The organism is Nocardioides mangrovi (assembly GCF_020073815.1).
Lineage (GTDB): Bacteria > Actinomycetota > Actinomycetes > Propionibacteriales > Nocardioidaceae > Nocardioides > Nocardioides mangrovi.
Map to the genome: position 1 here is coordinate 112956 of NZ_JAIQZJ010000011.1, position 55963 is coordinate 168918.

At 71.5% G+C, this 55963-nt stretch carries 55 protein-coding genes (2 of these 55 only partly in view); 17 read left to right on the top strand and 38 right to left on the bottom strand.

Annotated features, from left to right (window positions below):
• A protein-coding gene (moaA, locus tag K8U61_RS17420) for a GTP 3',8-cyclase MoaA (protein ID WP_224124311.1) crosses the window boundary here: on the bottom strand, nucleotides 1-379 show its beginning. 614 nt of this gene lie to the left of the window's left edge; only the first 379 of its 993 coding nucleotides appear in the window; the start codon lies at nucleotides 377-379; its stop codon lies off the left edge, out of view.
• 207 nt (nucleotides 380-586) lie between these two features.
• On the opposite strand from moaA, the gene K8U61_RS17425 reads away from it, so the two are divergent.
• Complete coding sequence (locus tag K8U61_RS17425) at nucleotides 587-1546, top strand: SURF1 family cytochrome oxidase biogenesis protein (protein ID WP_224124312.1); 960 nt, start codon at nucleotides 587-589, stop codon at nucleotides 1544-1546.
• Here the strand turns inward: K8U61_RS17425 and K8U61_RS17430 are convergent.
• From K8U61_RS17430 to K8U61_RS17450, 5 genes are read right to left on the bottom strand one after another with little or no spacing between them, the layout of a single operon-like run.
• Nucleotides 1432-2187 (bottom strand): SDR family oxidoreductase, encoded by a 756-nt coding sequence (locus tag K8U61_RS17430; protein WP_224124313.1) that lies wholly within the window; start codon nucleotides 2185-2187, stop codon nucleotides 1432-1434. The two genes, K8U61_RS17425 and K8U61_RS17430, sit on opposite strands and share 115 nt — an antisense overlap.
• The gene (locus K8U61_RS17435; RefSeq protein WP_224124314.1) at nucleotides 2172-4064 is read right to left on the bottom strand and encodes an ABC transporter ATP-binding protein; all 1893 of its coding nucleotides are present in this window, start codon (nucleotides 4062-4064) and stop codon (nucleotides 2172-2174) included. Before K8U61_RS17435 ends, K8U61_RS17430 begins: the two co-directional genes overlap by 16 nt.
• Before the next feature lie 25 nt (nucleotides 4065-4089).
• Nucleotides 4090-4878, bottom strand: a complete 789-nt coding sequence (locus K8U61_RS17440; protein ID WP_224124315.1) for an enoyl-CoA hydratase/isomerase family protein — start codon at nucleotides 4876-4878, stop codon at nucleotides 4090-4092.
• Nucleotides 4879-4899: 21 nt separating this feature from the next.
• Entirely contained in the window at nucleotides 4900-5481 is a 582-nt protein-coding gene (locus K8U61_RS17445) for a maleylpyruvate isomerase N-terminal domain-containing protein (protein WP_224124316.1), read from the bottom strand.
• A gap of 32 nt (nucleotides 5482-5513) precedes the next feature.
• On the bottom strand, nucleotides 5514-7112 hold the full coding sequence (locus K8U61_RS17450; protein WP_224124317.1) for an ABC-F family ATP-binding cassette domain-containing protein: 1599 nt from the start codon (nucleotides 7110-7112) through the stop codon (nucleotides 5514-5516).
• A gap of 68 nt (nucleotides 7113-7180) precedes the next feature.
• On the opposite strand from K8U61_RS17450, the gene ypfJ reads away from it, so the two are divergent.
• Nucleotides 7181-8116, top strand: coding sequence for a KPN_02809 family neutral zinc metallopeptidase (gene ypfJ / locus K8U61_RS17455; protein WP_224124318.1), 936 nt, complete (start codon nucleotides 7181-7183; stop codon nucleotides 8114-8116).
• A gap of 117 nt (nucleotides 8117-8233) precedes the next feature.
• On the opposite strand, the gene K8U61_RS17460 is transcribed toward ypfJ, so the two are convergent.
• From K8U61_RS17460 to K8U61_RS17525, 14 genes are all read right to left on the bottom strand, one after another.
• Nucleotides 8234-9142, bottom strand: coding sequence for a phosphotransferase (locus K8U61_RS17460; protein ID WP_224124319.1), 909 nt, complete (start codon nucleotides 9140-9142; stop codon nucleotides 8234-8236).
• 10 nt (nucleotides 9143-9152) lie between these two features.
• Nucleotides 9153-10724 (bottom strand): ABC transporter permease, encoded by a 1572-nt coding sequence (locus K8U61_RS17465; RefSeq protein WP_224124320.1) that lies wholly within the window; start codon nucleotides 10722-10724, stop codon nucleotides 9153-9155.
• Complete coding sequence (locus K8U61_RS17470; protein ID WP_224124321.1) at nucleotides 10721-11632, bottom strand: ABC transporter ATP-binding protein; 912 nt, start codon at nucleotides 11630-11632, stop codon at nucleotides 10721-10723. The genes K8U61_RS17465 and K8U61_RS17470 overlap by 4 nt, the downstream gene beginning before the upstream one ends.
• 16 nt (nucleotides 11633-11648) lie before the next feature.
• Entirely contained in the window at nucleotides 11649-12176 is a 528-nt protein-coding gene (locus K8U61_RS17475; RefSeq protein ID WP_224124322.1) for a hypothetical protein, read from the bottom strand.
• Between the two features lie 37 nt (nucleotides 12177-12213).
• A complete protein-coding gene (locus tag K8U61_RS17480; protein WP_263427334.1) occupies nucleotides 12214-12732 on the bottom strand; it encodes an ASCH domain-containing protein in 519 nt (172 codons plus the stop codon).
• Nucleotides 12725-13333 carry an acVLRF1 family peptidyl-tRNA hydrolase gene (locus K8U61_RS17485; RefSeq protein WP_224124324.1) on the bottom strand — a complete coding sequence of 203 codons (609 nt, stop codon included), beginning with the start codon at nucleotides 13331-13333 and terminating at the stop codon, nucleotides 12725-12727. The genes K8U61_RS17480 and K8U61_RS17485 overlap by 8 nt, the downstream gene beginning before the upstream one ends.
• Nucleotides 13334-13443: 110 nt before the next feature.
• Nucleotides 13444-13806, bottom strand: coding sequence for a metal-sulfur cluster assembly factor (locus tag K8U61_RS17490; protein WP_224124325.1), 363 nt, complete (start codon nucleotides 13804-13806; stop codon nucleotides 13444-13446).
• Entirely contained in the window at nucleotides 13799-14251 is a 453-nt protein-coding gene (sufU, locus tag K8U61_RS17495) for a Fe-S cluster assembly sulfur transfer protein SufU (protein ID WP_224124326.1), read from the bottom strand. Before sufU ends, K8U61_RS17490 begins: the two co-directional genes overlap by 8 nt.
• A complete protein-coding gene (locus K8U61_RS17500) occupies nucleotides 14251-15501 on the bottom strand; it encodes an aminotransferase class V-fold PLP-dependent enzyme (protein WP_224124327.1) in 1251 nt (416 codons plus the stop codon). The genes sufU and K8U61_RS17500 overlap by 1 nt, the downstream gene beginning before the upstream one ends.
• Nucleotide 15502: 1 nt before the next feature.
• Nucleotides 15503-16267 carry a Fe-S cluster assembly ATPase SufC gene (gene sufC, locus K8U61_RS17505; protein WP_224124328.1) on the bottom strand — a complete coding sequence of 255 codons (765 nt, stop codon included), beginning with the start codon at nucleotides 16265-16267 and terminating at the stop codon, nucleotides 15503-15505.
• Nucleotides 16264-16599, bottom strand: coding sequence for a non-heme iron oxygenase ferredoxin subunit (locus K8U61_RS17510; protein ID WP_224124329.1), 336 nt, complete (start codon nucleotides 16597-16599; stop codon nucleotides 16264-16266). Before K8U61_RS17510 ends, sufC begins: the two co-directional genes overlap by 4 nt.
• Nucleotides 16599-17759: a Fe-S cluster assembly protein SufD gene (gene sufD, locus K8U61_RS17515; RefSeq protein WP_224124330.1), complete on the bottom strand. Its 1161-nt coding sequence runs from the start codon at nucleotides 17757-17759 to the stop codon at nucleotides 16599-16601. Before sufD ends, K8U61_RS17510 begins: the two co-directional genes overlap by 1 nt.
• Nucleotides 17759-19177, bottom strand: coding sequence for a Fe-S cluster assembly protein SufB (gene sufB / locus K8U61_RS17520; protein ID WP_224124331.1), 1419 nt, complete (start codon nucleotides 19175-19177; stop codon nucleotides 17759-17761). Before sufB ends, sufD begins: the two co-directional genes overlap by 1 nt.
• The gene (locus K8U61_RS17525) at nucleotides 19177-19839 is read right to left on the bottom strand and encodes a helix-turn-helix transcriptional regulator (protein WP_224124332.1); all 663 of its coding nucleotides are present in this window, start codon (nucleotides 19837-19839) and stop codon (nucleotides 19177-19179) included. The genes sufB and K8U61_RS17525 overlap by 1 nt, the downstream gene beginning before the upstream one ends.
• 129 nt (nucleotides 19840-19968) lie before the next feature.
• Here K8U61_RS17525 and K8U61_RS17530 point away from each other — a divergent pair, with 129 nt between their 5' ends.
• The 3 genes from K8U61_RS17530 to K8U61_RS17540 are packed head-to-tail and all read left to right on the top strand — an operon-like array spanning nucleotide 19969 to nucleotide 22455.
• A complete protein-coding gene (locus K8U61_RS17530; protein WP_224124333.1) occupies nucleotides 19969-20823 on the top strand; it encodes an ABC transporter ATP-binding protein in 855 nt (284 codons plus the stop codon).
• Entirely contained in the window at nucleotides 20816-21589 is a 774-nt protein-coding gene (locus K8U61_RS17535; protein ID WP_224124334.1) for an ABC transporter permease, read from the top strand. Before K8U61_RS17530 ends, K8U61_RS17535 begins: the two co-directional genes overlap by 8 nt.
• On the top strand, nucleotides 21580-22455 hold the full coding sequence (locus K8U61_RS17540; protein WP_224124335.1) for a COX15/CtaA family protein: 876 nt from the start codon (nucleotides 21580-21582) through the stop codon (nucleotides 22453-22455). Before K8U61_RS17535 ends, K8U61_RS17540 begins: the two co-directional genes overlap by 10 nt.
• Before the next feature lie 160 nt (nucleotides 22456-22615).
• On the opposite strand, the gene K8U61_RS17545 is transcribed toward K8U61_RS17540, so the two are convergent.
• Complete coding sequence (locus K8U61_RS17545; RefSeq protein ID WP_224124336.1) at nucleotides 22616-23560, bottom strand: heme o synthase; 945 nt, start codon at nucleotides 23558-23560, stop codon at nucleotides 22616-22618.
• Between the two features lie 110 nt (nucleotides 23561-23670).
• Here K8U61_RS17545 and tkt point away from each other — a divergent pair, with 110 nt between their 5' ends.
• From tkt to pgl, 6 genes are read left to right on the top strand one after another with little or no spacing between them, the layout of a single operon-like run.
• Nucleotides 23671-25773: a transketolase gene (gene tkt, locus K8U61_RS17550; RefSeq protein ID WP_224124337.1), complete on the top strand. Its 2103-nt coding sequence runs from the start codon at nucleotides 23671-23673 to the stop codon at nucleotides 25771-25773.
• Between the two features lie 43 nt (nucleotides 25774-25816).
• A complete protein-coding gene (gene tal / locus K8U61_RS17555) occupies nucleotides 25817-26926 on the top strand; it encodes a transaldolase (protein ID WP_224124338.1) in 1110 nt (369 codons plus the stop codon).
• On the top strand, nucleotides 26923-28581 hold the full coding sequence (gene pgi / locus K8U61_RS17560) for a glucose-6-phosphate isomerase (RefSeq protein WP_224124339.1): 1659 nt from the start codon (nucleotides 26923-26925) through the stop codon (nucleotides 28579-28581). Before tal ends, pgi begins: the two co-directional genes overlap by 4 nt.
• Entirely contained in the window at nucleotides 28578-30113 is a 1536-nt protein-coding gene (zwf, locus tag K8U61_RS17565) for a glucose-6-phosphate dehydrogenase (protein ID WP_224124340.1), read from the top strand. The genes pgi and zwf overlap by 4 nt, the downstream gene beginning before the upstream one ends.
• The gene (locus K8U61_RS17570) at nucleotides 30110-31024 is read left to right on the top strand and encodes a glucose-6-phosphate dehydrogenase assembly protein OpcA (RefSeq protein WP_224124341.1); all 915 of its coding nucleotides are present in this window, start codon (nucleotides 30110-30112) and stop codon (nucleotides 31022-31024) included. Before zwf ends, K8U61_RS17570 begins: the two co-directional genes overlap by 4 nt.
• Complete coding sequence (pgl, locus tag K8U61_RS17575; protein WP_224124342.1) at nucleotides 31021-31758, top strand: 6-phosphogluconolactonase; 738 nt, start codon at nucleotides 31021-31023, stop codon at nucleotides 31756-31758. The genes K8U61_RS17570 and pgl overlap by 4 nt, the downstream gene beginning before the upstream one ends.
• Before the next feature lie 136 nt (nucleotides 31759-31894).
• Here pgl and K8U61_RS17580 read toward each other — a convergent pair whose 3' ends face one another.
• The 9 genes from K8U61_RS17580 to uvrC form a co-directional block, all read right to left on the bottom strand.
• On the bottom strand, nucleotides 31895-32254 hold the full coding sequence (locus K8U61_RS17580) for an RNA polymerase-binding protein RbpA (RefSeq protein ID WP_224124343.1): 360 nt from the start codon (nucleotides 32252-32254) through the stop codon (nucleotides 31895-31897).
• A gap of 34 nt (nucleotides 32255-32288) precedes the next feature.
• Nucleotides 32289-32519 carry a preprotein translocase subunit SecG gene (secG, locus tag K8U61_RS17585; RefSeq protein ID WP_224124344.1) on the bottom strand — a complete coding sequence of 77 codons (231 nt, stop codon included), beginning with the start codon at nucleotides 32517-32519 and terminating at the stop codon, nucleotides 32289-32291.
• A gap of 31 nt (nucleotides 32520-32550) precedes the next feature.
• Complete coding sequence (tpiA, locus tag K8U61_RS17590; protein WP_224124345.1) at nucleotides 32551-33345, bottom strand: triose-phosphate isomerase; 795 nt, start codon at nucleotides 33343-33345, stop codon at nucleotides 32551-32553.
• 7 nt (nucleotides 33346-33352) lie between these two features.
• On the bottom strand, nucleotides 33353-34552 hold the full coding sequence (locus K8U61_RS17595; protein WP_224124346.1) for a phosphoglycerate kinase: 1200 nt from the start codon (nucleotides 34550-34552) through the stop codon (nucleotides 33353-33355).
• A 2-nt stretch (nucleotides 34553-34554) separates the two neighbouring features.
• On the bottom strand, nucleotides 34555-35553 hold the full coding sequence (gene gap / locus K8U61_RS17600; protein WP_224124347.1) for a type I glyceraldehyde-3-phosphate dehydrogenase: 999 nt from the start codon (nucleotides 35551-35553) through the stop codon (nucleotides 34555-34557).
• A 140-nt stretch (nucleotides 35554-35693) separates the two neighbouring features.
• Complete coding sequence (gene whiA, locus K8U61_RS17605; RefSeq protein WP_224124348.1) at nucleotides 35694-36680, bottom strand: DNA-binding protein WhiA; 987 nt, start codon at nucleotides 36678-36680, stop codon at nucleotides 35694-35696.
• 50 nt (nucleotides 36681-36730) lie between these two features.
• A complete protein-coding gene (locus K8U61_RS17610) occupies nucleotides 36731-37714 on the bottom strand; it encodes a gluconeogenesis factor YvcK family protein (protein ID WP_224124349.1) in 984 nt (327 codons plus the stop codon).
• The gene (rapZ, locus tag K8U61_RS17615; RefSeq protein ID WP_224124350.1) at nucleotides 37714-38589 is read right to left on the bottom strand and encodes an RNase adapter RapZ; all 876 of its coding nucleotides are present in this window, start codon (nucleotides 38587-38589) and stop codon (nucleotides 37714-37716) included. Before rapZ ends, K8U61_RS17610 begins: the two co-directional genes overlap by 1 nt.
• A 3-nt stretch (nucleotides 38590-38592) precedes the next feature.
• The gene (uvrC, locus tag K8U61_RS17620; protein ID WP_224124351.1) at nucleotides 38593-40587 is read right to left on the bottom strand and encodes an excinuclease ABC subunit UvrC; all 1995 of its coding nucleotides are present in this window, start codon (nucleotides 40585-40587) and stop codon (nucleotides 38593-38595) included.
• A gap of 80 nt (nucleotides 40588-40667) precedes the next feature.
• Between uvrC and K8U61_RS17625 the strand changes: the two genes are divergently transcribed.
• Nucleotides 40668-41984 carry a tetratricopeptide repeat protein gene (locus K8U61_RS17625; RefSeq protein WP_224124352.1) on the top strand — a complete coding sequence of 439 codons (1317 nt, stop codon included), beginning with the start codon at nucleotides 40668-40670 and terminating at the stop codon, nucleotides 41982-41984.
• A 232-nt stretch (nucleotides 41985-42216) separates the two neighbouring features.
• On the opposite strand, the gene K8U61_RS17630 is transcribed toward K8U61_RS17625, so the two are convergent.
• From K8U61_RS17630 to uvrA, 3 genes are all read right to left on the bottom strand, one after another.
• On the bottom strand, nucleotides 42217-42705 hold the full coding sequence (locus tag K8U61_RS17630; RefSeq protein ID WP_224124353.1) for a Rieske (2Fe-2S) protein: 489 nt from the start codon (nucleotides 42703-42705) through the stop codon (nucleotides 42217-42219).
• Nucleotides 42705-43118 carry a Rieske (2Fe-2S) protein gene (locus tag K8U61_RS17635; protein ID WP_224124354.1) on the bottom strand — a complete coding sequence of 138 codons (414 nt, stop codon included), beginning with the start codon at nucleotides 43116-43118 and terminating at the stop codon, nucleotides 42705-42707. The genes K8U61_RS17630 and K8U61_RS17635 overlap by 1 nt, the downstream gene beginning before the upstream one ends.
• Before the next feature lie 123 nt (nucleotides 43119-43241).
• Nucleotides 43242-46307, bottom strand: coding sequence for an excinuclease ABC subunit UvrA (gene uvrA / locus K8U61_RS17640; protein ID WP_224124355.1), 3066 nt, complete (start codon nucleotides 46305-46307; stop codon nucleotides 43242-43244).
• 155 nt (nucleotides 46308-46462) lie between these two features.
• Between uvrA and K8U61_RS17645 the strand changes: the two genes are divergently transcribed.
• A complete protein-coding gene (locus tag K8U61_RS17645; RefSeq protein ID WP_224124356.1) occupies nucleotides 46463-47164 on the top strand; it encodes a maleylpyruvate isomerase family mycothiol-dependent enzyme in 702 nt (233 codons plus the stop codon).
• 1 nt (nucleotide 47165) lies between these two features.
• Nucleotides 47166-47837, top strand: a complete 672-nt coding sequence (locus tag K8U61_RS17650; protein WP_224124357.1) for an MBL fold metallo-hydrolase — start codon at nucleotides 47166-47168, stop codon at nucleotides 47835-47837.
• A gap of 77 nt (nucleotides 47838-47914) precedes the next feature.
• Here the strand turns inward: K8U61_RS17650 and K8U61_RS17655 are convergent, their stop codons facing one another.
• The 4 genes from K8U61_RS17655 to K8U61_RS17670 form a co-directional block, all read right to left on the bottom strand.
• Entirely contained in the window at nucleotides 47915-48616 is a 702-nt protein-coding gene (locus K8U61_RS17655; RefSeq protein WP_224124358.1) for a hypothetical protein, read from the bottom strand.
• A 212-nt stretch (nucleotides 48617-48828) separates the two neighbouring features.
• Nucleotides 48829-49929, bottom strand: a complete 1101-nt coding sequence (locus K8U61_RS17660) for a 2Fe-2S iron-sulfur cluster-binding protein (protein ID WP_224124359.1) — start codon at nucleotides 49927-49929, stop codon at nucleotides 48829-48831.
• A 161-nt stretch (nucleotides 49930-50090) separates the two neighbouring features.
• On the bottom strand, nucleotides 50091-50384 hold the full coding sequence (locus K8U61_RS17665; protein WP_224124360.1) for a hypothetical protein: 294 nt from the start codon (nucleotides 50382-50384) through the stop codon (nucleotides 50091-50093).
• Nucleotides 50385-50386: 2 nt separating this feature from the next.
• Nucleotides 50387-51571: a 3-ketosteroid-9-alpha-monooxygenase, oxygenase component gene (locus K8U61_RS17670; RefSeq protein ID WP_224124361.1), complete on the bottom strand. Its 1185-nt coding sequence runs from the start codon at nucleotides 51569-51571 to the stop codon at nucleotides 50387-50389.
• 113 nt (nucleotides 51572-51684) lie between these two features.
• On the opposite strand from K8U61_RS17670, the gene K8U61_RS17675 reads away from it, so the two are divergent.
• From K8U61_RS17675 to K8U61_RS17685, 3 genes are read left to right on the top strand one after another with little or no spacing between them, the layout of a single operon-like run.
• Nucleotides 51685-52875: an acyl-CoA dehydrogenase family protein gene (locus tag K8U61_RS17675; RefSeq protein WP_224124362.1), complete on the top strand. Its 1191-nt coding sequence runs from the start codon at nucleotides 51685-51687 to the stop codon at nucleotides 52873-52875.
• A gap of 5 nt (nucleotides 52876-52880) precedes the next feature.
• Nucleotides 52881-53993, top strand: coding sequence for an acyl-CoA dehydrogenase family protein (locus K8U61_RS17680; RefSeq protein ID WP_224124363.1), 1113 nt, complete (start codon nucleotides 52881-52883; stop codon nucleotides 53991-53993).
• Nucleotides 53990-55552: a long-chain-fatty-acid--CoA ligase gene (locus K8U61_RS17685; protein ID WP_224124364.1), complete on the top strand. Its 1563-nt coding sequence runs from the start codon at nucleotides 53990-53992 to the stop codon at nucleotides 55550-55552. Before K8U61_RS17680 ends, K8U61_RS17685 begins: the two co-directional genes overlap by 4 nt.
• On the opposite strand, the gene K8U61_RS17690 is transcribed toward K8U61_RS17685, so the two are convergent.
• Nucleotides 55549-55963, bottom strand: partial view of an LOG family protein gene (locus K8U61_RS17690; protein ID WP_224124365.1) — the 3' portion only. It continues 137 nt past the right edge of the window; the window shows 415 of its 552 coding nt (coding positions 138-552); the start codon falls outside the window, past its right edge; its stop codon occupies nucleotides 55549-55551. The two genes, K8U61_RS17685 and K8U61_RS17690, sit on opposite strands and share 4 nt — an antisense overlap.

The following is a 55963-nucleotide window of genomic DNA, read 5'->3' on the forward strand; positions in this document are numbered from 1 at the left end:
GGATGCTGTCCAGGCTCACGTTGACCCGGTCGAGCCCGGCCTCCGCGAGGGCGGTCGCCGTGCGCGCCAGGCCGAGCGCGTTGGTGGTCAGCGAGGTCTCGACGCCGAGGGCGTGCGTACGCCGGACGATGTCGACGAGGCCGCGCCGGACGAGCGGCTCACCACCGGTGAAGCGGACCTCCTCGACACCGAGCAGCTCGACACCGACCCGGACCAGGCGGACCACCTCGTCGTCGGTGAGCACCGAGTCGTCCGGCAGCCAGTCGAGGCCCTCGGCGGGCATGCAGTAGCTGCACCGCAGGTTGCACCGGTCCGTCAGCGAGACGCGCAGATCGGTCGCGACGCGGCCGTAACGGTCCTCGAGCCTTCTCCGGTGCACCCCGCCAGTCTAGGCACGTCCTCCCGACGATTACCGTGGACAAGTGGCCACCACCGAGCGTCCGCCGTGCGTCCCGCACCCCGGGCACGCACCTCGCTTCGTTGGCGTCGCTCGTCAGACAGCCCGGTATGCCGTCGCGCCGCCGCCTTGCGATGCACGCACCCGGAGCACGGGCCGCCTCCGGCCGACACCCGGCGGTGACCACTGATGCAGTCGTGGCGCTTCCTCCTCAGCCGGCGCTGGCTGCTCTTCGCGGTCGTCGTCGCGGTGCTCTGCTACGCCGCGTGGTGGCTGGGCGAGTGGCAGTTCGGCCGCCTGGCCGACCGCAAGGAGAGCAACGCGATCGTCCGTGCCAACGAGACGAAGGACCCCACGCCCGTCGCCGACGTGCTCGCGCCCGGGCGTCCGGTCTCCGAGGACGACGAGTGGCGCCGGGTCACGGCGACCGGGACGTACGACGCCGACAACACCGTGATCGTGCGCTACCGCACCCGCGACGGGTCGTCGGGCGTCGATGCGGTCGTCCCGCTCGTCACCGACAGCGGCACCAGCCTGCTGGTCGACCGCGGCTGGATGGCCACCGACAACCAGGGCACCTCCCCCGACGACGTCCCGGAGCCGCCCACGGGCGAGGTGACGGTCGAGGGCTGGGTGCGTGCCGACGCGACCGACAGCAGCAGCGTCGAGGACCACTCGACCCGGGCGATCTCCAGCAGCGACATCGGCCCGGCGATCGACCAGCAGGTCTACGGCGGCTTCGTCGAGCTCGACACCGAGGACGGCGCGCCCGCCGACGGACTCCTCCCGGTCGAGCTGCCCGAGCTCGACAACGGCCCGCACTTCTTCTACGGCCTGCAGTGGTGGTTCTTCGGCGTCCTCGCGTTCTTCGGCTTCTTCTACCTCGCCTACGACGAGCGACGCGGCCAGCGCCGGGGCGACGAGCCCCAGCGCGAGAAGGTGGTCGCCGAGCGCAAGCGGCGCCGCGCCGAGAAGGACGCGAAGAAGCGCGCGGTCAAGGAGGCCTACCAGCGGGCGTACGCCGCGGAGCGGGCTCAGAGGGCGCGCAGCATGCCGCCGTCGACCGGGACCATCGCGCCCGAGACGAAGGACGACGCCGGCGAGAGCAGGAACGCCGCCACCCGGCCGAACTCCTCCGGCACGCCGTAGCGGCGCAGCGGGATCGTCCGGATCGCGGCCGCCCGCGCCGCGTCGGCGTCCCCGCTCGCGGCGTCGAGCTCGGCCACGCGCTCGGTGCCGACCCGGCCCGGCAGCAGGCCGTTGACCCGGACGCCGGCCGGACCGAGCTCGTCGGCGAGCTGCTTGGCCACCATGCCGAGCCCGGGACGCAGGCCGTTGGAGACCGCCATGTCCGACAGCGGCGCCCGGACGCTGCTGGAGAGCACGAAGGCGAGCGCCCCGCCGGGCGGCAGCGCCGGTCCGATGGTCCGGCCGAGCCGGACGGCGCCCAGGAAGACCGACTCGAACGCGGCGGACCACTGGTCGTCGGTGATCCCCGTGACCGGCCCCTTCGGCGGACCACCGACGCTGACGAGCGCCCCGTCGAGCCGCCCCCAGCGCTCCTGGGCGGCCGCGACCAGCCGCTCCGGCGTGCCGGGGTCGGCGTTGTCGGCGACCACGAGCTCGACGGCGTCGCCCAGCGCGTCCCGGGCCTGGGCGAGCGACTCCTCGCTGCGGCCGGACAGCACCACCCGCGCGCCCTCCGCGACGAGGACGTCCACGGTGGCCCGGCCGAGACCCCGCGCCCCTCCCGTGACGACGAAGACGCGGTCGGTCAGGCCGAGGTCCATGAGTCCTCCGTCGGCTGGGTGTTGAACTGGGTGCGGTAGAGGTCGAGGTAGAGACCGCCCGTGGCGATCAGCTCGGCGTGGGTCCCGCGCTGCACGATCCGGCCGTCCTCGACCACGAGGATGAGGTCGGCGTTGCGCACCGTCGACAGCCGGTGCGCGATCACCAGGGACGTGCGCCCGCGCAGGGCGGCGTCGAGCGCCCGTTGCACGGCGGCCTCGGACTCGCTGTCGAGGTGGGCGGTGGCCTCGTCGAGGACCACGATCGACGGCGCCTTGAGCAGCAGCCGGGCGATCGCGAGCCGCTGGCGCTCGCCGCCGGAGAGCCGGTAGCCGCGGTCGCCGACGACGGTGTCGAGCCCGTCCGGGAGGTGCCGGACCAGCTCGGCGACCTGGGCCGCCTCGAGCGCCGCCCAGACCTGCTCGTCGCTCGCTCCCGGGCGCGCGTAGCGCAGGTTGGCCCCGATCGTGTCGTGGAACATGTGGGCGTCCTGGGTGACGTAGCCGACGGCGTCCTCGAGCGACTGGAGCGTCACCGCGCGGACGTCGTGGCCGTCGACGCTCACCTGACCCTCGGAGACGTCGTAGAGCCGGGCCACCAGGTGGGTGATGGTCGACTTGCCGGCGCCGGACGGACCGACCAGGGCGACCATCTGTCCGGGCTCGGCCACGAAGCTGACATCGGTGAGCACCTGGCCGCTGTCGGCCGACTCGGGCCGGGCGACCGTCTCCAGCGAGGCCAGCGAGACCTCGTCGGCGCGCGGGTAGTGGAACGAGACGTGGTCGAAGGTCAGCCGGCTGGCCGACCGCGGCAGCGCGACGGCGTCCGGACGCTCCTGCACCAGCGACGGCAGGTCCAGCACCTCGAAGACGCGCTCGAAGCTCACCAGCGCCGTCATCACGTCGATCCGGACGTTCGAGAGGCCCTGGAGCGGCCCGAGCAACCTCACCAGCAGCGTGGCGAGGGCCAGCAGCGTGCCGACGGTGAGGGCACCGCTGATCGCGAGGTGGCCGCCCACGCCGTAGACGAGCGCGGTGGCGAGCGCGGGCACCGCCATCATCGCGGCGAGGAAGACCCGCTGGATCAGCGAGATCTGCACGCCGAGGTCGCGGACCACCGCGGCCTTGTCGGCGAAGGTGCGGTCCTCCTCCGTACGGCGCCCGAAGAGCTTGAGCAGCATCGCACCGCCGACGTTGAAGCGCTCGGTCATCGCGTTGCCGAGATCGGCGTTGCCCTCCATCTGGCGGCGGGTGAGGCCGGCCAGCCGGTTGCCCACCCAGCGCGAGCACAGGTAGAGGAGGGGGAACATCACCAGGCAGAGCAGGGTGATCTCCCAGCTGAGGGCGACCATCGCGATCCCGACGACGACCACGGAGATCGTGTTGGAGACGGTCCCCGAGAGCGTCGAGGTGAAGGCCCGCTGGGCGCCGATGACGTCGTTGTTGAGCCGCGAGACCAGGGCGCCGGTCTGGGTGCGGGTGAAGAACGCGAGCGACTGGCGCTGGACGTGCCCGAAGACCTCCGTACGGAGGTCGTAGATGAGGCCTTCCCCGATCCGCGCCGACAGGTAGCCCATCAGCACGGTCAGCGCGGCGTCGAGGAGCGCCACCGCGGCCATCAGCAGGGCCAGCTCGGTGACCAGCCCGCCGTCGCCGGTGAGGATGCCGTCGTCGACGATCCGCTTGACCAGCAGCGGGGACACGACGACCAGTCCCGCATCGATGACGGTCAGGACCAGGAAGACGGCGATCAGCGGCCGGTGCGGGCGCGCGTAGCCCAGCACCCGTCGGAGGGCCCCTCGGGCCAAGCGTTGCTGGGTGGCGCTCCGGTCGCTGCGCAGCGCGCGGAACGCCGGGCCCATCTGCATGCCCGTCGCCATCGAGGCTCCCCTCCTGGTCTCCTGGTCAGCCGCGCATCAGCGCCGCCAGCTCCCGGAACCGGCGGACCTGCGCCTCGCGCTCCGCGCGACGCTGGTCCTCGAGGCTCCGGTCGGCCGCGCCCTGCAGCAGGGCCTTGGTCTCCCGCACCGCTCCGGCCATCGGGGCGGTCAGGGCGGTGACGAGCTCCGCGACGGTCGACTCCAGCTCCGCAGCGGGTACGGCGGCCAGCGCCAGCCCGATGTCCACGGCCTCGGCGGCCCCGACCATCCGGGCGGTCGCGCAGATCTCCAGCGCCCTGGCATAGCCAACGCACTCGACGAGCGGCTTTGTTCCGGTCAGGTCGGGCACCAGGCCGAGGGCGGACTCCTTCATGCAGAACTGCGCGTCCTCGGCGACCACCCGCAGGTCGCAGGAGAGCGCGAGCTGGAAGCCGGCGCCGATCGCGTAGCCCTGCACGGCCGCGATCGAGACGAAGCGCGGGTCGCGGAGGAAGGTGAAGCCCTGCTGGTAGGCGTCGATGGTGTCCGAGACCTCGTCGTCGGCGAGCGCCAGCAGCCCGGCGACGGACTCCTCGCCCGAGCTGGCGGACGGGTCGAGCATCGCCCGGTCGAGGCCGGCGGAGAACGAGTGGCCCTCGCCCTTCACCACGACGACCCGCACGTCGTCGGGAAGGGAGGCGCCGACCTCGGCGAGCGCCCGCCACATGGTCGGCGTCTGTGCGTTGCGCACCTCGGGCCGGTGGAGGGTGATCGTCGCGACCACGCCGTCGACGGAGTGCGTCAGGCCGGCCTTGAGCAGGGAGTCAGCGTCCATGGTGCGCACCATAACCGTGGGTCACCCGCCCTCCGGCAGCCGCCCGGCGAGGGATGCCCCGCCCAGCTCGGCCACCGTCGCACGAGCGAGGTCGAGGGCGGTGGCGGGGACCGGGTGGTCACTGATCAGGTCGACCTGGTGGATGACGTCCTCGACGGCCCAGATCGTCAGGTAGTCGCCGGCCGTGAAGACCTGGTGCTGCCACAGGTAGTGGCCCTCGGCCAGCGCGGCGGCGCCCCGGAGCACCGCCTCCGCGACGTACCGCAGCTCCGTGCAGGCCGAGGACGGTCGTGCGAAGGCGGCCGTGCGGCGCCGCTGCGCCATCAGGGTGTCGACCGGCTCGCCGGCCTCCGTCTCGTCGAACGTGGGCCAGTAGGACGCCGCGTCGACCGTGGGCTCGTCGGCGACGGGCGAGACCATGCCACCGAGCATCTCCTGCCAGCCCGCGATCACGTGCACGACGACGTCGAGCCGGGTCCACCCGTGGCAGCGGGAGGCGTCGAGCAGCCCCCACTCGTCGAAGCCGTCGACCGCGGCGAGGAAGCCGCGGACCGAGTCGGCGAACGCCGTCCGCCCCGTCTCGAGGTCCACCGTGAGTGCCATACGGCGACCCTAGAGGCGCCCGGGGACACCGCTCAGGCGAGGGACACGAGGTCGGCGTACTCGGCGTTCCAGAGGTCCTCGACGCCGTCGGGGAGGATCAGCACCCGGTCTGGCTCCAGGGCGAAGACGGCGCCCTCGTCGTGGGTGACGAGCACGATCGCGCCCTCGTAGCTGCGGATCGCGGCCAGGACCTCCTCGCGGGACGCCGGGTCGAGGTTGTTGGTGGGCTCGTCGAGGAGCAGCACGTTGGCGCTGGAGACGACCAGGCTGGCGAGCGCGAGCCGGGTCTTCTCACCGCCGGAGAGGACCTTGGCGGGCTTGTGGGCGTCCTCGCCGGAGAAGAGGAACGAGCCGAGGACCGAGCGGGCCTCGGTGTCGGTGAGCTGCGGCGCGGCGGACTGCATGTTCTCCAGGACGGTGCGCTCGACGTCGAGCGTCTCGTGCTCCTGGGCGTAGTAGCCGATCTTGAGCCCGTGACCGGGGACGACCTCTCCGGTGTCGGGCCGGTCGATGCCGCCGAGGATGCGCAGCAGCGTGGTCTTGCCGGCACCGTTGAGGCCGAGGATCACCACGCGCGAGCCCTTGTCGATGGCGAGGTCGACGTCGGTGAAGACCTCGAGCGAGCCGTAGGACTTCGACAGCTCGCTCGCCGTGAGCGGGGTCTTGCCGCAGGCCGCGGGCTTGGGGAAGGCGATCCGCGCGACCTTGTCGGCCTGCCGCTCCCCCTCGACGCCCGCCATCAGCTTCTCGGCACGCTTGAGCATGTTCTGCGCGGCGGTCGCCTTGGTCGCCTTCGCGCGCATCTTGTTGGCCTGGTCGGTGAGCGTCTTGGCCTTGTTCTCGGCGTTCATCCGCTCGCGCTTGCGGCGCTTCTCGTCGGTCTCGCGCTGCTGGAGGTAGGCCTTCCAGCCCACGTTGTAGACGTCGATCTCGCCGCGGTTGGCGTCGAGGTGGAAGACCTTGTTGACGGTCTCCTCGAGCAGGCCGGTGTCGTGGCTGATCACGATCAGCCCGCCCTTGTGCGCCTTCAGGAAGTCGCGCAGCCACAGGATCGAGTCGGCGTCGAGGTGGTTGGTCGGCTCGTCGAGGAGCAGCGTCTCGGCGCCCGAGAAGAGGATCCGGGCCAGCTCGACGCGGCGACGCTGACCGCCGGAGAGCGTCTTGAGCGGCTGGCCGAGCAGGCGGTCCGCGATGCCGAGGCTGTGGGCGATCTGCGCGGCCTCGGACTCCGCGGCGTAGCCGCCGCCGGCGTGCAGCTCGGCGTCGGCGCGCTCGTAGCGGCGCATCGCCTTGTCGCGGACCTTCGGGTCGTCGCTGGCCATGTCGGCCTCGGCCTGCCGGAGGCGGCGTACGGCGTCGTCGAGGCCGCGCGCGGAGAGGATCCGGTCGCGCGCGAGGACCTCGGGGTCGCCGATGCGCGGGTCCTGCGGGAGGTACCCGATCTCGCCGGTCTTCTGCACGCTGCCGGAGGCGGGCAGCGCCTCGCCCGCGAGGATCTTGGTGAGCGTCGTCTTGCCGGCACCGTTGCGGCCGACCAGGCCGACCTTGTCGCCGGCGGCGACCCGGAAGCTGACGTTCTCCATGAGCAGGCGCGCCCCCGCTCGGACCTCGAGCTGGTGGGTGGTGATCATGACTGGCCAATCCTAGGTGCGGGTACGGTCCTGCCTGACATCGGCGAGCTCGACTGGGATGGTGGCTCATGCGGTTCAACCCGAAGGCGCGGCTCGACACGCGGCGGATGCGTGACGTCCGGGGCGCCCGGGCGACCGGCGGGGGCGGCACCCGCACCGGCGGCGCGGGCATCCCGATCCCCGGCGGGCTGGCCGGCGGCGGCATCGGCGGCATCGTCGTGGTGATCATCATCGTCGCGGTCAGCATGTGGCTCGGCGGCGGCAGCGGCGGTTCGGCGTACGACACCTCGCGGATGAGCGACACCGACCGCTACTCCTCCTGCGAGACCGGCGAGGACGCCAACTCCAGCAGCGACTGCGCCCGGGTGGCGGTCGAGAACTCCCTCTACGACTTCTGGTCGGACACCCTCGAGGCGCAGACCGGCACCGCCTTCACGGGCGAGAAGGCCGTCGAGACCTTCAGCGGCGCGGTCGACACCGGCTGCGGCCAGGCGAGCGCGGACGTCGGGCCGTTCTACTGCCCGAGCGACCAGACGATCTACCTCGACACGACCTTCTTCTCCGACATCCTCGAGGGCCGGCTCGGCGGGCCGTCCGGTGCGTTCGTCGAGCCGTACGTGCTCGCCCACGAGTACGGCCACCACATCCAGAACCTCCTCGGCACCATGGGGAAGGTGCGGACCCAGCAGGGCCCGAAGAGCGACAGCGTCCGGCTGGAGCTCCAGGCCGACTGCTACGCCGGCATGTGGGCGCGCTCGGCCACCACGACCGAGGACTCCTCGGGTCAGGTGCTGATCTCCGACCTGACCGACCAGGACGTCCAGGAGGCGATCGCCGCCGCCACCGCGGTCGGCGACGACCGGATCCAGCAGCAGTCCGGCGGATCCGTCGACCCCGACTCCTGGACCCACGGCTCCTCCGCCGAGCGGGTGCAGTGGTTCAAGACCGGCTACCAGTCCGGCCAGGTCGACGCGTGTGACACCTTCGCGCCAGGCGCGCTCTGACCGGCGTCGCCGGGAGGATTGGTCACCAACCCCGACTTCCGGGCCTGTTCGGAGCAGGTTGGTGACCAATCCGCTCGCTCACCGGCGGCGATTGGCACCAACCGGCCAGGGCGGAGATCACGGCTGGACGAGCGCCTCGATGTGCGGGAACTGCCGCTGGAGGGCGAGCAGGTGCGGCGCGACGGCGGGGTGCCGGAACTTCCCGGCGAGGGCGCCCTCGCCGCGAGCGGCGCGGGCGAGTGCCCACTCCGCCCGGTTGAGGACGGTGAAGACCGCGGTCACCCGGGCGCCGAGGGTGACCTCCTCCCGCGTGGCCAGGCCGGCGGGCAGGCCGAGCAGGTAGGCGTCGATCAGCGGCTCGAGCTCCTCGCGAGCGGCGAGGGCGAAGTAGCCGAGGTCGGCGCCGACCGGGCCGGTGCCGAGGGTCGCCCAGTCGATCGCGATCGCGTCGTCGCCCGACCGACCGAGGAGGTTGTCGGGGACGGCGTCGCCGTGCTGCGGCACCTGCACCAGGGCGTCGGCCGCGGCCAGCAGCTCGCCGCGCCGGGTCCAGAGGTGATCGGCGACGTCGGCGACCGTCGTCCGGGCCAGGGTCGGCCAGCCGCCGTTGCGCTCGACGCGGGCGAGCCGGTCGCGGAGCTGGTTGCGGGCCAGCCACGGCGCCGCCGCGAGGTGTGCGCCGGCGAACCGGCCGAGTGCGTGCGCGGCGAAGAGCCCGCTGCTGGCGGCGTCCTCGACCCACTCGCTGACGATCGTGATGCCGTCGGCGTCCTCCTCGACCGAGCCCGGCCCCGAGCAGCGCAGGCCGGGTGTCTCGAGGACCGTGCCGGCCGTGACGACGTCGGCGGCACGTCGCCAGTAGGCGAAGTGCCGCGGGTCGAGCAGCTCCGGCGGGTCGCCGTCGACGGGCGCGGCGAGACGCTTGACGACCACGGGCTGACCGCCGAGCACCGTCCGCCAGACGCCAACCGTGGAGACACCTCCGCCGCCGGGCAGCGGGTGCCACCCGGGTTCGGGCTGCCACATGGCTCGGAGGCTAGTGCACGTCGCGCCGCCGGAAGGCGACCTGGCCCGCGACACTCAGGGCCGCGGCCACCAGGGACACACCGAGCACGGCCGTCCAGTCGACGCTCTCGACCGGGACGAGGGCCAGGTGCTCGAACGGCGACAGGTCCTGCACCCACTGCGGGATCGACAGGAGCTCGCCGAAGAGCATGACCACGGACACGAGGACCAGCGGCAGCCAGGCCGCGACCATCGCGCGGGGCGCGACGCCGTACAGGAGCCGGGCGACGGCGCTGAGCACGAGCACCGCGGGTGCGTACTGCAGCAGCGGTACCGACAGGTTCCACAGCTCGTCGGTCGTGCCGGTCACGAGCGAGTAGCCGAGGCCGAGTCCGAGTCCCGCGGCCAGGAGCGCCGTACCGGTGCCCACCACCGTCATCGTGAGGTGACCCGCCAGCCATCGCGACCGCGGCTCCGCCGTCGCCAGGACGACCTCGAGCCGGCCGTCGTCCTCCTCGGCGCGCGGCCGCAGCGCCGAGGAGATCGCGAAGCCGCAGACGATCACGGCGAGCATGATCATCGCGGTCGCGTAGAACCCCTGGACGATGTCACCGGTGCCCTGCAGGAACATCTCCTGCGACGTCTCGGAGTCACCGATCAGGTCGCGTACGTCGTTGCCCATCGAGCCGTAGACGGCCCCGAGCGCGAACATCCCCGCCGTCCAGCTGACCAGCGGCGCTCGGTGGAGCCGCCAGGCCAGCCCGAGCGGGCGGGTGAGCGACGCCGGGGCACGGGCCGGGCCCGGCCGAGCGGCGAAGACGCCCGAGCCGTAGTCCCGTCGCTCGAAGAGGACCCGCGCGAGCGCGACGACCGCGATCGAGCCCGCGAGCAGCAGCAGGACCGGCCACCAGCGCAGTCCGGAGAAGGGGTGCATCGCCTGGTACCAGCCGATCGGCGAGAGCCAGCTCGCCACCCCGTTCCCGACGTCGCCGACCGCCCGGAGGGCGTAGGCGACCGCGAGGACCACGCCGGTGATCCCGTACGCCGCGCGGGTGCTGGTCACGAGCTGCATGGCCATCAGCGCCACGGCGGTGAAGAACCAGCCGCAGCAGGTCAGCCCGACCCCCGTCGCGACCGAGTCGGGGACCGCCAGGCCGTAGAGCACGAGGCTGCCGGCGACCAGCACCCCGAGCACGACGTTGGCGAGCGCCGCGGCGGCGAGGGCGGCCGTCGTCGGGGCGAGCCGGCCGACGGCCGTGGCCCGGAGCAGCTCGTCGCGGCCGCTCTCCTCCTCCGCCCGCGTGTGCCGCCCGACGAGGAACATGCTCATCAGTCCGGCGACGATCGCGCCGAACGCCGAGGCCTGCCAGAACACCTGACCGCCCGTCGTGTTGAGGGCGCGGGCCGGCCCGGCCATCGCGATGAACGCGGTGTTGCCCGCCATGCTGGCCGCGGCCCGGTCGAACTCCGCCTGCGTCGTGTAGAGGTCGTCGACGCTGACCGCCTGGCTCACGTAGAGCAGCATCGTGCCGAGCCCCCACCACAGGACCATCCACCGGTCCCGGCGCAGGAAGAGCCGGAGGAAGGCCGCCCAGCCGGTCACGACTCCGCCGGCCCCTGGACCTGGTCGCCGTAGTGCCGGAGGAAGAGCTCCTCGAGCGTCGGCGGCTGGCTGGTCAGCGTGCGGACCCCGCCGCGGACCAGCACGGACAGGGCCGGATCGAGGTCGGCGGTGTCCACCTGGAAGCGGACCCGGTGGCCCTCGACCTCCAGGTCGTGGACGCCCCGCAGCTGCGCGAGCCCGTCGACCGGTCGCTCCAGCTCCGCGCTCACCGAGGTCCGGGTGAGGTGGCGCAGGTCGGCGAGCGTGCCGGCCTCGACGACCCGCCCCGCGCGGATGATGCTGACCGCGTCGCACAGCTGCTCGACCTCGGCCAGGATGTGGCTGCTCAGCAGCACCGCGTGCCCCCGGTCGCGGAACTCGTCGACGTACCGGCGGAAGACCGACTCCATCAGCGGGTCGAGCCCGGACGTGGGCTCGTCGAGGATGAGCAGCTCCACGTCCGACGCGAGCGCGGCGACGAGCGCCACCTTCTGCCGGTTGCCCTTGGAGTAGGCGCGGCCCTTCTTGGTCGGGTCGAGCTCGAAGGCGTCCAACAGCTCGGCACGGCGGGCCTCGTCGATCCCGCCGCGGAGCCGGCCGAGCAGGTCGATCACCTCGCCGCCGGTCAGGGTGGGCCACAGGTTGACGTCGCCGGGCACGTACGCGAGCCGGCGGTGCAGTTCGGCGGCCCGGGCCCAGGGGTCGCCGCCGAAGAGCCGGACCTCTCCCCCGTCCTTGCGCAGCAGCCCGAGCAGGACGCGGATGGTGGTCGACTTGCCGGCGCCGTTGGGGCCGAGGAAGCCGTGCACCTCGCCCCGGCCGACGCTCAGGTCCAGCCCGTCGAGGGCACGCACGGTGCCGAAGCTCTTCACCAGTCCGCGGATGTCGATGACCTGCTCGTCGTCCACGGGGAGACGGTAGCGCTCAGGCGTGCTGGTAGTCGCGCCTCTTGTTCGCCGCGGAGTCCCAGCAGTCCGAGCCGGCCACGTCGCTGGGCACGGCGTACTCCTCCAACGTCGAGCAGTCCCACATCTCCTGGGTGCCGTCGATCTCGGCCCAGGCGCTGTCGGTCCTCGCCCAGAGCGCGGCGTAGCCGCCGCAGTCGTTGACGCCACCGCGGGCGAACCCGTCGGACCGGACGACCGCGACCGTGACACCGACGTACCCGTCGCTGCAGGTCGACTGCTCGGCGAGGACCTGCGCGGTCTGCCCGATGAAGTCGGCGAAGTCGTCGGGCGCGCCCTTCAGGCGGGCCTTCTCCCCCAGCGTCTCGACCTGGACCCCGGGGTCGCCACCGTGCTGGTAGGTGATCAGCTCCGGCGTGGCGCTCGCGGTCGGCGTGGCCGGCGCCGGTGAGGCGGTCCCGGAGTCGTCGGAGTCGTCGGACCCGCAGGCCGCGACGGAGAGGAGCAGGACGGCGGCCGCGGTGCCCGCCACGAGTCGGATCGTCATGCCAGGGAGACGCCGCCCGGCGCGGGCTGGTTGCCGGTCAGTGGCGGTAGAGCACCGTGAAGTGCTCGAGCACGACCGGCATGTCGCGGCGGAAGCCGCGACCGAGCGGGTCGACGGCGGTGAAGAACTCCTCGTGGTCGACACGCCACTGGCGGAGCGTCCGGTCGCCCTCGCCCTCGGCGTACGCGTGCTCCTCGTCGACCTCGTCGAAGGGCACGACGCTGACCTCGGTCGTCGCGATCAGCGCCCGCGGGTGCCCGGCGCCGTCCAGCAGGATGCCGAGGCTCCCCCGCTCGGGCACCGGGTCGTCGTCGGTGTAGTCCTCGAACGCGCTCGCGGTTGCGGTCTTGGTGCCCTCGAGCACGAGTGCGAGCAGCCGATCCGCCTGGTCGGCGTCGGCGCCGAACGACCACGCCGGTGGCACCACGACCGTGATCGGGGCGGCCCCGAAGTAGCCCGGCAGCAGCGACTCGAGCTTGCCCCGCCGCCGTGCCTCGCTCCAGAAGCGCTCGATCTCCCGGTCCCGATCGGCGTGTGGGTCGCTCACGTCAGGCATTGTGCACGTCGAACCGCACGGACTGCGCGTCGCGTACCGCCTGCTCGAGCACCCCGCGCTTCGGGTCGGGTACGGCGAGCCAGGGCTCGACGACGGTCAGGTTCCGGAGCCGCGCGTCGACCAGGACCTCCTCGACCGCGGTGCGGTCACCGCCGGTCACCAGCGGGCCGACGAGCCCGTCGAGGATCCGCGCGGCGTGGTCGGCCGCGGCCTCGTAGGCCTGCCGAGCCTGGTTGTCCCGCCGCCGGGCGAACCGCTGCTGGCTCTGCCCTCCGGCCTTGGTCCGCCCCTGGACGTGCCGCTGCCCGACCTTGCTCTCGCCGATCGTCGCCCCCGCCACCCGGGCGATCGCGAAGCCGCCCTTGCGGACCAGCAGGACGCCCCAGTCCTCGGGACTGGTGACGGCGTCGACGAAGGCGGCCGGGTCCGGGGCGCCGGCGTACGTCGTCGCGAAGGGCAGCCGCGCGAGAAAAGTGCTGCCGTCGTCAGCGCTGCCGGCCAGGCCGCCGTCGGCGACGCTCAGCTGCGTCGTACCGTGGCCGCGCTCGAAGTTCTCGATCCAGCGGGCGACCCGCCCGGCGGGAACGAGGACGACGTTCACCGTGCGATCTTCTCAGGCGACCCTGTCACTTCTCAGCCGATGCAACGCCTGAGAAGTGCAGCATTCACCGGTGCACCGGTGAATGCTGCACCGCCTCGCGCGCTCACACCTCAGACGTTGAACCCCAGGGCGCGCAGCTGCTCGCGGCCGTCGGGGGTGATCTTGTCCGGGCCCCACGGGGGCATCCAGACCCAGTTGATCAGGACGTCGTTGACCATGCCCTCGAGGGCGCCGTTGGTCTGGTCCTGGATCACGTCGGTCAGCGGGCAGGCCGCGGAGGTGAGGGTCATGTCGAGGACGACGTTGGTGTCCTCGTCGATGTGCACGCCGTAGACCAGGCCGAGGTCGACGACGTTGATGCCGAGCTCGGGGTCGACGACGTCCTTCATCGCCTCGGTGACGTCGTCGATCGTGAGGGTCGCGACCGCGCCGGTCGCCTCCGGCACCTCGGGCAGGTCACTGTGGTCAGCCATGGGTCTCCTCCAGGGATCGGGCGGTGGCGTCCTTCCAGGCCATCCACGACAGCAGGGCGCACTTCACGCGCGCGGGGAACTTCGCGACGCCGGCGAAGGCGATGCCGTCCTCCAGCACGTCCTCGTCGGGCTCCACGGTGCCCTTGCCCTGCATGAGGGTCAGGAAGGTCTCGTGGATCGACATCGCCTCGTCGACCGGCTTGCCGATGACGAGGTCGGTGAGCACCGACGCCGACGCCTGCGAGATCGAGCAGCCGACGGCGTCGTACGACACGTCCGCGACCACTCCGTCGGAGACGTGGACACGCAACGTCACCTCGTCGCCGCAGGTCGGGTTGACGTGGTGCACCTCCGCCTCGTACGGGTCGCGCAGACCCGCGTGGTGGGGGTTCTTGTAGTGGTCCAGGATGATCTCCTGGTAGAGGCTGTCGAGGTCGCTCATCATCAACCCAACTTGAAGTACGAGCGGGTGTATTCCAGGCCCTCGACCAGCGCGTCGATCTCGGCGGGCGTCGTGTAGAGGTACGACGACATCCGGGTCGAGCTCTGCACGCCGAAGCGCGCGTGCGCCGGCTTGGCGCAGTGGTGGCCGGCGCGCACGGCGATGCCGCGAGAGTCGAGCACCTGCGCCACGTCGTGCGGGTGCACGCCGTCGAGCTCGAAGGAGATCGCGCCCCCACGCTGCGCCGCGTCCAGCGGACCGAGCACCGTCACGCCGGGCACGGTGGCCAGGCCCTCGAGCGCGTACGCCGTGATGGTCTGCTCGTGCCGGTGGATCGCGTCCATCCCGATGTGGCCGAGGTAGTCGACCGCCGCGCCGAGCCCGATCGCCTCGGCGATCGGCGGGGTGCCGGCCTCGAAGCGGTGCGGGGCCGCGGCGTACGTCGAGCGCGCCATCGTCACCGTCTCGATCATCTCGCCGCCGCCGTGGAAGGGCGGGAGCTCGTTGAGCAGGTCCTCGCGACCCCACAGCACGCCGATGCCGGTCGGGCCGACGACCTTGTGTCCGGTGAAGACCAGGAAGTCACAGCCGGTCGCGGCGACGTCCACAGGCAGCTGCGGGGCGGCCTGCGAGGCGTCGATGACGGAGTAGGCGCCGACGGCCTTCGCCCGGGCCACCAGGTCGGTGACCGGGTTGATGGTGCCGAGCATGTTCGAGACCCAGGTGAACGCGACGACCTTGGTGCGCTCGTCGACCAGCCGGTCGGCGGCGGACAGGTCGAGCTGGCCGTCGTCGGTCAGCCCGAACCAGCGCAGCTCGGCACCGGACCGCTCGCAGGCCAGCTGCCACGACACGATGTTGGAGTGGTGCTCCATCTCGGTGATGACGACGTTGTCGCCGGGGCCGAGCTCGATCGTGCGGGCCAGCAGGTTGAGCGCCTCGGTGGCGTTCTTGGTGAAGACCACCTCGTTGCGCGACGGGGCGTTGAGGAACGCCGCCACCTTGTCGCGCGCACCCTCGTATGCCTCCGTCGACTCCGCGCCGAGCGTGTGCATGGCGCGGGCGATGTTGGCGTTGTGCCGCTCGAGGTGGTCGACCATCGTGTCGATCACGACCTGCGGCTTCTGCGAGGTGTTGGCGCTGTCGAGGTAGACCAGCGGCAGCCCACCCGCGACCGTGCGCTCCAGGATCGGGAAGTCGGCGCGGATCACCTCCAGCTCGGGGAGGAGGCCGGCCAGCTGGGTCTGGGTCATGTCAGACCGCCGCCTGGGCGCTCAGGAAGCGCTCGTAGCCGTTGGCCTCGAGCTCCTCGGCGAGCTCCGGACCACCGGACTCCGCCACCCGGCCGGCGACGAAGACGTGGACGAAGTCGGGCTCGATGTAGCGCAGGATCCGCGTGTAGTGCGTGATCAGCAGGACGCCCTTGGCATCGCGGGCGCGGAAGCGGTTGACGCCCTCGGAGACGACCTTGAGCGCGTCGATGTCGAGACCCGAGTCGGTCTCGTCGAGGATCGCGACCTTCGGGTCGAGCAGCTCGAGCTGGGCGATCTCGTGGCGCTTCTTCTCGCCGCCGGAGAAGCCCTCGTTGACCGAGCGCTGCGAGAAGGTGGGGTCGAGGTCGAGGTCGCCGAGGGCCTGGTTGACGTCCTTGACCCACGTGCGCAGCTTGGGCGCCTCGCCGTCGATGGCGGTCTTCGCCGTCCGGAGGAAGTTGGCGACCGAGACGCCGGGCACCTCGACGGGGTACTGCATGGCCAGGAAGAGGCCCGCGCGGGCGCGCTCGTCGACCGACATCGCGAGGACGTCCTCGCCGTCCAGGGTCACCGTGCCGCCGGTGACGGTGTACTTCGGGTGGCCGGCGATCGAGTAGGCCAGGGTGGACTTGCCCGACCCGTTGGGACCCATGATCGCGTGCGTCTCGCCGTCCTTGATGGTCAGCGTGACGCCCTTGAGGATCTGCTTGGGACCGTCCTCGGTCTCGACCGAGACTTCGAGGTCCTTGATCTCGAGGGTGCTCATGCGGGGGTGACTCCGTTCAGGGTGGTGTTGATGTCGACGTAGAGGTCGTCGCCGCGGACCTCGATCGGGAAGGTGGCGACGGGCTCGGTGGCCGGGAGGCCGGTGGGCTTGCCGGTGCGCAGGTCGAAGCGCGACCCGTGCAGCCAGCACTCGACGGTGCAGTCCGCGACCTCGCCCTCGCTGAGGGCGACGGCGGCGTGCGAGCAGAGGTCCTGGATCGCGAAGAACTCGTCCCCGTCGCGCGCGATGGCGACGTCGTACGCACCGATCGTGACGCCGAGCGCCTCGTCGGTGGGCACCTCGGCGAGCGTGCAGGCCCGCTCGAAGCTCATCAGGCGAGCTCCTTGAGGACGTTCTTGGCCAGCTCGGCCTCGACGGTCCGGAGCAGCTGCTCCTCGATCGACGGGATGCCCACCTTGCGGATCAGGTCGTTGAAGAAGCCGTGCACGACGAGGCGCTGGGCCTCCTTCTCCGAGACACCGCGCGAGCGCAGGTAGAACAGCTGCTCGTCATCGAAGCGGGCGGTCGCGGACGCGTGGCCCGCGCCCTCGATCTCACCGGTCTCGATCTCCAGGTTGGGCACCGAGTCGGCCTGGCAGCCGTCGGTGAGCACGAGGTTGCGGTTCTCCTCGTAGGTCTCGATGCCCTCGGCGACCTTGCGGATCAGCACGTTGCCGATCCAGACCGTGTGGGCGCCCTCGCCCTGCAGCGCGCCCTTGTAGACGACGTTGCTCTTGGTCTTCGGCGCCGTGTGGTCGGCGAAGAGCCGGTGCTCCAGGTGCTGTCCCGCGTCGGCGAAGTAGAGGCCGAGCAGCTCGGCCTCGCCGCCGGGGCCGGCGTACTCGACGTTGGCGTGCATCCGCACGACGTCGCCGCCGAAGGAGATCGAGGTGTGCTTGACCGAGGCGTCGCGTCCGACCCGGATCGCGTCCCGGCCGAGGTGGACCGCGTCGTCCTCCCAGTCCTGCAGCGACAGGATGTTCACCTGGGCGCCGTCGCCGACGAGGAACGACTGGATCGCCGAGTAGCGGGCCGACCCGGAGTGCACGAGCACGATCGTGACGCGGGCGTGGGCACCGATCCGGTAGACCAGCTGCCCCCAGACCAGGTCGTCGACCGACGAGCCGGTGAGCCGGATGACGATCGGCTCGTCCGCCTCGAAGTCGGCGGGTACGTCGAGCAGCGCCGCGCCACCCGAGAGCTCGGCGGCCAGGGCGGCCGGGCGCTCGTTGGGCGCGAGCTCGCCGATCTCGCGCGCCTCGGCGGCCGAGACCGTGGTCAGGCTGACGCCCTCCGGGATCGTGGTCTCCCAGTCCAGGCAGGCGTCGGACGCCTCACCGTCGAGGATCCCGCGCAGTCGCTTGATCGGGGTGAAGCGCCACACCTCCTCGCGACCGGTCGGCACCGGGTGGTCGGCCAGGTCGTAGGACGCGGGCGGGTTGAGGTGGCTCTCGACGCGGTCAAGCTCGAGAGCGTCTGCAACAGCAGTCACTAGCCGACTGCTCCTTCCATCTGGAGCTCGATGAGGCGGTTGAGCTCGAGGGCGTACTCCATGGGGAGCTCCTTGGCGATCGGCTCGACGAAGCCGCGCACGATCATCGCCATCGCCTCGTCCTCCTCCATGCCACGCGACATGAGGTAGAAGAGCTGGTCGTCGGAGACCTTCGAGACGCTCGCCTCGTGGCCCATGGACACGTCGTCCTCGCGGATGTCGACGTAGGGGTAGGTGTCGGAGCGGCTGATCTGGTCGACCAGCAGCGCGTCGCACAGCACGTTCGACTTGGAGCCGTGGGCGCCCTCGTTGACCTGGATCAGGCCGCGGTACGACGTACGGCCACCGCCGCGCGCGACCGACTTCGACAGGATCGAGCTCGAGGTGTGCGGAGCCGCGTGCACCATCTTCGCGCCGGCGTCCTGGTGCTGGCCCTCGCCCGCGAACGCGATCGAGAGCGTCTCGCCCTTGGCGTGCTCGCCCATCAGGTAGATGGCGGGGTACTTCATCGTGACCTTGGAGCCGATGTTGCCGTCGACCCACTCCATGGTGGCGCCGGCCTCGCAGGTGGCGCGCTTGGTGACGAGGTTGTAGACGTTGTTCGACCAGTTCTGGATGGTCGTGTAGCGGCAGCGGCCGCCCTTCTTCACGATGATCTCGACGACCGCGGAGTGCAGCGAGTCGGAGCTGTAGATCGGCGCGGTGCAGCCCTCGACGTAGTGCACGTAGGCGTCCTCGTCGACGATGATCAGCGTCCGCTCGAACTGGCCCATGTTCTCGGTGTTGATCCGGAAGTAGGCCTGCAGCGGGATGTCGACGTGCACGCCCTTCGGCACGTAGATGAAGGAGCCACCGGACCACACCGAGGTGTTGAGCGCGGCGAACTTGTTGTCGCCGACGGGGATGACGGTGCCGAAGTACTCCTTGAAGAGCTCCTCGTGCTCCTTCAGGCCCGTGTCGGTGTCGACGAAGATGACGCCCTGCTCCTCGAGGTCCTCGCGGATCGAGTGGTAGACGACCTCCGACTCGTACTGCGCGGCGACACCCGCGACGAGACGCTGCTTCTCCGCCTCCGGGATGCCGAGCTTGTCGTAGGTGTTCTTGATGTCCTCGGGGAGCTCCTCCCACGAGGTCGCCTGCTTCTCGCTGGAGCGGACGAAGTACTTGATGTTGTCGAAGTCGATCCCCGACAGGTCCGAGCCCCAGGTCGGCATCGGCTTGCGGTCGAAGAGCTTGAGGCCCTTCAGGCGCAGGTCGAGCATCCACTGCGGCTCGCTCTTCTTGCCCGAGATGTCGCGTACGACGTCCTCGTTGAGGCCGCGCTTCGCGGAGGCGCCGGCGACGTCGGTGTCGGCCCAGCCGAACTCGTAGCGTCCGATGCCCTTGAGCTCGGGGTTGAGCTCCTCGATGGAGGTCATCAGCTGACCCGCTCCTTCTTCTCGGTGGGGGTGGTCGGGATGCAGGTGGTGCAGACCCCGTCGCCGTGGGCGATCGTGGCCAGGCGCTGGACGTGGCGGCCGAGGACCTTGCTGATGGCCTCGGTCTCCGCCTCGCACAGCTGCGGGAACTCGTGGGCGACGTGGGCGACCGGGCAGTGCTGCTGGCACAGCTGCTCCCCCACGACGGGCAGCTCACGCACGGCCGCCGCATAGCCCTCGTCGGTGAAGATCCGGGCCAGCACCTCGGCCGAGCCGAGGCCCGGGTCGGCCGCGCGGACCGTCTCGAACCTCTCCTCGATGAACGCCACCCGTCGGGCGGCGAATTCCCGGACGGCGTCGTCGCCGCCGGTCTCGGCCAGGAACCGGAGTGCCTGGACCGCGAGGTCGTCGTACTGCTGGTCGAAGCCGTCGCGGCCCGACTCGGTCAACGCGAAGACCTTGGCCGGACGACCGCGGCCGCGGGTGGCCTGGCTGCGCGGCTCCCGCGCCTCCAGGACGCCCTCGTCGACCATGAGGTCGAGGTGTCGGCGGACGGCGGCCGGGGTGAGGTCGAGCCGCTCGGCGAGCGCCGCGGCCGTGGACGGGCCGTTGACGAGGATCGACCGCGCGACGCGCTGGCGCGTCGGCTGGTCGTGGCCCACGGGGGGCGTCTCCTCGAATTCCACAACGCCAGTGTGCCGTTATTGTTTCGGCCCCTTCAAGGAAGGCGACCCTTACCTGGCGCCGACCGTGAGCCGGAGCACACGACCCCCGTCCCTAGACTGACCGCCGTGTCCGACGCCTCGCCTGCCGTTGCCGTCGACGGCCTGGTGATGAGGTACGGCGACAAGGTCGCGGTCGACGGGCTGTCGCTGGTCGTCGAGCGCGCGACGATCACCGCGGTGCTCGGCCCCAACGGCGCCGGCAAGACCACCACGCTGGAGACCTGCGAGGGCTACCGCCGGCCGCAGACCGGAGCCGTCCGGGTGCTCGGCCTCGACCCGGTCCGCGACCGCCGCGAGCTGCTCCCCCGGATCGGCGTCATGCTCCAGGGCGGCGGCGCGTGGAGCGGGGTCCGCGCCATGGAGATGCTCGACCACGTCGCGCGCCTGCACGCCCATCCGCTCGACACCGGCGAGCTCGCCGAGCGCCTCGGGCTGGGCGAGTGCGGCAAGACGCCCTACCGCCGGCTCTCCGGCGGCCAGCAGCAGCGCCTCGGGCTCGCGATGGCGCTCGTCGGCCGGCCCGAGATCGTCTTCGTCGACGAGCCGACCGCCGGCATGGACCCGCAGGCGCGGCGTACGACGTGGGAGCTGCTGCGCGAGCTGCGCGAGGACGGCGTGACCGTCGTCCTCACCACCCACTACCTGGACGAGGCCGAGCAGCTGGCCGACCAGGTCCACATCATCGACCGGGGCCGGCTGATCGCGTCCGGCACGCCGGAGGAGCTGACCCGCGGCTCGTCGGCGACCGTCCGGCTGGTCGTCGACCAGGAGCTGCCCGGCGCGACCGAGGCCGCCCTGCGGGCCGCCATCGACCGGTGGAGCGCCGATCACCACATCGGCGTCCGGTCGATCAGCTTCGGGTCGCGCACCCTCGAGGACGTCTTCCTGGAGCTCACCGGACGGGACATCGAGCATGGCTGACCTCGACTTCACCCCCCGGCCGGGGGCCGCGCCGCTGCGCTCCCAGGTGCTCGCGCAGGCCCGCATGGAGGCCCGGCTGATGCTGCGCAACGGCGAGCAGCTGCTGCTGGCCGTCGTGATCCCCGTGCTCGTCCTCGTCGGCGGCGTGACCGCCGGGGAGCACCTCACCCTCGACCTGCACACCTCCCGCCCCCTCGTCGACACCTTCACGCCGGGGGTGATCGCGCTCGCGGTCATGTCGACGTCCTTCACGTCGCTCGCGATCGCGACCGGCTTCGAGCGGCGGTACGGCGTGATCAAGCGGCTCGGCAGCTCGCCGCTCCCCCGGTCCGGCCTGCTCGCCGGCAAGGTCCTGGCCCTGCTGATGGTGCAGCTCGTGCAGATCATCGTCATCGGCGGCGTGGGCCAGCTGCTCGGCTGGACCCCCGAGCCCGGCGTCCTCGGCGTCGGCCTGGCGGTGCTGCTCGGCACCGCGGCGTTCGCGAGCCTCGGGCTCTTCGTGGCCGGCGTGCTGCGCGCCGAGGCGACCCTGGCGGCCGCCAACCTCATCTACCTGCTGCTCATGGCGGGCGGCGGCGTCGTGCTGCCCCTCGCGGCGTACGGCGCGTTCGGCGACGTCGTCCGGTGGCTGCCCTCGGGCGCACTCGGCGAGGCGATGCGCACCGGATTCATCGACGGCGGGGTCGCCTGGCGCGACCTCGGCGTCCTGCTCATCTGGGCCGTGCTCGGCACGACCCTCACGGCTAGGACCTTCAAGTGGGAGTGACCTCTCGGCTGCGGCACCTCGACGACTGGATGCGCGGGTGGGCCTGGGCCTCGATCGTCGCCAACGTGGTGATCGTCGTGACCGGCGGCGTGGTGCGCCTGACCGGCTCGGGCCTCGGCTGCCCGACCTGGCCGCGCTGCACCGACGAGTCGCTGACGCCGCACGGCGCCTACGACCTGCACCAGTACATCGAGTTCGGCAACCGGATGCTGACCTACGTGCTCGTCGCGATCGCGGTCGGCACCTTCGTCGCCGCCTGGCAGACCGGGCGGCGCGACCTGCGCCGGCTGGCGCTGATCATCGCGCTCGGCATCCCGGCGCAGGCGGTGATCGGCGGCATCACGGTGCTCACCGACCTCAACCCGTGGATCGTGTCGCTGCACCTGCTCTGCTCGATGGCGATCATCGGCGTCGCAGTGCTGCTGCTGCAGCGGCTCGACCACCCCGCCCCCGCCGTACCCCCGCGGAGCGCGGCCGTCGGCCTCGCCTGGGCGACCTTCGCGTCGGCCTGGGCGGTCCTCTACGTCGGCACCGTGGTGACCGGCTCCGGCCCGCACGCCGGCGACGCCGACTCCAAGCGCAACGGGCTCTCGCCGCTGCAGACGAGCCAGCTGCACGCCGACCTGGTCTTCCTCTTCGTCGGCCTCACCCTCGGTCTGCTCTTCGTCTGCTTCGCCACCGGTGCCTCCGACGCGGCCAAGCGCGCGGTCGTGCTGCTGCTCGTCGTGGAGGTCGCCCAGGGCGCGATCGGCTTCGTCCAGTACTTCACCGACCTGCCGGTGGCCCTCGTCGGCCTGCACATGCTCGGCGCGGCCCTCATCTCGGCCACCGTGACCTGGGCGCTGCTGAAGGTCCGCGAGGGCTGAGCCCGGCCGCGTGGGCGCACGCGGCGGCCGTCCCTACCCCCGTGGCCGGGACGGCCGCCACACCCGTCAGACGCGACGGGTCCCGTGATGGGTACGCCTCGGAGCGCGCTCGTGCGACGAACGGTAGGTAAGACGCGACGAACGGTCGGCCCGGCGCCGGTCAGCGCGAGAGCAGCGGGTCGATCGCGACGGCGACGAAGAGCAGCGAGAGGTAGAGGTTGGAGGCGTGGAACAGCCGCATCGGCTGGATCACGGCGAGGCTCTCGGTGCCCCGGGCTCGACCCCACATGCGGTGGGCCTCGACCAGGAACACCGCGCCGAGGACAGCGGCCACGATCGGGTAGAAGAGGCTGGTGCCGGCGACCGGCCACAGCAGCAGCGAGGTCGCCACCATCACCCAGCTGTAGAGGACGATCTGGCGGCCCACCTCGCGGGCCGGCTTGACCACCGGCAGCATCGGGACGTCGACGTTGGCGTAGTCCTCGCGGTAGCGCAGCGCGAGCGCCCAGGTGTGCGGCGGCGTCCAGAAGAAGACCACCATGAAGAGCACGACCGGGGTCCAGGAGAGCGAGCCGGTGACGGCGGTCCAGCCGATCAGGGCCGGGAAGCAGCCGGCCAGACCGCCCCAGACGATGTTCTGGGTGGTCCGCCGCTTGAGCAGCATCGTGTAGCCGAAGACGTAGAACGCGTTGGCGGCGACCGACAGCAGCGCGGAGAGCGGGTTGACCCAGATCAGCAGGATCGCGGTCGACGCGATCGCGAGCACGAAGCCGAAGACCAGCGCCGCGGCCGGCGACACGATGTGCCGCGGCAGCGCCCGGCGGCGGGTGCGCCGCATCTGCTCGTCGATGTCGCGGTCGTAGACGCAGTTGAAGACCGACGCCGAGCCGGCCGAGAAGGTGCCGCCGATGACGGTCGCGACGACGAGGCCGAGGTCGGGCACCCCGCGAGCGGCGTAGAACATCACCGGCACGGTCGTCAGGAGCAGCAGCTCGATCACGCGCGGCTTGGTGAGCCCGACGTACGCCGCGACGACGTCCTTGACCGTCGCCCGCTCGGCGGCGGGCTGCCGTGCGGCAGAGGCCGACTGGCCGACGTACGTCACAGGGATCCTCGGGCGGGAATGTGGGCACCGGAGTGGTGCTTGGACCGGTGGGAGTCTAACGCCCGACGTGAGTAGGCTCGGCATTGGCCGAACCCCCCGAAAGGAACCCTGTGAGCAAGTCCTCTGCCCTCGACTGGACCGACCTCGACCAGAAGGCGGTGGACACGGCGCGAGTCCTCGCCATGGACGCGGTGCAGAAGGTCGGCAACGGCCACCCCGGCACCGCCATGAGTCTCGCCCCCGCGGCCTACCTGCTCTTCCAGAAGGTCATGCGGCACGACCCCGCCGACCCCGAGTGGATCGCTCGCGACCGTTTCGTGCTGTCCTGCGGTCACTCGAGCATCACCCTCTACACGCAGCTCTTCCTCGGCGGCTTCGGCCTCGAGCTCGACGACCTCAAGGCGCTGCGCACCTGGGGCTCGAAGACCCCCGGTCACCCGGAGCTCGGCCACACCGCCGGCGTCGAGGTCACCACCGGCCCCTTGGGCCAGGGCGTCGCCAACGCCGTCGGCATGGCGATGTCGGCTCGTCGCGTGCACGGCCTCCTCGACCCCGACGCCGCGTTCGGCGAGAGCCTCTTCGACCACCACGTCTACGCGCTGTGCTCCGACGGTGACCTGGAGGAGGGCGTCAGCGGTGAGGCCAGCTCCATCGCCGGCACCCAGGAGCTCGGCAACCTGACCGTCATCTACGACCGCAACCAGATCTCGATCGAGGGCGACACCGACATCGCCTTCACCGAGGACGTCGCGAAGCGTTACGAGGCCTACGGCTGGCACGTGCAGACCGTCGACTGGACCAACGGCCACACCGAGTACGTCGAGGACGTGCCCGCCCTGCACGCCGCGATCCAGAAGGCCGACGAGGTGCTGAACCAGCCGTCGCTGATCGTCCTCGACACGATCATCGCGTGGCCCGCCCCCAACGCGCAGGGCACCGAGAAGGCCCACGGCAGCGCCCTCGGCGACGCCGAGGTGGCGGCGACCAAGGAGGTGCTCGGCTGGGACCCCGAGCTGAAGTTCGACGTCCCCGAGCCGGTCCTCGCGCACACCCGCCAGCTCCGCGAGCGCGGCGCCGCGTGGGGCGCCGCGTGGGACGAGCAGTACGCCGCGTGGGCGGCCGCCAACCCCGAGCGCGAGAAGCTCCTCCACCGACTCAAGGCGCGCCAGCTGCCCGACGGCGTCGCCGACGTCATCCCGGCCTTCGAGGCCAGCGAGAAGGGCGTCGCGACCCGCGCGGCCTCGGGCAAGGTGATCAACGCCCTCGCCCCGGTGATGCCGGAGCTGTGGGGCGGGTCCGCCGACCTGGCCGGCTCCAACAACACCACGATCGAGTCGGCGCCGTCGTTCCTGCCGATCAGCCGCGACACCGAGGAGTGGACGGCCGACCCCTACCAGGGTCGCGTGCTCCACTTCGGCATCCGCGAGCACGGCATGGGCGCGATCATGAACGGCATCACCGCCGACCGGCTCACCCGGGTCTTCGGCGGCACCTTCCTCACGTTCTCCGACTACATGCGCGGCGCGGTCCGGGTGGCGGCGCTGAGCAAGCTGCCGGTCACCTACGTGTGGACCCACGACTCGATCGGCCTCGGCGAGGACGGCCCGACCCACCAGCCGATCGAGCACCTCGCTGCGCTCCGGGCGATGCCCGGCCTCGACGTCGTCCGTCCCGCGGACGCCAACGAGACCGCCGCCGCCTGGCTGACGATCCTCGGCCACACCGACCGTCCGGCCGCGCTGGCGCTGACCCGGCAGAACGTGCCCGTCTTCCCGCGCGGCGAGGAGGGGTTCGCCACCACCGACGACGTGAGCAAGGGCGCCTACATCCTGCTCGAGGCCGAGGGCGGCGCGCCCGACGTCATCCTGATGGCCACCGGCTCCGAGGTGCAGCTCGCCGTGGCGGCCCGCGAGACGCTGGCGGCCGACGGGATCAAGGCCCGGGTCGTGTCGATGCCGTGCCTGGAGTGGTTCGAGGCCCAGGACCAGGCCTACCGCGACAAGGTCATCCCGCCCGTGGTCAAGGCGCGCGTCTCCGTCGAGGCCGGCGTCAAGCAGGGCTGGCGCGAGTACGTCGGCGACCACGGCCGGATCGTCTCGATCGACCACTACGGCGCGTCCGCCGACTACGCGCGGATCTACCAGGAGTTCGGGATCACCGCGGAGGCAGTCGCCGCCGCCGCCCACGACAGCGTCACCGCTGTCCAGGGCTGATCCCTCGCACACCCACCGATCCATCAACGAGAGGAACAGGCACATGAGTGACCGCCTGAAGAAGCTGTCCGACGCGGGGGTGTCGATCTGGCTCGACGACCTCTCCCGGGAGCGCATCGAGACCGGCAACCTCGCATCGCTGGTCGAGGAGAAGTCCGTGGTCGGCGTGACCACGAACCCGACGATCTTCGCCGCCGCGATCGCCAACGGCGAGCGCTACGACGAGCAGGTCGCCCAGCTCGTCGACAAGGGCGAGTCGGTCGACCGGGTGATCTTCGAGCTCACCACCGAGGACGTCCGCAACGCCTGCGACATCCTGCAGCCGGTCGCCGAGCGCACGGCGTACGACGGCCGGGTCTCGATCGAGGTCGAGCCCGACCTGGCCAACGACACCGAGGCCACCATCGCCTCGGCCCGCGCGCTCTGGGCGGCGGTCGACCGCCCGAACGCGCTGATCAAGATCCCCGCCACCAAGGAGGGGCTGCCGGCCATCACCGCGGCCATCGCCGAGGGCATCAGCGTCAACGTGACGCTGATCTTCGGCAAGGTCCGCTACCAGGAGGTCATGGACGCCTACCTGTCCGGTCTCGAGCAGGCGCGGGACGCCGGCCTCGACCTCGGGCGGATCAACTCCGTCGCCTCGTTCTTCGTCTCACGCGTGGACACCGAGGTCGATGCCCGGCTGGAGAAGATCGGCTCCGACGAGGCGCTCGACCTCCGCGGCAAGGCCGCTGTGGCCAACGCCCGCGTCGCCTACGCGGCCTACGAGGAGGTCATCGCCTCCGACCGCTGGAAGCTCCTGGCCGAGTCCGGCGCCAACCCGCAGCGGCCGCTGTGGGCGTCGACCGGCGTGAAGAACCCCGACTACTCCGACACGCTCTACGTCACCGACCTCGTGGTCCGCGACACGGTCAACACGATGCCGGAGAAGACCCTCGACGCCTTCGCCGACCACGGGGACCTCCAGGGTGACCAGGTGACCGGCAAGTCCGGCGAGGCGCAGGCGGTCTTCGACCAGCTGGCCGGCGTCGGCATCGACTTCGAGGACGTGCTCGTCGTGCTCGAGACCGAGGGAGTCGACAAGTTCAAGAAGTCGTGGGCCGAGCTGGTCGAGACGGTGAAGGGCCAGATGGACAAGGCCGCCCAGGCATGAGCGACGCGGCCGGCCCGGTCGATCCGACGTCGACGGAGGCCTGGTCGCGACTGACGACGATCGCGTCCGACTTCGCGCCCGACCTGCGCCGCTGGTTCGCGGACGACCCGGGCCGGGTCGGCCGGCTCACCTTCGACGCCGCCGACCTCCACGTCGACCTGTCGAAGGGGCTCGTCGACGACGACGTGCTCGCTGCGCTGCTCGCGCTGGCCGAGCAGGTCGACGTCGCCGGGCGTCGGGACGCGATGTTCCGCGGTGACCACATCAACGTCACCGAGGACCGTGCCGTCCTGCACACCGCCCTCCGGCTGCCCGCCGACGCCACGCTGCAGGTGGACGGGCAGGACGTCGTGGACGATGTCCACGAGGTCCTCGACCGCGTCTACGCCTTCGCCGAGCAGGTCCGCTCCGGCGCTTGGACGGGCGTCACCGGCGAGCGGATCCGCACGGTCGTCAACATCGGCATCGGCGGGTCCGACCTCGGGCCGGTGATGGCCTACGAGGCACTCGCGGCCTACCGCCAGGACGGCCTCGAGTGCCGGTTCATCTCCAACATCGACCCGACGGACGCCGCCACGACGCTGGCCGACCTCGACCCGGCGTCGACGCTCTTCATCGTGTCCAGCAAGACCTTCGGCACCCTGGAGACGCTGACCAACGCCCGGCTCTGCAAGCAGTGGCTCCTCGACGGGCTCGGCGGCCAGGACGCGGCCGACGCGGTCGCGAAGCACTTCGTCGCCGTCTCGACGGCGCTCGACAAGGTCGCCGACTTCGGGATCGACCCCGCCAACGCGTTCGGCTTCTGGGACTGGGTCGGCGGGCGCTACTCCGTCGACTCCGCGATCGGTACGTCGCTCGTGGTCGCGATCGGCCCCGAGGGCTTCCGCGACCTGCTCTCCGGCTTCCACGCGATGGACGAGCACTTCCGCACGGCGGACCTCGCCGAGAACGTGCCGGTCCTGATGGGCCTGCTCAACGTCTGGTACACCAACTTCCTCGACGCGCAGACCCACGCGGTGCTCCCCTACGCCCAGCTGCTGCACCGCTTCCCGGCCTACCTGCAGCAGCTGACGATGGAGTCCAACGGCAAGGGCGTGCGCTGGGACGGCTCACCGGTCACGACCGACACGGGCGAGGTCTTCTGGGGCGAGCCCGGCACCAACGGCCAGCACGCCTTCTACCAGCTGATCCACCAGGGCACCCGGCTGATCCCGGCCGACTTCATCGCGTTCGCGACCCCGGCGTACCCGCTCGTCGACGGCGCTCAGGACGTGCACGAGCTCTTCCTCGCCAACTTCTTCGCCCAGACCCGGGCGCTCGCCTTCGGCAAGACTGCCGACGAGGTGCGCGCGGAGGGAACGCGGGAGGAGATCGTCCCGGCGCGGGTCTTCTCGGGCAACCGGCCGACGGCGTCGATCATGGCGCCCGCACTCACCCCGGGCGTGCTCGGCCAGCTCATCGCCCTCTACGAGCACATCACCTTCACCCAGGGCGCGGTCTGGGGCATCGACTCCTTCGACCAGTGGGGCGTCGAGCTCGGCAAGCAGCTCGCCCAGCAGATCAGTCCGGCGGTCGGCGGCGATGCCGAGGCGGCCGCGCAGCAGGACGCGTCGACCCAGGCCCTCATCGACTACTACCGGAGGCACCGCTCGTGACCGACAACCCGCTACGGGACCCGCGCGACCGCCGGCTCCCGAGGATCGCCGGCCCGAGCGGCATGGTGCTCTTCGGCGTCACCGGTGACCTGTCGCGCAAGAAGATCATGCCGGCGATCTACGACCTCGCGAACCGCGGCCTGCTGCCGCCGGGCTTCAGCCTCACCGGCTTCGCCCGTCGCGACTGGGCCGATCAGGACTTCGCGCAGATCGTGCACGACTCGGTCAAGGAGCACGCGCGCACCGAGTTCCGTGAGGAGGTCTGGCAGCAGCTCGCCGAGGGCTTCCGATTCGTGCCGGGCGCCTTCGACGACGACCACGCCTTCGACCAGCTGCGGCGCACGATCGAGGAGCTCGACGAGCTGCGCGGCACCGGCGGCAACCACGCGTTCTACCTCGCCATCCCGCCCGGGTTCTTCGGCGACGTCGTCGGCCAGCTCAAGGAGCACGGGTTGGCGACCCCGGGCGAGGGCTCGTGGCGCCGGGTCGTCATCGAGAAGCCGTTCGGGCACGACCTCGCGTCCGCCCGCGAGCTCCAGGCCGTCCTCGGCGAGGTCTTCCCGAGCGACTCGATCTTCCGGATCGACCACTACCTCGGCAAGGAGACCGTCCAGAACATCCTCGCGATGCGCTTCGCGAACGAGATGTTCGAGCCGATCTGGAACTCCAACTACGTCGACCACGTGCAGATCACCATGGCCGAGGACATCGGCATCGGCGGCCGAGCCGGCTACTACGACGGCATCGGCGCCGCCCGCGACGTCATCCAGAACCACCTCCTCCAGCTCCTCAGCCTGGTGGCGATGGAGGAGCCGACGTCCTTCGACGCCCGGGCGCTGCGGATCGAGAAGCAGAAGGTGCTCTCGAGCGTCACGCTGCCGCGCAGGCTCGACCTGACCACCGCGCGCGGACAGTACGTCGCCGGCTGGCAGGGCGGCGAGGAGGTCGTCGGCTTCCTGGAGGAGGAGGGCATCAAGCGCAGCTCCACCACCGAGACGTTCGCGGCGGTGACGCTCAACGTCGAGACGCGTCGGTGGGCCGGCGTGCCGTTCTACCTGCGCACCGGCAAGCGGCTGGGCCGCCGGGTCACCGAGGTCGCGATCGTCTTCAAGCGCGCGCCGCACCTGCCGTTCGCGGACTCGGCCACCGAGGAGCTCGGCCAGAACGCCCTGGTCATCCGGATCCAGCCCGACGAGGGCGTCACCCTGCGCTTCGGGTCCAAGGTGCCCGGCACCGCGATGGAGATCCGCGACGTCAACATGGACTTCGTCTACGGCGGCGCCTTCACCGAGTCCTCCCCCGAGGCGTACGAGCGGCTGATCCTCGACGTGCTCCTCGGCGACCCGCCGCTCTTCCCGCGGCACGAGGAGGTCGAGCTGTCCTGGAAGATCCTCGACCCGATCCTCGACTACTGGGCGGCCCAGGACGAGAAGGGCAAGTCCAAGCCGGACCCCTACGAGTCCGGCGGATGGGGGCCTGCATCGGCGGACGCCATGCTGGCCCGTGACGGAAGGGTGTGGCGGCGTCCATGATCGAGCTGACGAACACGAACTCCGCGCAGATCGCGGCGGAGCTGCAGCGGGCGCGGGTGCGGGCCGGCAGCCCGGCGATGGGCATGGTGATGACGCTGGTCATCGTCGTCGAGGAGGACGACGCCGACGGCGCGATGCGCGCCGCCCGCGCAGCCTCGCACGAGCACCCCGCGCGGGTGCTCGGCGTGATCCTGGGCAGCGCCCGCGGTGCCGCCGAGGTCAACGCGCAGGTCGGCACGGGCTCCGGCTGGACCGGGGAGACCGCGCTGATCCGGCTGAAGGGCGAGGTCGTCAAGCACCCGGAGTCCGTCGTGCTCCCCCTGCTGCTGCCCGACTCCCCCGTCGCCGTGTGGTGGCCCAACCACCCGCCGGCCGATCCGGCCGCTGACCCGCTCGGCAAGCTCGCCCAGCGCCGGATCACCGACGCCGCCGCGGCGGCACGCGGCAAGACCACGGCCATCCACACCCAGTGCGAGGTCTACACGGCCGGCAACACCGACCTGGCGTGGACCCGGATCACGCCGTGGCGCGCGCTGCTCGCCGCGGCCCTCGACCAGCAGCCGCTCAAGGTCTCCCACGCGACGGTGGCGGCGGAGCGGATCAGCCCGAGCGCGGACCTCCTCGCGGCCTGGCTGTCCGACCGGCTCAAGGTCGACGTCGACCGCAAGAGCTCCTCGGGCCCCGGCATCACCGAGGTGGTGCTCGACACCAAGGAGGGCCCGATCCGGATCTCCCGACCTGACGGCCGGCTCGCGACGTTCTCCTCCCCCGACCGGCCCGACCGGCCGGTCGCCCTCAAGCGGCGCGACCTGCCCGAGCTGCTGGCCGAGGAGCTGCGACGCCTCGACGAGGACGACGTCTACGCCGAGACCGCACGCCGCCTGCTGAAGATGGGGACGAAGAAGAAGTGACCACCGAACCCCACGTCGAGCCGCGCATCGAGGTGCACCCCGACGCCGCCGCGCTGGCCACCGCCGTCGCCGGCGAGCTGCTCAGCCGGCTCGCCGACGCCCAGGCCGGCGGCACGCTGCCGCACATCGCCCTGACCGGCGGCACCATCGCCGAGGACATCCACCGCGAGATCGCCCGGCTGTCCCCCGACAGCGACGTCGACTGGTCGCGCGTCGCGCTCTGGTGGGGCGACGAGCGCTTCGTCGCTCCCGACTCGCCGGACCGCAACGCCGGGCAGGCCCGCGCCGCGTTCATCGACGCGGTCGGCGTGGACCGCGCGCACGTGCACGAGATGCCGTCGACCGCGGATGCGGCCGACGTCGACGCGGGCGCGGCGGCGTACGAGGCGGAGCTGCGGGCGCACGGCAGCGGCGAGTTCGAGATCGTGATGCTCGGGATCGGGCCCGACGGCCACATCGCCTCGCTCTTCCCCGGCTTCCCGCAGCTGGACGCGGACGGGATCGCGGTGGGGGTCACCGGGTCGCCGAAGCCGCCGCCGGAGCGCGTCAGCCTGACCTTCCCGGCCCTGCGACGCGCCCGCTCGGTGTGGTTCCTGGTCAGCGGCTCGGGCAAGGCCCAGGCGGTCGCGGCCGCGCTCGGCGGGGCCGAGCTGCACGACATCCCGGCCGCCGGCGTGACCGGTCGTGAGGAGACGATCTGGTTCCTCGACCGAGAGGCCGCATCCTCGCTGTAGACGCGGACGATGGTCCGCCGGTCGAGTAGAGGGTTTCCGCCAGTCGAGTAGAGGGTTTCCGCGCGTTCAAACGAGGCTTGCTGCCCCGGCGTACGCGGAAAAACGCGACTCGAGGCGCGGAAACCCTCTACTCGACCTAGAAGATGATGTCGCCGGACTTGCGACGCGAGCGCAGCAGCTGCAGCGCCTCGTCGAGGATGTCGGCGGCCTCGGCGTCGGAGCGACGCTCCTTCACGTAGGCGAGGTGCGTCTTGTAGGGCTCGATCTTCGGGGCCGGCGGCGGGTTGTCCGAGTCGAGGCTGGCCGGGAGGCCGCACTTGGGGCAGTCCCACGACTCGGGGACCTGGGCCTCGGTCGAGAACGTCACCACCGAACGGTGCTCGCGCGCACAGAAGTAGGTCACTGCCTGTCGCGGGGCCGCCTCACCGCGCTCGGCCTCGCCCATCGGGCCGGCACCGACCCGGCTCCCGCGAATCGCGTTTCCTCCACCAGCCACGTGTGTGTCCCTTTCGAGCTCTCTAGTCCGAGATTCAGTACGCCAGCAGGAGACCGAGGGCGATCACACAGGCGAACCAGATGATGCCGATGCCGATCGTCAGGCGGTCGAGGTTGCGCTCGGCGACCGACGAGCCGCCCAGCGAGCTGGACACGCCGCCACCGAACATGTCGGACAGGCCGCCACCGCGGCCCTTGTGCAGGAGCACCAGCACGATCATCAGACCGCTGGCGATCATGAGCAGGATGGTGAGGATCAGTTCCACGGTCGCACAGCCTACGTCAGAGGTACGACGATCACAGGATCGGCATGTCGTAGTAACGGCAGATGCCGCCGAACTCGTCGACCTGCAGGCTCGCACCGCCCACCAGGCACCCGTCGACGTCGGCCTGGGCCATGATCCCGGCGACGTTCGCGGCCTTCACCGAGCCGCCGTAGAGGATCCGGACACCGTCGGCCGCGGCCTCGCCGTACGACTCCTTCACCTGCGCCCGGATGGCCTGGCAGACCTCCTGAGCGTCCTCGGGCGTGGCGACCTCGCCGGTGCCGATCGCCCACACGGGCTCGTAGGCGATGACCAGGCCGGCCACCTGCTCGGGCGTGAAGCCGGCGAGCGAGCCCACGGTCTGGCCGATGCAGTGCGGCACGTGCTCACCGGCCTGACGGATGTCCAGGCCCTCGCCGACGCAGACGATCGGCACGATGCCGGCCGCGAGCGCCTTGACCGCCTTCGCGGCCACCAGGGCGTCGTCCTCGGCGTGGTACTGCCGGCGCTCGCTGTGGCCGACGACGACGTAGTCGCAGCCGAGCTTGGCGAGCATCGCCGCCGAGATCTCGCCCGTGTAGGCACCGGCGTCGTGCGGCGACACGTCCTGCGCGCCGTACTTGATCTCGAGGCGGTCGCCGTCGACCAGCGTCTGCACGGACCGCAGGTCGGTGAACGGCGGGACGACGACCACCTCGACCTTGCCGTAGTCGTGCTTCTTGTCCGCCAGCGTCACCGCGAGCTTCTGCACCAGGACGAGCGCCTCCTGGTGGTTGAGGTTCATCTTCCAGTTGCCCGCCATCAGCGGGATGCGCGTGGACGCCATGGTGTTGTCAGTCCTCCAGGACCTGGATGCCGGGCAGCTCCTTGCCCTCGAGGTACTCGAGGCTGGCGCCACCACCGGTGGAGATGTGGCCGAACGACGACTCGTCGAAGCCGAGCCGCACGGTCGCGGCGGCGGAGTCGCCGCCGCCGACCACCGACAGGCCGTCGACCTTCGTGAGGGCCTCGGCCACGGCACGGGTGCCGTCGGCGAACGCGTCGACCTCGAAGACGCCCATCGGGCCGTTCCAGAAGACCGTGCGGGCGTCGGCGAGCGCGGCCGCGAAGGCAGCACCGGACTCGGGGCCGATGTCGAGACCCAGGGCGTCGGCGGGGATCGCGTCGGCCGCCACCACCTGGGGCTGTGGCTCCCGGTCCCCGGACGGGAACTCGGTGTCGACGACGATGTCGGTCGGCAGCACGATCTGCACGCCCGACTCCTCGGCACGCTGCAGGTAGGACCGGCAGGTGTCGAGCTGGTCCTCCTCGAGGAGGCTCTTGCCGACCTCGTGACCCTGGGCCTTGAGGAACGTGAAGACCATGCCGCCGCCGATGAGCAGCTTGTCGGCCTTGCCGAGGAGGTTGTCGATCACGCCCAGCTTGTCGGAGACCTTCGAGCCACCGAGCACCACGACGTACGGACGCTCCGGCGACTCGGTGAGCCGGCGCAGCACGTCGATCTCCGCCGAGACCAGCCCGCCCATCGCGTGCGGCAGCCGCTGCGCGACGTCGTAGACCGAGGCCTGCTTGCGGTGGACGACCCCGAACCCGTCGGACACGAAGGCGTCCGCGAGCTCCGCGAGCTGGTCGGCGAAGGCGCCGCGGTCGGCCTCGTCCTTGCTGGTCTCGCCCGGGTTGAACCGGACGTTCTCCAGCACGGCGACCTGACCGTCGGCGAGGCCGGCGACCGTCTCCCGCGCGCTCTCACCGACCGTGTCGGTCGCGAACGCCACGTCCTGGCCGAGCAGCTCACCCAGCCGCGCGGCCACCGGCCGGAGGGAGTAGCGGTCCTCGGGCGCGCCCTTGGGACGGCCGAGGTGGGCGGTGACGACCACCCGGGCGCCCGCGTCGGCCAGCGCCCGGATGGTGGGGACACTCGCCCGGATCCGCTTGTCGTCGGTGATGGTCGTGCCGTCGAGCGGCACGTTGAGGTCGGAACGGACCAGGACCCGCTTCCCGGCGACGTCGCCGAGACCGGCGTACTCCCCCATCGTCAGAGGGTCTCGCCGACGTAGGCGATGAGGTCCGCGAGGCGGTTGGAGTAGCCCCACTCGTTGTCGTACCAGCCCAGGACCTTGACCTGGTTGCCGATCACCTTGGTCAGCGGCGCATCGAAGATGCAGGACGCCGGGTCGGTGACGATGTCGGTGGAGACCAGCGGGTCGGTGGAGTACTTGAGGAACTTGCCGTCGGCCGCGGCCTTGACGATCTCGTTGACCTCGTCGACCGAGGTCTCGCGGGATGCCTCGAAGGACAGGTCGGTCGCCGAGCCGGTGGGCACCGGGACGCGCATGGCGTAGCCGTCGAGCTTGCCCTTGAGCTCCGGGAGCACCAGGCCGATGGCCTTGGCGGCACCGGTCGAGGTCGGGACCATGTTGAGCGCGGCGGCGCGGGCGCGACGCGGGTCCTTGTGGATGTTGTCCTGGAGGTTCTGGTCCGCGGTGTAGGCGTGGATCGTCGTCATCAGGCCCTTGTTGATCCCGAGGCCCTCGTGCAGCGCCTTGGCCATGGGGGCCAGGCAGTTGGTGGTGCACGACGCGTTGGAGATGACGGTGTGGGCGTCCGGGTCGTAGCTCGTGTTGTTGACACCCATGACCACGGTGACGTCCTCGTTGGAGGCCGGCGCGGAGATGATGACCTTCTTGGCGCCGCCGCTGTCGACGTGGGCGCGAGCCTTGGTGGCGTCGGTGAAGAAGCCGGTGGACTCGACCACCACGTCGACGCCGTGGTCGCCCCACTTGATGGCGGCGGGGTCACGCTCGGCGAACGCGGTGATGACCTGGTCGCCGACGGTGATCTGGCCGTCGGAGGCGCTGACGTCTGCGTCCAGGCGACCCAGGATCGAGTCGAACTTCAGGAGCGGCGCGAGGGAGGAGGTGGCCGTCAGGTCGTTGACGGCGACGATCTCGATGTCGAGGCCCGAGGCCCGAACGGCGCGGAAGAAGTTGCGGCCGATCCGGCCGAACCCGTTGATACCTACACGAACAGTCACTGGTTTGCTCCTGCTAGTCGATCACGGCGTGCAAAGGACGTTGGTCGAACACGTCGACCCTATCGCTTGGGCCGACCCAGCCAGACTGGCCGTCCGGCGTACGTGCGGGTAACCGACGAAGGTCCCGCGGTCGCGGGACGTTACGCGTCCTCGGCGAGCATCTCCGGGGTCAGCGACGCCTCGGTGTCGGGGATGCCGAGCTCCTCCGCGCGCTTGTCGGCCATCGCGAGCAGCCGCCGGATCCGGCCGGCGATCGCGTCCTTGGTGAGCACCGGGTCGTGGAGCTGCCCGAGCTCCTCGAGGGAGGCCTGCTTGTGCTCGAGGCGGAGCTCGCCGGCCATCTTGAGGTGGTCTGGGACCTCCTCGCCGAGGATCTCCATGGCACGGCCGACCCGGGCGCCGGCGGCGACGGCCGCGCGGGCGGAACGGCGCAGGTTGGCGTCGTCGAAGTTGGCGAGCCGGTTGGCGGTGGCGCGCACCTCGCGGCGCATCCGGCGCTCCTCCCACGCCATCAGGGACTCGTGTGCCCCGAGGCGGGTGAGCAGCTGGCCGATCGCGTCGCCGTCGCGGATCACGACGCGGTCGACGCCGCGCACCTCGCGGGCCTTCGCGTGGATGCCGAGGCGGCGGGCCACGCCGACCAGGGCGAGCGCGGCCTCGGGGCCTGGACAGGTGACCTCGAGCGCCGAGGACCGGCCGGGCTCGGTGAGCGAGCCGTGGGCGAGGAAGGCGCCGCGCCACGCGGCGACGGCATCGCAGCCCCCGCCGGAGACGACGGCCGGCGGCAGCCCCCGGACGGGGCGGCCGCGCTGGTCGAGGAGGCCGGTCTGGCGGGCCAGCGCCTCACCCTCCTTGACCACCCGGACGATGTACCGGCTGCCCTTGCGGATGCCGTTGCCCTGCACCATCACGACGTCGGACTGGTGGCCGTAGACCTCGGCGATGTTGGTGCGCAGCCGGCGCGCGGCGGCGCCGGTGTCGAACTCGGCCTCGACGACGATCCGGCCGCTCACGATGTGCAGCCCGCCGGCGAACCGGAGCATCGAGGCGACCTCGGCCTTGCGGCAGCAGGTCTTGGTGACCTGGGTGCTCGACAGCTCTGCCTTGACCTGCGCCGTCATCGCCATGGTGCGATCCTGCCACGGCAGTCAACGACCCTCGGCGGCCGCCTACCCGCTCACGACCCGCTCAGGATGCCGGCGTACGTCCCGGCCAGTCGCTCGGCGTCGTGGCGGGGTTGGCCGTCGTCGCAGGCCACGTCGGCGAGCACCAGCCGCGCGCCGTAGGACGCGACCGCCTGCTCGAGCTCCGCGGCGTCCTCGCCGACGCTGGTGCGGTCGGCGATCACCGTGTGGATGGTCACGTCGGGAGCGTGCTGGACGAGCACGGCCAGGTGGTCGATCGCGTCGTAGCCGGAGGTCTCCCCCGCCTCGCCCGCGAGGTTGAGCACCACGACGATCCGGGCGTCGGTGGCCGCGAGCGCGCTGCGCAGCGCGGGGACCTCGAGGTGCGGGATCACCGAGGAGTACCAGGACCCGGGGCCGAGCACGACCCAGTCGGCCGCGTGGACCGCGTCGATCGCCTCCGGGCAGGGCTTCGGGTCGGGCGGGTCCAGCGCGATCGAGACGATGTCGCCGCCGGTGGTCGCGACCTCGACCTGGCCGCGCACGGTGACGGTGGCCGCCGGGTCGTCGGCGTCGAGGCCGCGCACCCGGGCGGTGATGTCCAGGGGCACCAGCGCCATCGGGAGCACCCGGCCCTTGGTGCCGAGCAGCCGCCCGACCCAGTCGAGCGCGGCGACCGGGTCGCCCAGCTGCTCCCAGAGGCCGACGATGAGCAGGTTGCCGATCACGTGGCCGTTCATCTCGCCGTGGCCGGCGAAGCGGTGCTGGAGCACCCGGGCCCAGGTGTCGCCCCACTGGTCGTCGCCGCAGAGGGCGGCGAGGGCCATCCGCAGGTCGCCCGGTGGCAGCACCCCGAACTCGCCGCGCAGTCGCCCCGAGGAGCCGCCGTTGTCGGCGACGGTGACGACCGCCGTCAGCTCGTCGACGACGAGGTCGTCCACGAGCAGCCGCAGTGCCTGGAGCGAGGCCGCGAGACCGTGGCCGCCCCCGAGGGCGACGACGGACTGGGCACGGTCGAGGTGGTCGTCCGGCGACATCACTCGCGTCCGAGGTCGCGGTGGGTGGCGCGGACGTCGTACCCGGCGTCCGCGAGCCGGCGGACGACCTGCTCGGTCATCGCGACGCTGCGGTGCTTGCCGCCGGTGCACCCGATCGCGACGGTCATGAAGCGCTTGCCCTCGCGCAGGTAGCCGTCGGCCACGCCGGTCAGGACCGGGACGTAGCCCTCGAGGAACTCGCCCGCGCCGGGCTGCTCGAGCACGTAGGCGGCGACGTCGGCGTCCTTGCCGGTGTGGTCGCGCAGCTCCGGCACCCAGAACGGGTTGGGCAGGAACCGCATGTCGGCGACGAAGTCGGCGTCCACGGGGATGCCGTACTTGAAGCCGAAGCTGGTGACCGTGACCTTCAGCCGGGTCGCGTCCGGGGAGCCGAAGGCCTCGGCGATGCGCTCGGTCAGCTGGTGGACGTTGAGCGAGGTCGTGTCGATCACCAGGTCGGCGTCGCTGCGCAGGTCGGCGAGGACGTCGCGCTCGCGCTGCAGGCCGTCGAGGAGCCGGCCAGCCCCCTGTAGCGGGTGGGGCCGCCGGGCGGCCTCCTGCCGGCGGACGAGGACGTCGTCGGACGCCTCGAGGAAGACCAGGGTGGCGTGCCGGCCCGTGGCCCCTTGGGCGAGGTTGGCCTGCAGGGACTGGAAGAACGACCCGGAGCGGACGTCCACCACGACCGCGATCGGCTGCTCGGTGCCGCGACTCTCGTCGACGAGGCGTACGACGTCGCGCAGCAGGCTCGGCGGCATGTTGTCGACGACGTAGTAGCCGAGGTCCTCGAGCTCCTTGGCCGCGGTGCTGCGACCGGCGCCGGTCATGCCCGTGACGACCACGAGCTCCCCGTGGTGGTCGAGGGGCTGGTCCACCTCTCAGTCCTCCTGGATCTCGCCGGTGGCGGTGTTGACGCTGACGGCACCAGTCTTGCCGCTCGCGCGGGCGACCGCATCCTTGATGGAGGTCGCAGTGCGCGGGCCGATGCCGGGGACCAGGGCGATCTCGTCGACCTCGGCCTCGCGGAGCTTCTTGAGCGACCCGAAGTGCTTGAGCAGCGTCTTGCGCCGGACCTCGCCGAGACCCGGCACGTCGTCGAGGACGCTCTCGACCATCGACTTCGACCGGCGCGAGCGGTGGTGGGTGATCGCGAAGCGGTGGGCCTCGTCGCGGACGCGCTGCAGGAGGTAGAGGCCCTCGCTGGACCGGGCCAGGATGACCGGGTCCTCCTGGTCGGGCAGCCACACCTCCTCGAGGCGCTTCGCCAGCCCGCAGACGGGGATGTCGACGATGCCGAGCTCCTCCAGCGCCCGCTGCGCCGCGGCGACCTGCGGCGCGCCGCCGTCGACGACCACGAGGCCCGGCGCGTAGGCGAACTTCCGCGGCCGACCGGTCTCGGGGTCGACCAGCATCGGGCCGTTGTCGGTGATCTTCTCGGTGGAGCTGGCCTGCTCGTCGAGGAGCCGCTTGAAGCGCCGGGTGATGACCTCGTGCATGGCCTTCACGTCGTCCGAGCCGTCCTGGCCCTTGATCACGAACCGGCGGTATTCGCTCTTGCGCGCCAGGCCGTCCTCGAAGACCACCATCGACGCGACGATCTCGGAGCCCTGAAGGTGGGAGATGTCGTAGCACTCGATCCGCAGCGGCACCTCGTCGAGCGCGAGCGCCTCCTGGATCTCCTCCAGCGCTCGGTTGCGGGTCGTCAGGTCGCTGGCCCGCTTGGTCTTGTGCAGCACGAGGGCCTGGGCGGCGTTCTGCGCCACGGTGTCCTGGAGAGTCTTCTTGTCCCCGCGCTGCGGCACCCGGATCGCGACCTTCGACCCCTTCAGGTCGCCGAGCAGCTCCTCGTACGTCGTCGCATCGGCCGGCAGCGCCGGGACCAGGATCTCCCGCGGGATCTCGTCCGGGCCGGCGCCGGCGTAGAGCTGCAGGATGAAGTCGTCGACGAGCTTGGCGGTGTCGCCCTCGTCGACCCGATCGGCGACCCAGCCGCGCTGACCGCGGATCCGGCCGCCCCGGACGTAGAAGATCTGCACCGCGACCTCGAGGGGGTCCTCGGCGAGCGCGATCACGTCGGCGTCGGTGCCGTCGCCGAGCACGACCGCCTGCTTCTCGAGCGCCTTGTTGAGCGCGCCGAGGTCGTCGCGCAGCCGGGCCGCCTTCTCGAAGTCGAGTGCGTCGGAGGCGGCGTACATCTCCTTCTCGATGCGCCGGACGAACGCGGCGGTGTGACCGGCCATGAAGTCGCAGAAGTCGTCGACGATCGCGCGGTGCTCCTCGGCGCTGACGTTGCCGACGCAGGGAGCCGAGCACTTGTCGATGTAGCCGAGCAGGCAGGGGCGGCCGATCTGTCCGGACCGCTTGAAGACGCCGTTGCTGCAGGACCGCATCGGAAAGACGCGCAGCAGCAGGTCGACCGTCTCGCGGATCGCCCAGGCGTGGCTGTAGGGGCCGAAGTAGCGGGTGCCCTTGCGCTTGGCGCCACGGCCGACCATGACCCGCGGGAACTCCTCGCCGACCGTGACGGCCAGCCACGGGTAGGACTTGTCGTCGCGGTACTTCACGTTGAAGCGCGGGTCGTACTCCTTGATCCAGGAGTACTCGAGCTGCAGCGCCTCGACCTCGGTCTTCACCACGGTCCACTCGACGCTGGCCGCCGTCGTCACCATCGTGGCGGTGCGCGGGTGCAGGTTGCCGACGTCCTGGAAGTAGGACGAGAGCCGGGCGCGGAGGTTCTTGGCCTTCCCGACGTAGACGACCCGGCCCTTCGGGTCGCGGAACCGGTAGACCCCCGGCTGGGTGGGGATCGAGCCGGGCTCGGGACGGTAGGACTGCGGGCCTCGGGTGGAGCGGCTGGGTCGGGCAGGAGGCACGGCGTCAACCCTACGGGCGCGGTCCGACACTCCCACGCCGCAACGCTTTGTCTATTTGTCGCGTGACTTACTCTACTTGCATGCGCTGTCGTGACCGCTCCGGCTACGCCCTCACCTGCTCCGCCGAGGCCGCCGTGGCCTACCGCCGCGGGACCGACGACCTGCTCCGGCTCCGGCGCGGCGCCGAGCGCTCCATCGCGGCCTCGATCACCCTCGACCCGACCTTCGCGCTCGGGCACGCCACGCTCGCCCTGCTCGGCCACGAGATGTGCGTCGCGGTCGACGTCGCCGCCCGCCTCGAGGACGCGCTGACCCTCGTCGGTCGGGCCACCGAGCGCGAGCGCAGCCACGTCCACGCCGTCGCCGCCCACCTGCGGGGCGACGGCCGGCCGATCATCCGGCACCTCGCCACCTACCCCGGCGACGCCGTCCTGCTCTCCACCGCCGTGCCGACCATCGCCTTCGCCGGCGTCACCGAGGTCCCCGCGCAGGCGTGGGAGATCGTCGAGCGCGCGGCTCCGGCGTACGGCGACGACTGGTGGTACGCCGGACTGCTCGCCTTCGTCCGCCAGGAGCAGGGCCGCTTCGACGAGGCGATGGACCTGTCGTGCCGCTCCCTGCTCGTCGAGCCCGGTGCCGGCCACTCCGCGCACGCTCGTGCGCACGCCCACTACGAGACCGGCGACCACGAGGCCGGGCTGGCGTGGATGGACGACTGGGTGCTCGGCGACGGCGCGACCACGGACAGCCTCAGCCACTTCTCCTGGCACGCCGCCCTGCACGAGCTCTCCCTCGGCGACCTCGACGCCGTACGCCGCCGCTACGACGCGCAGCTGCGTCCCGAGGCGGCGACCGGCTGCCGGGCGCTGGTCGACACCGGCTCGCTGCTCTTCCGCTGGGCGCTCACGCCCGGGGCGCACGACGTCCCGGCGATGGCGGACGTGGCAGCCGTGACGTCGGAGGCGACGCTCCACCGGCCGGCGACGCCCTTCCTGGCGTTGCACGCCGCCGTCCTGCACCTGTCGCTGGGCGACCGGGCCGAGCTCGCCGACCTGGCGACCTGGGCGTCCGTCCACGAGCACCGCACGCACCGCGAGGTCGTCGCTCCCCTGGCCCGGGCGTTCGGCGCCGCGGCCGGCGGCCGCTCGTCCGCTGCCGCCGACCAGCTCGCCCGCCTGCAGTCACGGCTCTGGCGCCTCGGCGGCTCCGACGCCCAGCGCGAGGTGGTCGAGGAGGCGCGGATCGCGGCCCTGCTGCGCGCCGGGCGCTGGGACGAGGCACGCGTGATGCTCGACGCCCGGCTCGACCGGCGGCACTCCCCGCGCGACTCCCGGTGGCGGCTGTCCACCGGCGACCCGGCCGCCCCCGACGGCGACCTCGACCGCGCCGGGCGCTGATGGCGCAGGCGCGCGCCTCGGCGTAGGGGATTGGTCACCAACCCCGTCCCGGGAGGCATCTGGGAGCAGGTTGGTGACCAATCCCCCCGGACGGAGGTCGCGCCTCATCCGCACCACCCGTCACAGCGGACAGGCACTCCTGTCGCTTGACGGCCGTTGCAACCCCCGACCAGCGCAGGGGTCCCCGGTCGACCGGGGATCCCTGCACGACGCCGCCGGGTCCCCGGGCCAATCAGCTCTCGACGACGGAGCCGCTGTCGACGCTGACGTCGACGGCGGAGAGGGCGGACGTCGCGGGCCCGGTCACGACCGAGCCGTCCTCGATCGAGAACTGGCTGCCGTGGCAGCCGCAGTTGATCGTGCCGTCGCTGACCGACGACACGACGCAGCCCTGGTGGGTGCAGACCGCGGTGAAGCACTTGAAGTCGCCCTTGCTGGGCTGGGTGACGACGAGTTTCTCGGCCGTCAGGATGGTGCCGCCGCCCACAGGAACGTCGGCCGTCGCGACCAGGCCGTCGGCGGCCTGGGAGGACGTCGACTCATGCGGCGTCGCCTCCTTCGTCGGACTCTCGGAGGCGCTGGCGGTGGCGGACTCGGTCGGCGACTCCGTCGCCCCGCTGGGGTCGGTCGCCTCGCCGCTCCCGTCGCTCCCGCAGGCGGCGAGCAGCGGGAGTCCGAGACCCACGGCGGCCGCGCCGCCGAGCACGCTGCGCCGGTGCATCAGCTCGTGACGACGGAGCTCCCGTCGACGCTGACGTCGACGGCCGCGAGCGCGGAGGTCGCGGGTCCGTTGACCACGGAGCCGTCGTCGATCGAGAACTTGCTGCCGTGGCAGGTGCAGTTGATGGTGCCGTCGGACACGGTGGAGACCAGGCAGCTCTGGTGGGTGCAGACGGCCGAGAACCCCTTGAAGTCGCCCTCGGTCGGCTGGGTCACCACGATCTTCTGGTCGGCGTAGATCGTGCCGCCGCCGACGGGGATGTCCGAGGACGGACCGAGCGTCTCCCCCGCGGTGGTGTCGGGCTCCGTGGCGGTCGAGCCGTCGCTGCTGCCGCACGCGGCGAGCAGGGGGACTCCGACGCCCAGGGCGGCGGCTCCGGTGAGGGTGGTGCGGCGGGTCATGCCGTCGGTCACGGTCTGGTCCTCTCGGCGGGATGGTTGAAACTTCACCCTAGACGGAGGCCCGGGCTGAAGCCTGTGCTCAGGCCATGAGAGTTCGATGAGAACTCGGTGGCCTGCCTGTCCCCGTCGACGGTGTCAGCTCGCCCGCGAGCGTACGGCGGCCTTCTTGGCGGTCGCCTTCTTCGCCACGGTCTTCTTGGCGGCGGTCTTCTTGGCGGCGGTCTTGTTGGCCCCGGCCTTCTTGGCCGCAGCCTTCTTCGCGGGCGCCTTCGTGGCGGCCTTCTTGCCCGGCACCGGGTCCGCCGGGGGACGGCGCTGGCCGGTCGGCTGCTTGGCCTCGCGCCCGTCGAGCAGCGGCGCCAGGAACTGGCCCGTGTAGCTCTCCGGGGTCGCCGCCACGAGCTCCGGGGTGCCCTCGGCGACGACGGTGCCGCCGCGCGAGCCGCCCTCGGGGCCCATGTCGATCAGCCAGTCGGCGGTCTTGATGACGTCGAGGTTGTGCTCGATCACCAGCACCGTGTTGCCCTGGTCGACCAGGCGGCCGAGCACGAGCAGCAGCTTGCGGATGTCCTCGAAGTGCAGCCCGGTGGTGGGCTCGTCGAGGACGTAGACCGTGCGGCCGGTCGAGCGCTTCTGCAGCTCGGCGGACAGCTTCACGCGCTGTGCCTCGCCGCCGGACAGGGTCGTCGCCGGCTGCCCCAGGCGCACGTAGCCGAGGCCGACCTCGACCAGGGTCTTCAGGTGTCGCGCGATCGCCGGCACCGCCGCGAAGAAGTCGACGGCCTCCTCGATCGGCATGTCGAGGACCTCGGCGATGGTCTTGCCCTTGTAGTGGACCTCGAGCGTCTCGCGGTTGTAGCGGGCGCCGTGGCAGACCTCGCACGGGACGTAGACGTCCGGGAGGAAGTTCATCTCGATCTTGATCGTGCCGTCGCCGGCGCACGCCTCGCAGCGGCCGCCCTTGACGTTGAACGAGAAGCGGCCCTGCTGGTAGCCACGCATCTTCGCCTCCGGAGTGGAGGCGAAGAGCTTGCGGACGTGGTCGAAGACCCCGGTGTACGTCGCCGGGTTGGACCGCGGGGTGCGGCCGATCGGCGACTGGTCGACGTGGATCACCTTGTCGACGTGCTCGAGGCCGGTGATCTTCTGGTGCCGGCCCGGCACCTGCCGCGCGCGGTAGATCTGCTTGGCCAGCGAGGTGTAGAGGATGTCGTTGACCAGGGTCGACTTGCCCGAGCCCGAGACGCCGGTGACGGCGACGAACAGGCCGAGCGGGAAGGCGACGTCGACGTTCTGGAGGTTGTGCTCGCGGGCGCCGTGGACCTTGAGCTCGCGGCCCTTGGTGCGCGGCCGGCGTACGGCGGGGACCGGGATCTCGCGCCGGCCGGAAAGGTACTGGCCGGTCATCGAGTCGGGGTGCGCGAGCAGGTCGGCGACGTTGCCGCTGTGGACCACCTGGCCGCCGTGCTCACCGGCGCCGGGACCGATGTCGACGACCCAGTCGGCGACCCGGATCGTGTCCTCGTCGTGCTCGACGACGATGAGGGTGTTGCCGAGGTCCTTGAGCCGGACCAGCGTCTCGATCAGCCGGTGGTTGTCGCGCTGGTGGAGGCCGATCGACGGCTCGTCGAGCACGTAGAGGACTCCGACCAGGCCGGCCCCGATCTGGGTGGCGAGCCGGATGCGCTGCGCCTCGCCGCCGGACAGCGAGCCCGAGGGCCGGTCCAGGGAGAGGTAGTCGAGGCCGACGTCGAGCAGGAACGTGAGCCGCTCCTGGATCTCCTTGAGCACCCGCTCGCCGATCTGCCGCTCGCGCGAGGTCAGCTCGAGGTTGCGCAGGTAGTCGGCGGTCTCGTTGATCGGCATCGCGCAGACCTCGGCGATGTTCTTGCCGCCGTCCTGGAGGGACGCGCCGAGCGTCACCGACATCGACACCGGCTTGAGCCGGCTGCCACGGCACGTCGGGCACGGGACCTCGCGCATGAAGCCTTCGTAGCGCTCCCGGCTGACGTCGGACTCGGCCTCGTGGTGACGGCGCGCGATGTAGGCGCCGACGCCCTCGAACTCGGCGTAGTAGGCGCGCTGCCGCCCGTAGCGGTTGCGGGTGACGACGTGCACCTTCGTCGGGTGGCCGTTCAGGATCGCCTTCTGCGCCTTGGCCGGGAGGTCCTCCCACGGCGTGTTGAGGTCGAAGCCGAGCTCGTCGCCGAGCGCACCCATCAGCCGGAGGAAGTAGTCGGCGACGTGCGCCTGGCTCCACGGCTGGATCGCACCCTCCCCGAGCGTCGCCTGCGGGTCCGGGACGACCAGCTCGGGGTCCACCTCGAGGCGGGTCCCGAGCCCGTGGCAGGCCGGGCAGGCACCGAACGGCGAGTTGAACGAGAACGACCGCGGCTCGAGCTCGTCGGTGTCGATCGGGTGCTCGTTGGGGCACGCCATCTTCTCGCTGAACCGCAGCTCACGACCGGGGTCCTTGGCGTCGAGGTCGACGAAGTCGAAGAGCACCAGTCCCCCGGCGAGCTGGAGCGCGGTCTCGACCGAGTCGGTGAGCCTGCGCTTGGAGGACTCCTTGACCGCGAGGCGGTCGACCACGACCTCGATCGTGTGCTTCTTCTGCTTGTCCAGCTTGGGCGGGTCGTCCAGCGCGTGGGTCTCGCCGTTGACCCGGGCCCGGGAGAACCCCTGGGTCTGCAGCTGCTTGAAGAGCTCGACGTACTCGCCCTTGCGACCACGGATCACCGGGGCGAGGACCTGGAAGCGTCGTCCCTCCTCGAGGCCGAGGATGCGGTCCACGATCTGCTGCGGGGTCTGGCGCTCGATCGGGGCGCCGCACGTCGGGCAGTGCGGCCGGCCCGCGCGCGCGTAGAGGAGGCGGAGGTAGTCGTAGACCTCGGTGATGGTGCCGACCGTGGAGCGGGGGTTCTTCGACGTGGACTTCTGGTCGATCGAGACGGCCGGGGACAGGCCCTCGATGAAGTCGACGTCAGGCTTGTCCATCTGGCCGAGGAACTGGCGGGCGTAGGCCGAGAGCGACTCGACGTACCGGCGCTGGCCCTCGGCGAAGATCGTGTCGAACGCCAGCGACGACTTGCCGGAGCCGGACAGGCCGGTGAAGACGATGAGCGAGTCTCGGGGCAGGTCGATCGAGACGTCCTTCAGGTTGTGCTCGCGTGCTCCTCGGATGATGAGCTGGTCCGCCACTGAATGTCCCCTCGCTTCGAACAGGTGTTCGCCATCGTAACCGGCGCAGACAACGCACAACCAGTCGGGACGCGCCGGTGTTCCCCACACTCTCACGGGCCACCGACAGTCGGGTGACGCGCGGGTTTCGGGCCGGGCTCGGGCAGGATGGCCCCATGGTCGACACCCCCCTTCCCGTGGTCGCGGCGGGGCTGCTGCCGGACGCGACCCGCCGCCTGGTCCGCACCGCCGACGGCCTGCCCGACGACGACTACGCCGCACCGAGCGTCTGCACCGGGTGGAGCCGCGCCCATGTGCTCGCCCACCTCGCGCTCAACGCCGAGGGCCTCGCCGGCGCGCTCACCGGGATCGTCGACGGCGAGCGGCGGCCGATGTACGCCTCCGAGGAGCGCCGCGACGGCGACATCGACGAGCTCGCCGCCGCGTCGCCGTCCGCGCTCCGGACCCGTCTGCTGGCCGCCTGCACGGACCTCGCGGAGGCGTGGGCCGCGCTGCCGGCCGACCAGCAGGCGACCACCATCGACCGGATCCCCGGCGGCCGGATCTTCGCCGCCGGCGCCGTCCCGCTGATGCGGGTGCGGGAGGTCGAGATCCACCACGCCGACCTCGACGCCGGCTACTCCCGGGCCGACTGGCCGGCGGACTTCGCCGCCCTGCTCCTCGACGCACTCGCCCAGCAGGACGACGGCACACCCTTCACCGCACGCGCGACCGACCTGGAGCGCTCGTGGACCTGGGGCTCGGGCGGACCCACCGTCAGCGGCACTGCCGCCGACCTCGGCTGGTGGCTCACCGGGCGCGGCGCGGGCGACGGACTGACCAGCGACAGCGGCGCCCTGCCGCGGATCGGAGACTGACGTGACCTACACCGGACAGGTGAAGCCGGGTGCCGGCCCCGACGTACGCGAGCTCACGGCGCTCACCATCACCAAGGTGGCCGTGGACCCGAAGATGTCGAACAACTGCTATCTCCTGCGCTGCCACGCGACCGGCGAGCAGCTGCTCGTCGACGCGGCCGCCGAGCCCGACACCCTGCTCCCCCTCATCGGCGACGCGGGTCTGACGTCCGTCGTGACCACCCACCAGCACTGGGACCACCACCGCGCCCTCGCCGACGTCGTCGCCGCGACCGGTGCCGAGGTGCTCGTCGGGACGCCCGACGCGGCAGCGGTCACCGAGCAGACCGGCGTCCCCGTCACCCGCTCGCTCGAGCACGGCGACACGGTCACCGTCGGCGACTGCACGCTGTCCGTCATCGCGCTCGCCGGGCACACGCCCGGATCGGTGGCGCTGGTGTACGACGACCCGTCCGGCCACCCGCACCTCTTCACCGGCGACTCGCTCTTCCCCGGGGGCGTGGGCAACACCTTCGGCGACGCCGACGCCTTCGCCCAGCTCCTCGACGAGGTCTCGACCAAGATCTTCGGCACGCTCCCCGACGACACCTGGTTCTACCCCGGCCACGGCGACGACTCGACGCTCGGAGCCGAGCGGGCGTCGCTGCCGGAGTGGCGCGAGCGGGGCTGGTGAGGATTGGTCACCAACCTGCCGCCGGGATCGCTCCCAGGGCAGGTTGGTGACCAAACGTCATGGTCAGCAGGCGCCGCTCAGGACGCCATCGGCCAGGGGCCGCGGTCGCCCGGCCGCGGCCGGGGCGGGTCCTCGCGGGGCGGCAGCGGCGGGTGGCCGGAGGAGCTGACCTCCTCCGGGTCCCACTCGCGGGACGGGGCGCTCAGGTGCGCCGGGCCGGCGATCGGGGGCAGCTTCCCGAAGCCGCTGAGGTCGAGCTGCGGCGTCCCGTCCTCGAGGCCGACCGACCAGTCGGTCAGGTCGTGGATCGAGAGGTCGACCGACGGCGCGGCGTCCGGGTCGAGCAGCTCGTCGACCGGCATCCCGGCCGTGGTGTCCTGCGCCAGGGCGGCGAGGATCCCCATCGCCGTCCAGTCCGGGACCGTCCCGTTCTGCAGGTGGCGCTGCATCGAGCGCTCCGCGACCTCGGCGTCGATCGCCAGGACGAGGCGCTCGGCGCCGTAGCGCTCGGACCAGGTCCACAGCATCGGCATCGGCAGGCCGCGCTCGGCGGCCCGCGAGAGGGTGCGCTCCGCGTCGGCGGCCGAGACCGTCTCACGCAGCACGCGGGCGAGGTCCGGGCGCGTGGCGCGCTCCGGGTGGGCGTTGACCCGCTCGCGCGTCGCCTGGGCGGCACGCGGCGAGGGGACGTCAGGGGTCCGTCGGACCGGCTTCGCCGGCATCGCGGTGATCAACCACACCAGGGCGGCGACGGAGACCAAGCACAGGCCGAGAATCATGGCTCTCTCCACTCTGCGCCCGGGACCTGTCCGCGCCCGGCCCCACCCCGACCTCGCGCGTCCGGAGGGGTAGACCGTCGTCCCGAGCGCGGTTTCTTCCCCACAGGTTGAGCAACAAGGTTCCCCGGTGACAAGCGCTCACACCAATCGCTCGTTCGTGGTCTGGACCACGGTCTCGACGGCACTCAGGTCCGCACCCGGACGGCCGACCCTCAGTGGTAGGTGACCCTCACCTTGTCGGTCACCGCCACCGACTGGCAGCCGAGCCGGATGCCGTCGGCGAGGTCGTCGTCGTCGAGCACGTCGTTGTGGAGCATCTTCACGTCGCCCTCGAGCAGGCGTACGGCGCACGCGGAGCACTCCCCCTCGCGGCAGGAGTACGGCGCCTTCACGCCCTTCGACTCGAGGTGGTCGAGCATCTTCGTGCCGGGCGCCCAGTCGTCGAAGGTGTACTCCTCGCCGTCCAGCTCCACCTCGAGCCGCACCGGGCCCTGCGGCCCGCCCTCGGCCGCGGGGGCCTCGGTCACGTCGTCGGCGTCGCGCTCGGCGTCCTCGATCTCGTGCTCGGCGACCTCGCGGTCGTGGAGGTCGCCGAAGGGGTTGCCGCCGAGGGAGACGAACTTCTCCTGGTGCCGGCGCTCGCGGGGGAACTCGAGGTCCTTGAGCGCGGCGATCGTCATCTTCATGAATGGCGCCGGGCCGCAGACGAACGCGTCGTACGACGTGAACGACGCCGCGAACGCGCGCATCTGCTCCTGGCTGGGCAGGCCCTGCACGGACTCGAGCCAGTGCACGACCTGGAGCCGGTCGGGGTTGGCCGCGGCGAGCTCGGTGAGCTCCTTCGCGAAGATCACCGACCGCTCGTCGCGGTTGGCGTAGAAGAGCACGATCCGGCCGGTGCCCTGCTGCAGCGCCGTGCGGGTGATCGAGATGACCGGCGTGATGCCGCTGCCGCCGGCGAAGAGCAGCAGGTCGGCGCTCAGCGAGGCGGGCGTGAAGATCCCGCTCGGCGGCAGCACCCGGATGCTGTCGCCCTCGCGGAGGTGGTCGCAGACCCAGTTGGACGCGTAGCCCTCGGCGGTCCGCTTGACGGTGACCGTCAGCGGCCCGCCGCCGATCGGGCTGCTGGACAGCGAGTAGCAGCGCGCCGCGACGCCGGTCTGGTCGGACGGCACCGCCAGGGTCAGGAACTGTCCCGGCTTGTAGGCGAACTGCTCCTCGGCACCGGCGGGGACCTCGAAGGAGATGGAGTGGGCGTCCGCGGTCTCCTCGACCACGTCCACGACCTTCAGCTCGAAGGACTCATCCGTCATGTAGTGCCCAGCTCCTTACGCTCGTCGGACAGGCGCGGCCCAGGCACGCACATCGCTTCCTCGGCATCGCTCGAAAGACGCCCGGTATGCCATCGCGACGCCGCGTTGCGCTGCACGCACCTGAACCACGCCTGCCTCGACGATCGCGCGTCGCTGGTCACTCAGTAACCGTCCTCGGCTCCGATGGGGATCTGGCCGTCGCGCACCGCGGCCTCGATGCTGGCGATCATCCTGGGGCAGGCGGGGAACGTGTCGCGCGCGCCCGTACGCCGAGACAGCTCCGGGCAGTGCCGGCGCGCCTCCGCGGTCCACTGGATCGAGGTGTGGTGCTCGCTGTTCTTCTTGACGCCGACCTTCGCCAGGCAGTCGAGGCAGGCGACCTCGACCAGCCGGGCCGAGGTGTAGAGGCGCTGGTCCTCGAGCGTGTCGGCGCTGGTGGGGACGAACGACGCCATGCTCAGGTGCCCGACATCATCTGCGGCTTCTCCGCCGGCTCGTCGGCGGAGGACTCGCCGGCGGCGTCCTCCTCCGCCTTCTTGCGGAGGTTCTCGGCGACCTCGTCCTGCCAGAACTCGTTGGCCTTCGTGGTGTCCACCTCGAACTCGAAGCGGTCCACCATCTCCGGGACGATGTCGGCCCGGTCGACGTAGTACTGCTCGTACCACCGGCGCAGCTGGTAGACGGGACCGTCCTCCTCGCAGAGCAGCGGGTTCTGCACCGGCACCTTGTTCTTCCAGATGTGCACGTCCTGGAGGAAGCCCTCGCCGAACATCTGGGCGTACTTCTTCGCGATGAAGTTGGCCGTCTTGTCGTCGAGGCCCTCGGGCTTCTTCACGATGATGCCGTACTGCAGCAGGAAGGAGTCCTGCCCCGTCGGGATGTGGTTGTTGAAGAGGATGACCTCGGTGTTGAAGCCCTTGTAGTCGGTGTCGAGCCAGTTGATCATGTACGACGGTCCGTAGTAGGTCGCCTCGGACTTGAGGAAGAGCTCGGCGTCGCCGTACCCGCCGGTCTTGTCGGGACGGCCCTTCGACTCCATGAACTGGGTCGCCTGGGTGCCCTCGAAGACGTTGCGGAAGCTGGTCGGGAAGGCGAAGTGCACGTAGTAGAAGTGCGCCATGTCCACGACGTTGTCGATGAGCTCGCGACAGTTGGAGCCGATGATGTGCTCCGACTCCCACACCCAGTCGGTGTAGAGGCCCTCCTCGATGCCGGGCAGCTCCGGCGGGAGGATGTCCATGTCCGGCTCGGAGCCCTCGACGTCGTGCCAGACCAGCACCTGCTGGTTGCGGATCGCCACGGGGTAGCGCTGGGTGCGCGCCCGCAGGGGCACGCGCCGCGCGTAGGGGATCTGCTTGCACTTGCCGTCGCCGCCCCAGCGCCAGTCGTGGAAGGGGCACGCCACCTCGTCCCCCTTGACCTCGCCCTGGGTGAGGTCGCCGCCCATGTGCCGGCAGTAGCCGTCGAGCACGTGGATCTCGCCCTGGGTGTCGGCCCAGACCACGAGCTTGGTGCCGAACGCCTCGATGCCGTGCGGCTTGCCGTCGCGGAAGCGCTCGGCGAGACCCAGGCAGTGCCAGCCCCGCGCGAACCGCTCCGGGGCCGTGCCCTGGTCGAGGGCGCGGACCTTGGTGTCGCTCATGCCTGCCTCCAAGCGTCGATCGAGCATCGTGTGGACCAAAACGAGAACAGGTTATAGTTTTCGAGGCCGGGATTCCAGCACACGAGAGCAAGCCAACGAAAGCAGCGTGCCCCATGCACATCGCCCTGACACCGGACCAGCAAGCGCTTCGTGAAGAGCTGCGCGAGTACTTCGCCGGCCTGGTCACGCCGGAGGTCAAGGCCGGCCTCGCGTCCGCGACCGGCGAGTTCGGCGACGACGTCGTCTACAAGAAGGTGATCCGCCAGCTCGGCACCGACGGCTGGCTCGGCATCGGCTGGCCGACGGAGTACGGCGGGCAGAACCGCTCGATGATCGAGCAGCTGATCTTCACCGACGCGGCCGCCGTGGCGGGCGTCCCGATCCCCTACCTGACGCTCAACACGGTCGGGCCGACGATCATGCGCTACGGCACCGACGAGCAGAAGGCCTCCTTCCTCCCCAAGATCCTGGCCGGCGACCTCCACTTCTCCATCGGCTACTCCGAGCCCGGCTCCGGCACCGACCTCGCCTCGCTCAAGACCCGCGCGGTCCGCGAGGGCGACGAGTGGGTGATCAACGGTCAGAAGATGTGGACCTCGCTGATCCAGTACGCCGACTGGATCTGGCTGGCCTGCCGCACCGATCCCGACCTGCCGCGCCACAAGGGCCTGTCGATGATCCTGGTCCCGGCCGGCGCCGAGGGCTTCTCCTACACCCCCGTGCACACGGTCGCGGGCGTCAGCACGAGCGCGACGTACTACGAGGACGTGCGCGTGCCGGCGTCCAACCTGGTCGGCGAGCTCAACGGCGGCTGGTCGCTGATGACCAACCAGCTCAACCACGAGCGGGTCGCGCTCACCTCGGCCGCTCCCCTGACGCACTCGATCGAGATGGTGCGCACCTGGGCGCAGGCGACGAAGGCGCCCAACGGCGAGCGGGTGATCGACAGCGAGTGGGTGCAGATCGCGCTGGGCCGGGCGCACGCCCGCGCGGAGGCGTTGCGGCTCATCAACTGGAAGCTCGCGGCCGACGCGGACGCCGGCGTCGACCTGTCCCCCGCCGAGGCGTCGGCCACCAAGATCTACGGCTCGGAGCTCGCGACCGAGGTCTACCGCACGCTGATGGAGATCGTCGGTCCCGAGGCCGGCATCACCGGTGCCTCCGAGGGTGCCGTGCTCCAGGGCCGCCTCGAGCGCTTCTACCGCTCCGCGCTGGTGATGACCTTCGGCGGCGGCACCAACGAGATCCAGCGCGACATCATCGGGTACGTCGGCCTCGGCCTCCCCGCAGCCAAGAGGAGCTGAACGAGATGGACTTCCGGTTCACCCAGGAGCAGGACGACGCCGCCGAGCTGGCGGCGAGCATCCTCGCGGACCGCGCCACCAACGAGCGCATGAAGGCCGTCGAGGCCGACGGGGACCGCTTCGACCGCGATCTGTGGAAGGCACTCGGCGACGCCGGCCTGCTCGGGCTCGCGCTGCCGGAGGAGTACGACGGCGCCGGGCTCGGCCTGGTCGAGCTCGCCCGCGTCCTCGTCGAGGTCGGCCGGGTCGTGGCGCCCGTCCCGCTGGCCGCCCACGGCCCCGCGTCCCGGCTGATCGCCGAGCACGGCACCGACGAGCAGCGGGCTGCCTGGCTGCCCCGCGCCGCGACGGGCGGCGTCGTGGTGACCGCCGCGATCGCCGAGGAGCGCGCGTGGGCGCCGGAGCGCCCGACCACGGTCGCCTCCCCCGACGGCGACGGCTACGTGCTCACCGGCAGCAAGGCCGTCGTCCCCGCCGGTCCCTACGCCGACCTCTTCCTGGTGCCCGCCGAGACGCCGTCCGGCGTCGGCGTCTTCCTGGTCGAGCCCGGCGACGCCGGCGTCACGGTGGTGGCCCAGCACTTCTCCGACCGTGATGCCGTGGCCCGGCTCGACCTCGACGGCGCGGTGCTCGGCGGCGACCGCCTGCTGGGCGGGGCCGACGGCACCGCCGATCGGCGGCTGCGCCAGCTGATGGTGCTCGGCGGTGCCGCGGAGCAGCTCGGGATCACCGAGGGTGCGCTGCGGCTGACCTCGTCGTACGCCACGTCGCGCGAGCAGTTCGGCCGCCCGATCGGGACCTTCCAGGCCGTGTCGCAGCGGCTCGCGGACGGCTACATCGACGTGCTCGGCCAGCGGCTCACGCTGTGGTCGGCCGCGTGGCGTCTCGACGAGGGTCTGCCGGCCGACACCGAGGTCGCGATCGCGAAGCTGTGGGCGGCCGACGCCGGTCACCGGATCGCGCACACGGCGGTGCACGTGCACGGCGGCGTCGGCATCGACCTCGACGGCGAGACGCACCGCTTCTTCACCTCGGCCAAGCGCTTCGAGTTCCTGCACGGCGGCGCCACCGAGCAGGCGCTGACCATCGGACGAGCGCTGGCCGCCGAGCCCGCATGACCATGCCCACCGTGCGCGGGCAGCTGCTCGCGCGGGTTGGTGACCAATCCCCCGGGCTCCTCTTCGAGGACTCCGCGTGGACCTGGGCGGAGGTCGTGCAGGAGTCCTGCGTGCGCGCGGCGGTGCTCGACGCGCTGCTGCCGTCGGGAGAGCCGCCGCACGTCGGGGTGCTGCTGGAGAACGTGCCCGAGTTCGCGTTCCTGCTGGGTGGCGCCGCGCTGGGTGGTGCGGTCGTGGTCGGGCTCAACCCGACCCGGCGCGGGGAGGCGCTCGCGGCCGACGTACGCCGCGCCGACGTGCAGCTCGTCGTGACGGACGCGGCGCACGCCGACCTGCTGGCCGAGGTCGACGTACCGGTGCTGCCGCTGGAGTCACCGGACTGGGACGGCCTGCTCGACCTGCACGCGGCCGCGGCCGTGCCGGACGTCGAGGTCGGGCCGGACGACCTGATGATGCTGATCTTCACCTCGGGCACGTCGGGCGACCCGAAGGCCGTCAACGTGACCCAGGCGAAGGTGGCCTACCCGGGGCAGTTCCTGTCCGAGCGGTTCGGGCTGTCGCCGGCGGACACGGCGTACCTCTCCATGCCGATGTTCCACTCCAACGCGATCATGGCCGGCTGGGGTCCGGCCCTGGCCGGCGGCGCGACCATCGCGCTGGCGCGGCGGTTCTCGGCGTCCGGCTTCCTGCCCGACGTCCGGCGCCACGGCGCGACGTACGCCAACTACGTCGGCAAGCCGCTCACCTACATCATGGCGACGCCCGAGGCGCCGGACGACGCGGACAACCCGCTGCGGCTGGTCTTCGGCAACGAGGCCAACGAGCGCGACATCGAGGCGTTCGGGAGGCGCTTCGGCTGCGTGGTCGTCGACTCCTACTCCTCGACGGAGAACGCCGTCGTCGTGCAGCGCGTCCCCGAGATGCCGGCGGGATCCCTCGGCCGTCCGGTCGACGGCGTGAAGGTGCTCGACCGCGAGACGATGGCGGAGGTCCCGGACGCGGTCTTCGGCCCCTCGGGCGAGCTGCTCAACGCCGAGGAGGCGACCGGCGAGCTGGTCAACACCGCCGGCGCGGGCGCGTTCGCGGGCTACTACAAGGATCCCGGAGCCGAGGCCGACCGGATGCGCGGCGGGATGTACTGGTCGGGCGACCTCGCCTATCGCGACGCCGACGGGTTCGTCTACTTCGCCGGCCGCACGGCCGACTGGCTGCGCGTGGACGGCGAGAACCTCGCCGCCGCGCCGATCGAGCGGATCCTGCTCCGTCACGCGGCGGTCTCCGAGGCCGCCGTCTACGCGGTGCCGGACGAGTCGGTCGGCGACCAGGTGATGGCTGCGCTCGTGCTCACCGGACCGCTCACTCCGGCTGAGCTGGAGGTCTTCCTCGCCGAGCAGGCCGACCTGCCCACCAAGGGCTGGCCGCGCTACGTCCGCGTCGTCGACACACTTCCCCGCACGGCCACGAACAAGGTGCTCAAGAGGACGCTGTCGGCCGAGGGCCCCACCGCCGGCGCAGGTGTGCTGTGGACCCGGGAGGCGCGGGGTCGGGCCTACCGCTAGCGGGCAGCGAGCCCGGCGAGCGCCGCGGCGAGGTCGGCGGCGACGACCACGTCGTCGAGCACCTCGCGACGGACGAAACCGGCACCGACCAGACCGTCGAGCGCCTCGAGCAGCGGCGTCCAGAAGCCACCGGGGTTGAGGAAGCCGACCGGGTCGTCGTTGAAGCCGATGTGTCGCCAGCTCCAGACCTCGACGATCTCCTCGAGCGTCCCGAGGCCGCCGGGCAGGCAGAGGAAGGCGTCGGCGAGGTCGGCCATCATCGCCTTGCGCTCGTGCATCGTCTCGACGACGTGCAGCTCGGTGAGGTCGTGGCGCCCCCACTCGCGCTCCACCATCGACCGCGGGATCACGCCGATCACCTCGCCACCTGCGTCCAGCGCACCCTGCGACACCTCCCCCATCAGGCCGCTG

Bases quoted from the DNA above. Each gene is read 5' to 3' on its own strand.
- tpiA (WP_224124345.1), bottom strand. From the start codon at position 33,345: ATGGCGTCCACGCGCATCCCGCTGATGGCGGGCAACTGGAAGATGAAC.
- sufB (WP_224124331.1), bottom strand. From the start codon at position 19,177: ATGACCTCCATCGAGGAGCTCAACCCCGAGCTCAAGGGCATCGGACGC.
- sufC (WP_224124328.1), bottom strand. From the start codon at position 16,267: ATGAGCACCCTCGAGATCAAGGACCTCGAAGTCTCGGTCGAGACCGAG.
- K8U61_RS17660 (WP_224124359.1), bottom strand. From the start codon at position 49,929: ATGACGGATGAGTCCTTCGAGCTGAAGGTCGTGGACGTGGTCGAGGAG.
- K8U61_RS17435 (WP_224124314.1), bottom strand. From the start codon at position 4,064: ATGGCGACGGGCATGCAGATGGGCCCGGCGTTCCGCGCGCTGCGCAGC.
- K8U61_RS17665 (WP_224124360.1), bottom strand. From the start codon at position 50,384: ATGGCGTCGTTCGTCCCCACCAGCGCCGACACGCTCGAGGACCAGCGC.
- K8U61_RS17655 (WP_224124358.1), bottom strand. From the start codon at position 48,616: ATGATTCTCGGCCTGTGCTTGGTCTCCGTCGCCGCCCTGGTGTGGTTG.
- K8U61_RS17450 (WP_224124317.1), bottom strand. From the start codon at position 7,112: ATGATCACCACCCACCAGCTCGAGGTCCGAGCGGGGGCGCGCCTGCTC.
- K8U61_RS17680 (WP_224124363.1), top strand. From the start codon at position 52,881: ATGGACTTCCGGTTCACCCAGGAGCAGGACGACGCCGCCGAGCTGGCG.
- K8U61_RS17490 (WP_224124325.1), bottom strand. From the start codon at position 13,806: ATGGCTGACCACAGTGACCTGCCCGAGGTGCCGGAGGCGACCGGCGCG.
- K8U61_RS17460 (WP_224124319.1), bottom strand. From the start codon at position 9,142: ATGTGGCAGCCCGAACCCGGGTGGCACCCGCTGCCCGGCGGCGGAGGT.
- K8U61_RS17425 (WP_224124312.1), top strand. From the start codon at position 587: ATGCAGTCGTGGCGCTTCCTCCTCAGCCGGCGCTGGCTGCTCTTCGCG.
- K8U61_RS17625 (WP_224124352.1), top strand. From the start codon at position 40,668: ATGCGCTGTCGTGACCGCTCCGGCTACGCCCTCACCTGCTCCGCCGAG.
- K8U61_RS17430 (WP_224124313.1), bottom strand. From the start codon at position 2,187: ATGGACCTCGGCCTGACCGACCGCGTCTTCGTCGTCACGGGAGGGGCG.
- K8U61_RS17685 (WP_224124364.1), top strand. From the start codon at position 53,990: ATGACCATGCCCACCGTGCGCGGGCAGCTGCTCGCGCGGGTTGGTGAC.
- tal (WP_224124338.1), top strand. From the start codon at position 25,817: ATGAGTGACCGCCTGAAGAAGCTGTCCGACGCGGGGGTGTCGATCTGG.
- K8U61_RS17675 (WP_224124362.1), top strand. From the start codon at position 51,685: ATGCACATCGCCCTGACACCGGACCAGCAAGCGCTTCGTGAAGAGCTG.
- K8U61_RS17570 (WP_224124341.1), top strand. From the start codon at position 30,110: ATGATCGAGCTGACGAACACGAACTCCGCGCAGATCGCGGCGGAGCTG.
- K8U61_RS17500 (WP_224124327.1), bottom strand. From the start codon at position 15,501: ATGACCCAGACCCAGCTGGCCGGCCTCCTCCCCGAGCTGGAGGTGATC.
- whiA (WP_224124348.1), bottom strand. From the start codon at position 36,680: ATGGCGATGACGGCGCAGGTCAAGGCAGAGCTGTCGAGCACCCAGGTC.
- K8U61_RS17475 (WP_224124322.1), bottom strand. From the start codon at position 12,176: ATGACGATCCGACTCGTGGCGGGCACCGCGGCCGCCGTCCTGCTCCTC.
- pgi (WP_224124339.1), top strand. From the start codon at position 26,923: ATGAGCGACGCGGCCGGCCCGGTCGATCCGACGTCGACGGAGGCCTGG.
- K8U61_RS17510 (WP_224124329.1), bottom strand. From the start codon at position 16,599: ATGAGCTTCGAGCGGGCCTGCACGCTCGCCGAGGTGCCCACCGACGAG.
- K8U61_RS17670 (WP_224124361.1), bottom strand. From the start codon at position 51,571: ATGAGCGACACCAAGGTCCGCGCCCTCGACCAGGGCACGGCCCCGGAG.
- K8U61_RS17595 (WP_224124346.1), bottom strand. From the start codon at position 34,552: ATGGGGGAGTACGCCGGTCTCGGCGACGTCGCCGGGAAGCGGGTCCTG.
- K8U61_RS17440 (WP_224124315.1), bottom strand. From the start codon at position 4,878: ATGGACGCTGACTCCCTGCTCAAGGCCGGCCTGACGCACTCCGTCGAC.
- K8U61_RS17480 (WP_263427334.1), bottom strand. From the start codon at position 12,732: ATGCCTGACGTGAGCGACCCACACGCCGATCGGGACCGGGAGATCGAG.
- K8U61_RS17610 (WP_224124349.1), bottom strand. From the start codon at position 37,714: ATGTCGCCGGACGACCACCTCGACCGTGCCCAGTCCGTCGTCGCCCTC.
- ypfJ (WP_224124318.1), top strand. From the start codon at position 7,181: ATGCGGTTCAACCCGAAGGCGCGGCTCGACACGCGGCGGATGCGTGAC.
- K8U61_RS17535 (WP_224124334.1), top strand. From the start codon at position 20,816: ATGGCTGACCTCGACTTCACCCCCCGGCCGGGGGCCGCGCCGCTGCGC.
- K8U61_RS17645 (WP_224124356.1), top strand. From the start codon at position 46,463: ATGGTCGACACCCCCCTTCCCGTGGTCGCGGCGGGGCTGCTGCCGGAC.
- K8U61_RS17445 (WP_224124316.1), bottom strand. From the start codon at position 5,481: ATGGCACTCACGGTGGACCTCGAGACGGGGCGGACGGCGTTCGCCGAC.
- K8U61_RS17630 (WP_224124353.1), bottom strand. From the start codon at position 42,705: ATGCACCGGCGCAGCGTGCTCGGCGGCGCGGCCGCCGTGGGTCTCGGA.
- sufU (WP_224124326.1), bottom strand. From the start codon at position 14,251: ATGATGAGCGACCTCGACAGCCTCTACCAGGAGATCATCCTGGACCAC.